Here is a 56,995-nt window from a genome sequence, read left to right on the forward strand (position 1 = left end):
GCGTGAGGTCCCAGCGCAGCAGGCCGATGCCGGTGCGCCCGGCACGGTCCGGCTGGCCGTGCAGGCCGGGCAGCGGCGTCAGCCCCGGCCCGAACGGCGGGACGCCCGGGTGCGGGGCCGCCGACGGGAAGATCGAGACGGCGACCGTGCGGGGCCGGGACGCACGCGGGCGCGTCGCGACCGCGAACGCACCCAGGAACAGGGGCTCGAAGACGAGTGCGCCGACCGAGCCGTCGAGGACGGCGTCGAGCGCCGCGACCTGCGCGTCGAAGCGCCCGATGAACATGTGCGTGAGGTCCCAGCGCAGCAGGCCGATGCCGGTGCGCCCGGCACGGTCCGGCTGGTCGACGTCGAGCGTGCGCTCGTCGAAGCCCGCGTCGGGCGGCAGGGGGACGAGCTCGGCGCCGGTCGCCTCCACCTCGCTGCGGAAGCGCTCGCCGGTGAGGAAGCGCACCCGGTGTCCCGCCTCGACCAGGCCGCGCGCCACCGGGAGCAGCGGAGCGACGTGCGCGTGCATCGGGCACGCGGCGACGACGGTGGTGGGCATGGAGGCCCCTTCCGGGCGGGTGCGGACGCGCCGTCGGCCCTAGGCTGCTCGGCGACCCGCGGAGCATTTCACCACCCCGAGAGGGAGGGCAACGGTGACGGCTGAGTCCTCGCGCCCCGACCGCTCGACCGTCCGCGCCGAGCCGGCCGCCGCCACGCGCGAGCGCGTGCTGCGGGCCGTCGCGGACGAGGTCACGGCCGTGGGCTACGACGCCGCCACCCTGGGCCGCATCGCCCGCCGGGCCGGTGTCCCGGTGGAGACGGTCAAGGCCCAGGGCCCCAGGCGTGAGCTGCTCGTGCGGGCCTTCGAGCTGGTGTTCGCCGGCGCCGAGGGGGAGCACTCGCTGGGTGACGGTGCGGCCGCGCAGGCCGGGACCCTGCCGGACGACCCGGAGGCCCTGCTGCGCACCATGACCGCGTTCGTCGCCGACGCGTACGCCCGGTCGGTGCGCCTGTGGGAGGCGTTCCTCGTCGCCGCCGGCACCGACGCCGAGGTCCGCGACGAGTACGTCGCGATGACCGCCCGCCGCCGCGCCGAGACGCGCGGCCTGCTCGCGCTGCTCACCGCGCGCGGTGTGCCGCGGCCCTTCGACGTGGAGCACGTGCTGGACGTCGTCGAGCTGCTGTACTCCCACGAGTCGTGGCGACGCCTGGTCGAGGACCGCGGGTGGACCCAGGAGCGCTGGACGACCTGGACCGTGACGTCGACGCTCGCGGTGATGGGCGGGGCGCTGGCCTGACGAGCGGTCCGTCGGGAGGCGTCAGAGGATCCAGCCGACCACCGTCGCCGCGCCGATCGCGACCAGCGTGACGAGCACGAGGCCACCCAGGAAGCACCCGACCCCGGCCAGGTCCCATCGGGAGCCACCGACCTCGCGGCCTGGCGAGGTCCAGTCGAGCTTCTTGCCCGCGTGCGCCTCGGCGCGGGCGCGCACGTCGAGCAGCCGCTGCTGCGCCGAGGCGGTCGCGGCGGCCTGCTCGTCGCCACGCCACCGCAGCGCCCGCATGATCCGGACGGGGTCGTCCCCGCAGGCGCGTTCGAACGCGGCCACCTCGTCGGCGTCGCGGTGCTCGGCGAGGTACGACCAGCGTCCGGCCTCGACGGCGTCGCCCTGGAGCCGGAGGACGTCGGCCAGCCGCTCACGGGCGTCGAGGCGGTGCGGCAGGCTCCGCACGAGGCTGCGCAGCCGGGTGAGCGCCATCTCGACGTCACCCGTGCGCAGGTCGTCGTCCACCCGTGCCAGGGTCCGCTCCACGGTCACGACGGGACTCTAGGGTCGCGGTGATCAGGGGCGCGGGTCATTTCTCCGACGTCGAGCGCTCCCCGCGCACCCGGCCGCCGTCGGCGCGGGGGAGCGCCTGCCGTCACACGGGGCGCGCCGCCCGCCCGTCGAGCCAGAGCGTGTCCGAGGCGTCGCGGTGCGACCCCGTCGTGCCGACGTGCTTGTCCGAGATCGCGGGGCCCTTGGTGATGACGTGCACCATGGCCATGCCGTGGCCGCGGCCCAGACCGTGCTCGTCGGCGAGCCACGCGAGGATGGGGCCGGCCTTGGTGGACGCGTCGAACCCGCGCTCGTGGGCCTGCTCGAGCAGCTGGCGCGGTGTGAGACCGGTCTTCTCCTCGACGGCGTCGAGATAGGCCTGGAAGGACATGCGGGGGCTCCCTGGGTCGTGGGTGGTGCGAGGGTAGACCGCCGGGGGCGGCCGGACTCGTCGGCCTGACGCGGAGCGGTCGGGCCCCGACCCGGTCCGCGGTGACCGTCGCCACGGCGCCGCGGATCTGTGACCATGGACGGGTGAGCACCGCGGGTGCAGCACGACGACCGGCACCGGGGCGCGCGACCCGCTCGGCGGACCGCGCCGGTACGCGAGCGCCGGGCACCGCGCCGACGGTGCCCGCCACGCCCCTGACGCGGCTCCAGGAGGCCGGCGGCAACGCCATGACCGTGCGGCTGCTGCGTGCGACGGCCGCCGGTCGCGACGTCGACGCCGCCGTCGCCGACCGGATCGGCGCCCGGGCCGGCCGGGGCGAGCGGCTCGCGCCGGACCTGCAGGGTCGCTTCGGTGACGTCGCCGGCCACGACGCGGTGGCCGGGGTGCGGGTGCACCGCGACGCGGAGGCGGCCGACCTCGCCCGGGCGGTCGCCGCACGCGCGTTCACGGTGGGAACCGACGTGTTCTTCGGCCAGGGCGAGTACCGGCCGGACACGCCGACCGGGTCGCACCTGCTCGCGCACGAGCTCGTGCACACCGTCCAGGCGCCCGCCGCGCCCGCGTCGTCGGGGCTCACCGTCAGCGACCCGGGCGACGCGCACGAGGTCGCCGCCGAGCGGGCGGCGCCGCAGTGGGTCGCGGGTGCGGGCGCGGCCGCGTCCCAGGCGCCGGTGGCCCGGTCGTCCGCGATCGCCCGCGACCCCACGGACGACGTGCGGCCCGACCTCGCCGACCGCTACGCGCCGCTGCTGCTGCCCGCGCTCGACCCGGCCGACCGGGTCCGGCTGGACCAGGCGACCGGCGGTGCCGACCTCGTCGCCGTGATCGCACGTCGCGACGAGGCACGCACCGCGCTGGCCGCCGCCGTGGCGGACCAGCACGACCGCTCCGGGGTGGACGTGGACGCGGCGGCCCGGGTGCGGGCGCTGCAGACCCTGGACGCCGAGCTCACCGCGCGGATCGAGGGCGAGCTCGCCGCGCTGGACGTGGCCGACGAGCGCGAGCTGCTGCGGCTCGTGCAGGAGTGGTTCCCGGCCCGCTTCCTCGCCGAGGCCAAGCAGGTCGCGATCGAGATGCTGGATCACAACGCGCGCGAGGCCCGCAGCGAGCTCGAGCGCTACTCCGCGCTCGTCTGCTCACCGGACGTCGAGGGCCTGCTCGCGGCCGACCGCACGCTCGCCGAGCTCGCGCCGCAGTCCCTCGCCCTGTCGATCCAGGCCGCCGAGTCCGCGCTGTCGAGGTACGCCCCGGCCGCGGGCGTCCTGACGCCCGAGGAGTTCGCGCGGCGGGTGCCGGAGAACGAGCAGTCCGTGATGGTCGACATCGCGAACCTGGACCGCAACCGGCAGATGCTCGCGCAGCGGGTGCCGATCTACCAGGCGGCCCGCTACTCGTTCGGCCGGACGTACCCGATCCTGCTGACCAGCGCGTACGTCCCGGGGTCGTTCGCGTCGGCGGACCCGGCGGCGCTCGGCGGGATGGTCGGCGGGACCGTCACCGACGTCCTGGCCAACATCGAGCGGGTCCGCGACGCGATCGACGACGACGACCTCAAGGTCTGGAACATGCGCGACGTCCTGCGCATCACCCAGGAGCGGCTCGGGGTGACGAACGAGACCCTGCTCGCGGCCATCCGGACCCGGATCGAGGCGATCGAGAGCGACGCGACCTTCCTGGGGTGGGTCACGGCGGCCCTGGCCATCACCACGACCCTCCTGGCGGGCATGCTCTTCACGCCGGCGGCGGGCGCGGCCGTCGCCGCCGCGTGGGGCGCGGCCTCCCTGTACGGCAGCATCACCAGCTACCTCGACGAGTCCGCAGCCGAGCACGTCGCCCTCGACGAGGCCGTGGCCGACCTGTCGCTCAACGAGCCGTCGCTGACGTGGGTGCTGCTCGACGCGGCGTTCCTCATGGTGGACCTGGCGCCGGTCGCACGGGCGCTGCGACCGGCCGCGCGCACGCTGGCGGCGAACGGCGACGCGGTCGCGCTCGCCGCGTTCCGCAGCCGCGCCGCGACGGCGTTCGGTGAGGACGTCGCCGAGGGGCTCGCGACCCGGGCGGCCGGTCGGTTCGGGATCGGCGCGGCCGGCCTGCAGGTCGCCGAGGCGCGGCTCGCGAGCGCCCGGACCGTCCTGGCCGGTCTGGACCTGAGCGACGACGCGATCGCCCGCGTCCTGGCCAAGGGGGCGGACGTCAACCAGGTCAAGGGCCAGCTCTTCGAGGAGATCATGCACGTCGACGTCGCGCGCCGGATGGCCGCGGGCGCCGACGACGTGCTGGGCGTCGCCGACACCGCGGGCCTCGAGGTCATCGAGGGCCACCGCATCGCCGACCTCGCCGGGCGCCAGCTCACCGACGGCGTCGTCGCGCGGCGGCTGCCCGACGGGACGCTCGAGCTGGTCACGGTGCTGGAGGCCAAGTCGGGCAGGGGGGCGGCGCAGGGGCTGCGGTCGGCGTCGAGCGGGATCGGCGACCCCGAGGAGTTCGCCCGGTTCCTCATCGAGGAGAACCGCGACGCGGTGCTGCGGGTGCTGCGCAAGAACGGTCTGACCGCCGACGCGCAGGCCGTCGCCCGGGGCGGCGAGGAGCTGTCCGACGCCGCGATCGAGGCCGTCGCCGCGGACAAGAGCCTGCGCAGGCTCGTCACGCAGGCCGAGCTCGGCGGGCAGGTGCGCAAGGACGTCGAGCGGCTGGCGCCGAGCACGAGCAGCCTCGACGACGTCGCGTCCGAGCTCGACGAGGTGCCGGCGCAGATCCTCGTGGACGGCATGCCGACGACCGTGCGGATGAGCCCCACGCGGACGCGGTTCGTCGGCGTCGTGCCGCAGGACGTGCCCACGGACGCGATCACCGCGGCGCTGACGGGTCCGAAGCGGACCTTCAACTTCACCGCGCTGCAGCTGGGTGGCCCCGCCGCCGAGATCACCGCGCGCGCCGAGCGGCTGATCGCCGCGCAGGCGGCCCTCGCGACGTCCGCACCGGCGCCCTGAGCCCGTTCGCCGGGTGCACCCGGCGGTGCCGGGCGAGACTGCGCCCATGGAGCGACGGCGGCTGGTGGACGGTGTGGTCGGCGCGGGTGTCGCCGTGCTGGTGATGGTCGTGGTGGTCGTCGTCGCGGCGTTCGCGCTGACCCGGCCGGTGTCGTCGGGGGAGCCGGCAGCGGGGCCGACGAGGGAGGCCGAGCCCGCGGGCGACGTGCCGCCCGAGGACCTCGCCGCGGGCGACCTGTGGCTGGGCGGGCTCACGCTCGACGCGGACACCCTGACGACGCCCGACGGCACGCTGCACGACGTCGAGGTGACGGGCGAGGACGTGCGGACGGGGGCGTCCGGCCTGGTCGCGGGTGCGCTCACGGTCGACGCCACCGTGCCGTTCGCGCTCGTCGCCGAGCAGATCGGCCCCGACGTGCGGGTCGGACCCGTGCCGGGCAGCCCGGACCAGGCGGCGGTGCACCGCACGTTCGAGGGCCTCGGCCGCGTGCTCGACGTCGAGGCGACCGGGACCGTCACGGTCCGGGCGGGCCGTCTCGTCATCGAGCCCCGCACCGTCGACATCGGCGGGCCGGCGTTCCTGGCCGACCTGTTCGGGGCGCTCGCGCGCCGGCTCGTGACGATCGAGCACGAGATCGAGGGCATGCCGGACGGTCTGGTCCTGCGGGACGTCACCGTGCAGGACGACGGGTTCCGCGCGGCGCTGCGGGGGACGGACGTGCGCATCGAGCCGTGACGGTGCTCGGTGCCGGGGGCCCGCTGCCGGCGTACGAGGCGCGCGCCTTCCTCGGCTAGACTCCTACCCGCAGTACGCCCGCTCACGCGGGCGCGCGGCACCAGGAGGATTCGCCTAGTGGCCTATGGCGCACGCTTGGAAAGCGTGTTGGGGTAACACCCTCGGGGGTTCGAATCCCCCATCCTCCGCCGTGCGACGTCGCCGGACGTCAGCCCAGGCCGGACCCTCAGGGGTCCGGCCTGGTGCGTTCTCAGGGCTCCCCGACCCGCTCGGCCCGGTCCTCGAGCGACGTCGCCCCGACCAGCGCCCGCACGACGGGTTCGTCGCCCGTGACCCGCACGTCCGCGAGGTTAGCGAGGGGGGCGCCCCCGATCACGCACGCCTTCCACGCCCGGGTCGTGGCGTGCACCTCCGCGTCCACCGGGCCGGGTGCGGCCGACCGCTCGACACGCGTGCCGTGCGCCGACACGGTGGCGAGGTACGTGACCGGCTCGGAGTCGTCGTGCCGGGAGTCGGTGAGGTGCAGCGCGACGCGACGCTCGTCCGCGAGGCCGGGGGCCGGCCGCGCGTGGGCGCGCATCGCCAGGACGACGGTGTCCGGGCTCATGTCGGCGTCGCGGGGCAGCGCGGGCGACGCGACGGCCCAGCGTGACAGCGCCGTGTTGACGGCCTCGAGCTCGCGACCCCACTCCGTGAGCTCGTAGACGTCGACGCGGCTCGGCAGCCGCCGTCGCCGCAGGACCTCGCCGGTCTCCAGCTCGTGCAGGCGCTGGGTGAGGACGGCAGGCCCGACGCCGATGACGTCGCGCTGGATCTCGCTGAACCGCTTGGCACCCAGCAGGAGCTCGCGCACGACCACCATCGTCCAGCGGTCCCCGACGAGGTCGAGCGCGTGCGCCGCGGCGCAGCCGTCGTTGTACGAGCCGTACGAGCGTCGGGACCCCATTGACACAGCGTACTTCGGAAACAGTAGTGTTCACTACTGATCTGGAAGCACTGAGTCGCGAGCCACCAGGAGACGTATGAGCGAGGTCGCGGATGACCGCCCCGACGACCGGCTGTGGGCGCTCGCGCACGCCGAGCGCGCCGCCCTGGCGGAGGACCTGGCCCACCTGAGCCCCGAGCAGTGGCGGCACGGCACCCTGTGCGGCGAGTGGGACGTCGAGGAGGTCGTCGCCCACCTCACCGCCGCGGCGAGCGTCAACCAGTGGCAGTGGCTGCGCAGCATGCTCGGCGCGCGCTTCCGCCCCGACGTGCACAACCGCCGACGGCTCGACGAGCACCGCGGCCGGACCCCCGCCGAGACGCTCGACCGCTTCCGCGCCGTCGTCACCAGCACCACGGCTCCGTCGAGCCACACGCCGGCCTACCTGGGGGAGGTCGTCGTGCACGCGCAGGACATCCGGAGGCCGCTGGGGGTCACGCGCACGCCGGACGTCGACGCGCTCACGCCCGTCGCCGAGTTCTACGCGCGGCGCGACTTCACCGTGGACAGCCGCAAGCGCGTCGCGGGGCTCGGTCTGCGCGCGGACGACGGCCCGTTCCGCGCCGGGGACGGCCCGCTCGTCACGGGGTCGACGCTCGCCCTCGTCATGGTCATGGCGGGTCGGGCCGCCTACCTGGACGAGCTCGACGGGCCGGGCGTGGTGACGCTGCGGGAGCGCGTCGCCGGCGTGTAGCCGCGTCCAGCAGCTGCTGTGCGTTCTGCGTCGAGGCGCGCCCGTCAGCGACGGCTGCGGCGACGAGGTGCTTCCTGGCCGAGGAGCTCGTACATCTGCTCGGCCCGTGCGCCGAACGTCGAGATGGCCGAGTGCACGAGGTTCAGCCAACCGTGCGCCACCCAGTCGTCCTCGGCCAGCACCTTCGCGACCGAGTCGAGCGTCCACGGGATGACGACCAGACGGGAGTTCTCGAACTTGTCCTGCGCGAGCCCGTGTCTGCGTGCGAGGACGATGTCCGCAGCGGTGATGCCACTTCCCTCGAGGTCGACGTGTCCCAGTAGTCCGAACTGGTATCGCCGGAGGTCCCACATCGCCGTGTGGAACCGGACGTTCTCGGTGTCGATGTCGACTCCAAGCTCCTCCGCGACGCCTCGGACGAGACCGAGGTGAGGATCGAGCGCGTTCCGCGCGTCTCGATCACGATCCTGCATCCCCTCGTTCACAGAGATGTGCCAACCCGAGCGACCGCTGGAGGCGCGCGACGACCGACGAACCAGTATCAGCTGGTCGTCGTCGGTGACCACCGTGGCATTGAGCCCGACGGCGTGCACCATGCCGGGGACCGGGCGATCGAGGTCCAGCCCTGCGGGCGGCTCCGTGCCGTCGGCATCGAAACGCTCCTGCCAGAGCGCGCTGCACACCTGCGCCGCCGCGAAGTCGGACGGGACCAGGGTCAGCACCAGGTTCGGCCGTTCCTCCGTCCCGACCCGGCTCATCCGGATGGCCTCGACGCCCAGCGAGTCGCCGTTCCACCCGTCGGCGTCCGGGCCCGCGAGCCGCTCACGCTCCGCCTCGATCTTCGCCAGCAGCCCTGAGGCGGATGTAGGGAGATGGCGAGGATCGGCCCGGGTCAGTGCCCGCGACAGCTCGCGGGGCCGGTGCTTGACCTGCAGATCGTCGTGACGCCACCCGTCGGGGACGAACTCGATGGTGTAGAGGCACTCATCCGCCCGCCGGATCAGATCGCCGTGCGTTCCCAGTCGCTCGAGCCTGCGCCGCGCGCGACGGCGGAAGCGCTGGCGCACCAGCACACCGAGGGTTCGCCCCGTCGCGGCCTCGACCAGCATGGTGGCGATGACACCCAGGAGGAGTGGACCGACGAAACCCGTGACCGCCTCGATCATGTGCGCATGCTAGGTCGCGGTCGCCGACGGGCGCCGCCGAGGGCGCACCGCGGCTCGTCAGCCGCCGGGGAATCACCCGGACGCCCCGGTCACCGACCTCGGGCAGCGCGGCTCGCGCTGCCCGAGTGCGCGTCGAGGGCCTGGTTCGACCCTGTCGGCGGTCCGTGGTGGGGTGGGCGCATGGTCGCGCGCACAGGTCCCTGGAGCACGCTGCCCGTGCGTCGGGTGCAGGCGCGGACGGGTGTGTCGGGGCTCGACACGGAGCGCGGCGGGGACTGGCACCTGACCGTCCCCGCGGTGCGTCAGGTGCTCGAGCAGGGCTGGGACCTCGGCCCGGTGACCGTGCTGGTGGGGGACAACGGGGCCGGCAAGTCGACGCTCGTCGAGGGCATCGCCACCGCGTTCGGCATGGCGGCCGAGGGCGGGTCGACCGGGTCGATGCACCGCACCCGCCCCACCGAGTCGGGGTTCGCGCACGACGTCCAGCTGGTGCGGGGCGCGGGTGCCCCGCGGCGCGGGTTCTTCCTGCGGGCCGAGACGATGCACGGCTTCTACACGTACCTCGACGAGCACCCCGGCAACGACCCCGTGTTCCACGAGATGTCCCACGGCGAGTCGTTCCTCGAGCTCATCGGCTCGCGGATGATGTACCCCGGCCTGTACGTGCTCGACGAGCCCGAGTCCGCGCTGTCGTTCACCGGCAGCCTCGCGCTGCTGCGGCACCTGCACGACCTGGTCCAGCACGACTCGCAGGTGATCCTCTCGACGCACTCGCCCCTGCTCGCGGCGCTGCCCGGCGCGACGGTCTACGAGGTCGGCGAGTGGGGGCTGCGCGAGTCCGCGTGGGAGGACCTGGACCTGGTCGTCGGCTGGCGCGGCTTCCTCGACGCCCCGGAGCGCTACCTGCGCCACGTCCTGGACTGAGCGCGGCGCGCGGCGGCGCGGAACCGCAGGCCACGCGCCTGCACGTGACGGGCGCCGCCCGGCCGCGCCGTAGTATCCCTAGCCGACAGGGCGTCCGCCGGCGCCCGGGGGGACCTCGGTGACGGGGCACGAGGGAGGCGCAGCACTCATGACCGCGAGGTCCCGTGCCGACCGTGCGACACGCATCGTCGGCGTGCGCGCCGTGGCGGCGCACGCGGGCGTCTCGCTCGGCACGGTGTCGAACGTCCTCAACAGCCCGGCCCGCGTCTCGGCCGAGACGCGCGAGCGCGTCGAGTCGTCGATGCGGTCCCTGGGGTTCGTGCCGTCGCGGGCGGCCGGCCAGCTGCGCAGCCGGCGCTCGGAGCTGATCGGCGTCGTGGTGCCCGACGTCGGCAACCCGTTCTGGGCGGGGGTGCTGCGCGGTGTCGAGTCGGTGACCGAGGTGGCCGGTCTGACGATGCTCGTGGCGTCGACGCACCAGGACCCGGCACGTCAGCGGCGGCTGCTGCGCGACCTCGAGAGCCAGGGGGTCGACGGGCTCGTGGTCGCGCCGATCGTGGACCGCGCGTCGGACTGGGCGCCGTTCGAGGAGCGCCGGTTCGGCGTCGTGACGCTGGACCGGCGGTCGCCCGGCTCGGGCGGTGCGTGGGTCAGCCTCGACAACGTGCTCGGCGCGGGCCTGGCGATGGGGCACCTGGCCGACGTCGGGTACCGGCGCATCGCGCTGGTCAACGGCCCGGTGTCCGTCTCGTGGTGTGCCGAGCGGCGCGAGGGCGCACGCGACGCGCTCGTGCGCCGCGGGCTCGACCCGGCGGACGTCATGCTCGAGGTCGAGGTGACCGACCTGACGGTCGAGGAGGGCGGGGCTGCGGTCGCGCCGCTGCTCGACGCCGGGTCGATCGACGCCGTGATGTGCGTCAACGACATGCTGGCGCTCGGTGCCCTGCTCGAGATGCGGGCGCGCGGGCTGCGCGTGCCGGACGACGTCGCGCTCGTGGGGTACGACGACACCGACTTCGCACCGGCGCTGAACCCCCCGCTGACGACGGTCCACCAGCCGTCGTTCGAGATGGGGGTCGCGGCGGCGGCGCTGCTGCTCGAGGCCGGCGAGCGTGAGCCGGGCGCCCACGTGGAGTTCCAGCCGCGGCTGGTCGTCAGGGGCTCGAGCCAGAGCGGTGCAGGCTTCCCGTAACGCCTGAAGGTTGCGCTGACGGCGACGCCGCCGGAGCCGTTGTTGACAGTCCCTGTCGGCCCGGGGACTCTTGAACCGGTTCAGAATGAACCGGTTCAATCCGCCGGCCCGGTACGGGCGCGGCGCGTGTCAGACGGAGGACGGCAACGTGGCCAGGACGTACGTGACCCGACGTGAGTACGACGAGTGGCTGAACGAGGCGGCCAGTCTGGCGCGCGCGCTGCGCTACCCGATCACGCCCGACATGGTGAACGACTCCGCGGGCATCGTCTTCGGCGAGGACCAGTACGCCGCCTTCGAGAACGGCCTGTGGTCCCGCGAGGCGTACGAGCTCATGGTGATCTTCGAGTCCCTCAACGAGCCCGCCGTCGACGGTCTGCCCACCGGCGGCGCGCAGCACGCCGAGTACTCGGGCCTGTGCGACAAGCTCATGATCGTCCACCCCGGCAAGTTCTGCCCGCCGCACTTCCACCAGCGCAAGACCGAGAGCTACGAGGTCGTGCTGGGGGAGATGGAGGTCTTCTACGACCCCGAGCCCGTGGCCGTCGGCGACGAGCCCCCGCTCGCGTTCCGCCCCATGCCGGTCGGCGACGCCTGGCCCGAGGGCGTCGCGCTCGCCGCGGGCCGCGAGGACTCCTACGCCCGCCTGACCAGCTACGTGCGCCTGCGTGCCGGTGACCCCAAGTTCGTCATGCACCGCAAGCACCTGCACGCGTTCCGCTGCCCGGCCGACGCCGACACGCCTCTCGTCGTCCGCGAGGTCTCGACCTACAGCCACGAGCCCACCGAGCACGCGCACGACAAGCCGGCACCCCTGCCGTCGTGGGCCGGCGTGCACGACAACGCGTTCGTCGCGCCCGCGGCCAACACCGGCCGGCTCACGACCGCCATCCGCTGACGGGCGGCCGCCCGGCCGCCCGACCCGTTCCACGCCACACACCTGTCGAAGGAGACAACGTGCGACACCTGTCCCGTGCACTGGCCCTCGCCGCCGCGAGCGCCCTGCTGCTGTCCGCCTGCGCGAGCGGCGCCGACGAGCCCACCCCGGGCTCCACGAGCGGTGGCCCCGCCGCCGACGTGCAGTTCGAGAAGAAGGACCCGCTGAAGATCGGGTACTCCGTCTACGACCTGCAGAACCCCTACTGGCAGTCGTACGCCGCCGGCGTCAAGGCGGGCGGCGAGGCGGCCGGTGTCGAGGTCGTCGTCGTCGACCAGAAGTCCGACCAGCAGCAGCAGGTCTCGGGCAGCCTCGACCTCATCAACCAGGGCATCTCCGGGCTCATCGTGACGCCCGTGCAGCCCTCGGCCCTGCCGTCGACGATCGACGCCGCGCACGACGCGAAGATCCCCGTGGTCATCGCCGACATCGGCACCGCCGGCGACTACGACGCGTACATCCAGTCGAACAACGTCAGCGGTGGCGCCCTCGCCGCCGAGCACGTCATCGAGCAGCTCGGCGACACCCCCGGCCCGCACAAGGTCGGCGTCATCGAGCTGCACGCCGGCTCGGTCGTCGGTGAGGAGCGCGTCGCCGAGTTCGTCTCGATCCTGGACGAGCACGAGAACTTCGACATCGTCTCGAGCCTCGACGGCAACGACACCGTCGACGGCGGCTTCGCGGCGGCGCAGGACATGCTCTCGGCCAACCCCGACCTGGCGGTCATCTACGCCGCGAACGACGACTCCGCGATCGGCGCCCAGCGCGCCATGGAGACGGCCGGCAAGTCGGTCGAGGACGGCTTCATCCTCATCGGCTTCGACGGTGCCGACGGCGCCCTCGACCTCATCGAGCAGGGCCTCATGAGCGCCACCGTCGCCCAGGACCCGTACGGCCAGGGCGTCAAGGCGGTCGAGACCGTCCTCGCGCTCCTCGAGGGCGAGGAGGACTACGACGACGCGGCCACGAAGACCATCTTCTTCCCGGTCGAGATCGTCTCCGCCGAGAACCTCGCGGACTTCCGCGCGTCCCGCGCCTCGCAGGACTGACCCGCGACGGGGGCGGGCCGGACCGGCCCGCCCCCGTCCCCGTCGATCAAGGAGTCGTCCGATGACGGCAGTGGTGCAGGTCCTGGACGTGGTCCAGGAGTACCCCGGGGTCCGGGCGCTCAAGGGCGTGTCCCTGGACCTCGCCCCCGGCCAGGTGCTCGGCCTCGTCGGCGAGAACGGCGCCGGCAAGAGCACCCTCATCCGCATCCTCGGCGGGATCGAGCAGCCGGTCTCCGGCAGGCTCGTCGTGCGCGGCGAGGATCGGACCTTCCGCGGCTCCGCCGAGTCGCAGGCCGCCGGCATCAGCGTCGTCAGCCAGGAGTTCCGCCTGGTGCCGCAGCTGTCCGTCGCGGACAACGTCTTCCTGGGCCACGAGTCCACCCGGGCCGGCGTCGTCGACGCCGCGGGGACACGCGCCCGCACCGCCGAGCTGCTCGACCAGCTGGGCCTCGACCTCGACCCCGACCGCCCCGTGTCCTCGCTGACCGTCGGCGACCGCCAGATGGTCGAGATCGCCCGTGCGCTGTCCCGCGAGTTCGACGTCCTCATCATGGACGAGCCGACCGCCGCGCTGAACGGCGCCGAGATCCTGCGGCTGCACGCGATCGTGCGTCGCATCGCCGAGCAGGGCAAGGCGGTCGTCTACGTCTCGCACCACCTCGACGAGATCTTCGAGATCTGCCACGACGTCGCCGTGCTGCGCGACGGCAGCCTCGTCGCGCACGCCCCGACCGCCGACCTCGACGAGGCGCGGCTGGTCGAGCACATGCTCGGCCGCGCACCCCAGACGTACGAGCGCGGCGCGGTCACGGAGCACGCCGGCGAGGAGCGGCTCACGGTCCGCGGCCTGCGCGTGCCGGGTGTCGCCGAGCCGTTCGACCTGAGCGTGCGCGCCGGTGAGATCGTCGGCCTCGCGGGGCTCGTCGGCTCCGGTCGCGCCGAGCTCACGCGCGCGCTGTTCGGCGACCTGCCCGCCACGTCGGGCGAGGTCCGGGTCGACGGGCGTGCCGTGCGCCTGCGATCGAGCCGTGAGGCCGTGCGCCACGGCATCTTCATGCTGAGCGAGGACCGCAAGGGCGAGGGCATCCTGCCGCACCTCGACGTCACCGAGAACGCGATGGTCTCGCGCGACCGCAGCGGCCTCGGCCTGCTGCGCCGCCTGCTGCCGGTGCCGGCCGACGAGAGCGCCCAGTTCGAGCGCCTGCGCACCGACATGCGCATCCGCGTGCCGCACGGCCGCCAGCTCATCGGCAACCTGTCGGGCGGCAACCAGCAGAAGGTCCTGCTGGGCCGCGCGCTGCTGTCCGGCTGCGCCGTGCTGCTGCTCAACGAGCCGACGCGCGGCGTCGACGTGGGCGCCAAGGTCGACATCTACCAGCTCGTCAAGCAGCTCGCGGAGGCCGGCGTCGCCGTCGTGGTCTCCAGCTCCGACGCCCCCGAGCTCGCCGCCATCACCGACCGGTGCGCCGTGTACTTCGCCGGCCGTCAGGTCGCCGAGCTGCACGGGCGCGACGTCACCGAGGACAACATCGTCAGCGCGTCGGTGGGCCAGACCGTCCAGGAGGGTTCCGATGTCTGACACCACCGCGACGCGGCTCGTCGCCGACGAGCGCGCCCGCTCCGCCGAGCGCGCCCGGCAGGCCGACAGCCGCCGGCGGGTCCTGCAGAACGCGGGCGTGCTGATCCCGTTCCTGCTCGTGCTCGTCGCGGGCCTCGCGTTCGTGCCGCACTTCGCGTCCGGCTCCAACGTCACCAACGTGCTCGTCAACGCCGCGATCCTCGCGATCGTCGGCTACGGCATGACGCTCGTCATCGCGGTGCGCGGGATCGACCTGTCCGTCGGGTCGTCGCAGGCGCTCGCCGCGTGCGTCGCCGCCGCGGCCGTCAACGCCGCGGGCCCGCTGGTCGGTGCCGTCGTCGGCGTGGCCGTCGGCGCGGCGCTCGGCCTGGTCAACGGCGTGCTCGTGACCCGCCTGCGGGTGCCGGGCTTCGTCGCGACGCTGAGCACCATGAGCGTGTTCCGCGGGCTCGTCCTGCTGTTCACGGGCGGTGCGCCGATCATGATCGCCTCGACGTCGTTCAAGTCGGCCGCCACGACCTCGGTCCTCGGCGTCCCGGTGCCGTTCCTCGTGGCGCTCGTCCTGGGCGCCGTGGCGTGGTTCGTGCTGGACCGCATGCGCTTCGGCAAGCACGTCGTCGCGGTCGGTGGCGCCCCGGAGGCGGCCGTCGACACGGGCATCAGCGTCGACCGGGTCCTGCTGCTCGCCTACCTCGTCGCGGGTGCCGCAGCCGGTGTCGGCGGCGTCCTGCTCGCCAGCCAGCTCGGCGTCGTCAACGGCTCGGTGGCCTCCGGCCTGGAGCTGCAGGCCATCGCGATCGTCGTCCTCGGCGGCACCAGCATGGCCGGCGGGCGCCCGCGCATCATCGGGACGTTCATCGCCGCGCTGCTGCTGTCGATGATCAACTCCGGCCTCAACCTGCTCAACGTCCCGTCGTTCTACCAGTACGTCGCGCTCGGGGGCCTGCTGGTCTTCGCCCTCAGCATCGACGGAGCGCAGCGTGCCGCCGTGCGCCGCATGCTCGAAGGGAGGCACTCGTGACCACCACCGACACCACGGTCGCCGACAGCACCGCGGTTGCCACGCGCACCGGACCGCTGACGGTCGCCCGCCGGCTCCTCGCCCGGCACTACCTCGTGGTCGTGCTCGTCGCGCTGTGCGTCGCGGTCGGCCTCGCGCGGCCCTCGTTCTGGGGCACCGGGAACCTGTCGAACGTGCTGTTCCAGGCGTCGTTCGTCGGGCTCGCGGCGTGCGGCATGACGCTGCTCATCTCCGCCGGCCTGCTCGACCTGTCCGTGGGCGGCGTCATCGCGGTGTCGTCGATCGCGGTCGCGACCGTCCTGCCGCACACGACCATCGGCGCGGCCATCGCGCTCGCGCTGCTCATCGGTGCCGGGCTCGGGCTGCTCAACGGCCTGCTCGTCACCTACGTGCGGATCGCGCCGTTCATCGCGACCCTCGGCACGCTCTACCTCTTCCTCGGGCTGGCGTTCATCTGGACGTCCGGCAAGGTCGTGCCCATCACATCGAGCAACTACCGCGCCACGACCACCGGCACGCTCGGCTGGGTGCCGGTGCCGTTCCTCGTGCTGGTCGTGCTCGCCTTCGTGACGTACCTCGTCCTGCAGCGCACGTACTTCGGCCGCACGCTGCGGGCCTTCGGCTCGAACGAGCGCGCCGCGGAGCTCGCGGGTCTGCCCGTCGCGCGCGTCAAGGTCGGCGTGTTCGTGGTCGCCGGGATCTGCTTCGCGCTCGCCGGGGTGTTCATGGCCGGGCGGCTGTCGTCCGCCGAGGGCAACATGGCCATGGGCTTCGAGATGAACGTCATCGCCGCCGTCGTGGTCGGCGGCACGGCCCTGCGCGGGGGACGAGCGACCACGTTCGGCACGGTCGTCGGTGCCGTCCTGTTCGCCGTGCTGGCCAACGCGCTCAACCTGCTCGCCGTCGCGTCGTACTGGCAGTACGTGCTCACCGGCACGGTGCTGGTCGCGGCGGTCGCGCTGGGCGCGCGCCGCTCGGCCGCCGCCGAGGTGCGGGGCGCGGGATGACGCGCGCGGCCGGCGACCCCGACGTCGCGCTGCGCCGCCTCGTGGGCGACCCGGCGCAGCTCGTCCACGTCGAGCGCCTCGTGCGGGACGACGGGCCCGGCCGCGGAGCCCCCGTGCTCCTGGTGCGCAACCCGCGCGGCCTGTCGTTCGAGGTGCTGCTCGACCGTGCCATGGACGTCGGCTGGGCCGACGCGCCCGGCCTGCCCCTCGCCTGGCGCTCGGCACGCGGGCCGGTCGCGTCGCAGCGGTACGAGCCGCAGGGCACCGGGTGGACCCGGACGTTCGGCGGGGGCCTGCTCAGCACCTGCGGCCTGGCGTCGACCGGGATGCCCTCGACGGTCGACGGCGTGCACCACCCCCTGCACGGACGGGTCGGGCACATCCCGGCCGAGCACGTGCGCTGGGGCACGGTCACGCTCGACGGCGTGCCCGCGGTCGAGATCCGCGGCGAGGTCGTCGAGGCCGACCTCGGTGCGCCGCCGCTGCGGCTGCGGCGCCGGCTGCTGGCCCGCACCGACCGTCCCGAGCTGTGGATCGAGGACGTCGTCACCAACGAGGGCTTCGCCCCGGCGCCCCACATGTTCCGGCACCACCTGAACCTCGGCTACCCGCTGGTGCGGCCGGGGACGGTGGTGTCCGCGACGGCCACGCCCGTCGGGACGCGCGACGGCGGCGAGGCCCCGACGCTGCCGTGGACGCTCGACGTCGCGGCCGACGGTGCGGGGGAGGAGACCGTGCTGTACTGCCGGCCCGCGCCCGGGCCGACCGCGACGGTCACCGTGAGCGCACCCGACGGCACGCGCGTCGAGGTGGAGCAGGAGACCGACGGGTGGCCCCTGCTCGTGCTGTGGCGCGACCCCCGGCCCGGCACCAACGTGCTCGGCGTCGAGCCCTCGACGTCCCGCGACGCCGGGCGCGCCCGGGCCGAGCAGGACGGCGAGGTGCGCGTGCTCCCGCCGGGCGGAGAGGTGCGCTACCGCACGGTCGTGCGCGTCCTGGCGTAACCGCCGCCGGTCAGGCGAAGCGCTCCGCGCGCTCGCGGACGCGGCCCTCGCCCAGGCCGCCGCGGGCCGTCGGGTCCCACGTGTACACCTCGGTGCCGGTGACGAAGACGTGCTCGGCGCGGGCGGTGACGTCGAGCGGGTCGCCGGACCAGACCACCACGTCGCCGTCGAGCCCGGGCGTCAGGGCGCCGACGCGGTCGTCGAGCCCCATGAACGCGGCCGGGTTCACCGTCAGCGCGCGCAGCGCGGTGTCGCGGTCGAGGCCCTCCTTGACGGCGAGCGACGCCTGGTGGACGAGGAAGTTGATCGGCACGACCGGGTGGTCCGTGGTGATCGCGACCCGCACGCCCGCGCGCGCCAGGACCCCGAGGTTCGCGATCGCGCGGTCGCGCAGCTCGACCTTGGACCGCGACGTGAACAGCGGGCCGAAGATGACGGGCACGTCGCGCTCGGCGAGCACGTCGGCGACCGCCGCGCCGTCCGTGCCGTGGTTGACGACCAGCCGGTACCCGAACTCGTCGGCGAGGCGCAGCGCGGTCGCGATGTCGTCGGCCCGGTGCGTGTGCTGGTCCCACGCGAGGTCGCCCGCGAGCACGGCGGCGAGCGTCTCCTTGGCGAGGTCCCGCTCGAACGGCTCGCCCTTGGCCGCGGCGGCGTCCCGACGCGCCGCGTAGCCCTGCGCCTCGACGAAGGCCCCACGGATCACGGCGGCGACGCCCAGGCGCGTCGACGGCAGCTTCTTCTGCTCGCCGTACACGCGCTTGGGGTTCTCGCCCAGCGCCGACTTCACGGACACGTCGTGCCGGATGACCTGCTCGTCGACCGTCCGCCCGCCCCACGTCTTGATCGCCACGGTCCGCCCGCCGATCGGGTTGGCCGAGCCCGGCTTGACCACGGCCGACGTCACGCCGCCGACGAGCGCGTCGCGGAACCCCTCGTCCTCGACGTTGATGCCGTCGATCGCGCGCAGCGCCGCGCCGTTGGGCCCGGTCTTCTCGTTGGTGTCGTCGCCGGCCCAGCCCTCGGCCTCCTCCATGACGCCCATGTGCGCGTGCGCCTCGACGAAACCGGGCAGCACCCAGCGCCCGGTCGCGTCGACCACCCGCACGCCGTCCGGCACGACGACGTCCGTGCCGACGGCCGTGACGACACCGTCCTCGACCAGCACCGTCGCACCGTCCAGCGGCGCCGACGCCACCGGGACGACGTACCCGCCGACGATCGCGACGGACCCCCGGGCGGTGCGGATCGGCGACGGGGGGACGGGCGTGCGTGCGTCGGGCATGGGGCCATCATCGCGCGCGACCGTCGACCGACGCCCGCCGGGCGGGCCCCGCGGTGCGCGGCGCGCGTGTGAGGGGAGCGTGCAGGTCGGCTCCCGGGCAGCCGGACGAATGTCCGGATCGCCGGACCTTCGTTAGCGTGGGCTCATGACCCAGGACCCCTCGCAGCCCCCCGAGGACCGGCCGCCCCACGGCTCCCGTCCCGCCCCCGACGCGACGTCCGCGCCGCGGACCGACCTGTGGGAGCTGGACCGGTGGCGCGCGCCCGTCGTCGGCGCCCTGCTCGGCGTCCTCACGCTCCCCGCGGTCGCGATGGCCCTGGTCGGGCTCCTCGTCCTGGCCGTGCAGGGCGTCGCGACGTGGCTGGTCGTCACGGCCGTGGCGCTCGTGACGACGTTGCTCGGCGGGTACGGCGCGACCGTGGCCGCGCGCGGCGGGCACCGCGGCGTCGTGCACCGGCTCGGGCTGCTCGCGTGGGTCTGGGGCGTGCTCGTCGTCGTCCTGGCCGTCGTGCTGGCGCTGTCGCTCGACTCGTCCGAGCGCGTCGCGGTCGCGGTGCTGCTCGTCCTCGGCGGCACGTACACCGTCGTGCTGGGGCTCGGGCTGTGGGCCGCGTCGCGGGTCCTGCCGGCGCCGGCCGGGCGTCCCGGCGGGTCCGAGGGCGTCGACGGGGGCCCGGCGACGCCGTCCGGTGCGTCGCCCACGGTCAGCGAGGTCCCCACGCCGACCCCCGCCCCCGACGACGACGAGGTGCTCGCCGACTGGCCCGAGTGGGGCGGTGCCGAGCGGGAGCCCGACGCCGGCCCGCGCCGTGACGCCGAAGACGTCGTCGACGTCGAGGTGGTCGAGGTCGTCGAGGTCGTCGACCCCGCGCCCGTCGGCCGTCGGACGCCCGCGATGCCGGCGCGCCCCGCAGCCCGGCCCGACGTCGAGCCCGAGCCCGCGCGTCCCCCGCAGCGGCGCAGCGTGACGTCCGGCGGCACGACGCCGCGGCGCACGACGTCGACCGGCGACCCGTCCGCGACCGAGCGGATCACGCGTCAGACCGGCGACGACGGTCCCCCCACGCAACGGCTCCCCCCGCTCGATCCGTGAGGTCCCGCCCGGGCGGGGGGGGGGGGGGCGCCGCCGCCCCCACCTGGGTTAAGGTGGTGCCCAGACCCCTCGTACGGCGTCATCTCGCTGAACTCCCCCAGGGCCGGAAGGCAGCAAGGGCAGGCGAGCTCTGGCGGGTGTGCGGGGGGTCCTTGCATGCCCGGACGCCGTCGGCCCCCGCTCCTGCACGCCCCGCACGGCCTGCGACCACGGGTGGGCGGCCACGCCGGCGGGTCCCCCCGCGGTCGCACACGGTGCGCGGTGCCACCCGACCGTCGCCGGACGCGGCACCCGCCGTCCGCGGCGCACGCTGGACGCATGAGCGAGAGGTCCGTACCCGTCCCGTCCCGCGCGCCCGGCAGCGCGCCGGCCGCCGCCGCTGCACCGGCTCCTGGCGTGCCCCGGCTCGCGGCCCGCGGGCTCGTCCACCGCTTCGGGGTCACGACGGCGCTCGCGGGCGTCGACGTCGAGCTCGGCGACGGCGAGTCGCTCGCGGTCATGGGCCCCTCGGGGTCCGGCAAGTCGACGCTGCTGCACGTCCTGGCGGGGATCCTCGTGCCGACGTCGGGGGTCGTGACGCTGCGGGGGCGCGAGGTCCAGGGGCTCGGGGAGAAGGAGCGGTCGCTGCTGCGGCGGAGCCGCTACGGGTTCGTGTTCCAGCTCGGCCAGCTGCTCTCGGAGCTGTCGGCGCGCGAGAACGTCGCGCTGCCCGCCATGCTCACGGGCACGTCGCGCGCCGAGGCCGAGGCGGCGGCCGACCGGTGGCTCGCGGCGCTCGGCCTGGCCGGCACGGAGGGGCGGCGGCCCGGTGAGCTGTCCGGGGGGCAGGCGCAGCGCGTCGCGGTGGCCCGCGCGCTCGTCAACCGGCCGGAGGTCGTGTTCGCCGACGAGCCGACGGGGTCGCTCGACCAGGCGACCGGCCACGACGTCATGAAGGTGCTGGTGGACTCGACGCGCGCGGTCGGCGCCTCGCTCGTCGTCGTCACGCACGACGCGGACGTCGCGGCCTGGTGCGACCGCCGCATCGACGTGCGCGACGGCCTGGTCGTCGCGCCGGGCTCGACGACGCGTGCCGGGGTCGGGCCGCGTCCCGGCGAGCGCGCCGGCGCGCCGGGTGGGGACCTCCTCGGCCCCGGCGGTGCCCGGTGAGGGTCAACCCGGTCCTCGCGCTCGCGCCGCGGCTGCAGCGCGCCGGGGGACGTGACAGCCGCACGACGACGGTGCTCGCCGTGACCGCGTTCGCGGTGTCGACCGCGCTGTCCCTCTCGGTCGTCGCGGCGCTGCTGGGCTTCATGGAGCGGGCCGCGCACCCGACGACCGGGCTCGAGCGCGATGCGGGCGGGTTCTACGTCACGCTCGCGGTGGTCGCGACGATCCTGCTGCTGGTGCCCCTGCTCACCCTGGGCGGCGGCGCCGCACGGCTCGGCGTCGCGCGGCGCGACGCCCGCCTGGCGGCCCTGCGGCTGCTGGGCGCGACCCCCCGCGAGGTCGTGGGGCTGACGCTCGTCGACACCGCCCTGCAGGGCCTGGCCGGCGCGGTGGCGGGGACCGCGCTGTACGGCGCCCTGCTGCCGGTGTGGACGCGGATCCCCTTCCAGGGGCGGCCGTTCACCGCGGCCGAGCTGTGGGTCGGGGTGCCCGTCGTGCTGCTCGCGTGGCTGGCGGTGCCGCTGCTCGCGGTCGTCAGCGGGGCCGTGTCGCTGCGGCGCGTCGTCGTGTCGCCCCTGGGCGTCGCGCAGCGCGTGTCGCGCCCCGGGCTCAAGGCCGTGCGGGTCGTCGTCGCCGTCCTGGCGTTCGTCGCGTTCATGGTGGTGTCGGTGATCGGTCAGTCCTTCGCCGCGGTGCTCGTCGGCATGCTGCTCGCAGGGCTCGCGGTCGCGTTCCTCACGCTCAACGCGGTGGGGCCGTGGGCGCTGGGCGTGCTGGGGCGCGTCCGCCTGTGGCGGGCGCGGACGCCCGAGCAGCTCCTGGCGGCGCGTCGCCTGCTCGACGACCCGCGCGCGGTCTGGCGCGTCGTCGGCGGCCTGGGGCTCGCGTCGTTCGTCGCGGGGTGCCTCGCGGTCGTGCCCGTGCTCGTGAGCGGGCCCGGGACGGACCCGGACGACGCGACGGTGTCGGCGGACGTGCTCACGGGAGCCCTGCTGACGCTCGCGATCACCTTCCTGCTCGCGGCGGTGTCGGCGGGCATCGCGCAGGCCGCGTCGGTGCTCGACCGGCGCCGCGAGCTGTCGCTCGCGCGGCTCGCGGGCGTCCCGACCGAGCTCTTCGACGGGGTGCGGCGCCGCGAGGTGCTGGTGCCGGTGGTGCTCGTGTCCGTCGGGTCGGCGACCGCCGCGCTCGTGATGTTCTTCCCGCTGTTCGGCGCGGCGGCGCTCGCGGCCCCGCAGGGGCTGCTGCTGCTGGTCGGCAGCCTGACCGTCGGGCTGCTGCTGGTCGTGGCGGCCACGGAGGCGACGCGTCCGCTGCTGCACCGGGTCCTGGCGGACACGGTCGTCCGGGCGGACTGAGACCGCCGTGCCGTGCGGCCGGGCCGGCTCCGTCGGGGCTGGGGACGGCGGTGTCGGCGTGTGGGCGGGGGACCGTAGGCTCGGGGTGTGAGCACCGCGCTGTACCGCCGCTACCGGCCCGAGTCCTTCGCCGAGGTCATCGGGCAGGACCACGTGACCGCGCCCCTGCGGCAGGCGCTGCGCTCGGGGCAGGCCAACCACGCCTACCTGTTCTCCGGTCCGCGCGGCTGCGGCAAGACGACGAGCGCGCGCATCCTCGCGCGCTGCCTCAACTGCGCCGAGGGGCCGACCGACACCCCGTGCGGCGTGTGCCCGTCGTGCGTCGAGCTGGCGCGCGGCGGCAGCGGGTCGCTCGACGTCGTGGAGATCGACGCGGCCAGCCACGGCGGCGTCGACGACGCACGTGAGCTGCGCGAGCGCGCGACGTTCGCGCCCGCGCGCGACCGGTACAAGGTCTTCATCCTCGACGAGGCGCACATGGTCTCGCCGCAGGGCTTCAACGCGCTGCTCAAGATCGTCGAGGAGCCGCCGCCGCACGTGAAGTTCATCTTCGCGACCACGGAGCCCGACAAGGTCATCGGGACCATCCGCTCGCGCACCCACCACTACCCGTTCCGGCTCGTCCCGCCCGACGTGCTCGTGCCCTACCTGGAGCAGCTGTGCGCCACCGAGGGCGTGCCCGTCGGCCCCGGTGTGCTGCCGCTGGTCGTGCGCTCGGGGGGCGGGTCCGTCCGCGACACGCTGTCGGTCCTCGACCAGCTCATCGCGGGCTCGGGCGACGAGGGCCTCGTCTACGAGGGCGCGGTCGCGCTGCTCGGCTACACGCACACTTCGCTGCTCGACGACCTCGTCGACGCGATCGCGGCGCGCGACGGCGCGTCGGCCTTCCGCGTCGTCGAGCGGGTCGTCGCGACGGGCCACGAGCCGCGGCGCTTCGTCGAGGACCTGCTCGAGCGCCTGCGCGACCTCATCGTCCTGTCGGCGTCGGGCGACGCCGCGGACGCGGTCCTGCGCGACGTGCCGGCGGACCAGCTCGACCGGATGCGGCGGCAGTCCACGCACCTCGGCGCGTCCGAGCTGTCCCGGTCGGCCGACCTCGCCAACGCCGCCCTCACCGAGATGGTCGGCGCGACGTCCCCGCGGCTGCACCTCGAGCTGCTCATGGCGCGTCTGCTGCTGCCGAGCGTCGACGACTCGCGCACCGGCCTCGGCGCCCGGATCGACCGCCTCGAGCGCGGGTTCGCCGCGGGCGGCGGCGCCGCGCCTGCGGCCCCCGTGGCGCAGGTGGCGCCGGACCACGCGGCACCGGCCGCCGCCCCTGCTCCGCCCGCACGTGCGGCCGAGCCCGCCGACGCCCGCGTCGCGCCGGGGACGGCCGGCGCGCCCGCCGCCGCGGAGGTCCGCGCGCCGTCGACAGCCCCGGCAGGGTCCGGTGCGCAGGGACGTCCGGCGTCCGACGCCGGCAGCGACGTCGGGTCGCGGCGGGACGCGCCTCGGGTCGACCCCCCGGCGCCGGCCGTCGCGGCGACCGTGTCGCCGTCCGCTGCGCCGACCGCACCGGTCGCCTCGCAGGCCGCGGCACCGGCTGCCCCGCAGCGTCCCGCGGCACCCGCCGCCCAGCAGGCAGCGGCACCCGCCGCCCAGCCCGCAGCGGCATCTGCCGCCCAGGCGGCAGCGGCACCCGCCGCCCAGCCGGCAGCGGCACCCGCCGCCCAGCCCGCCGCACCGGCGCCGGGCGCGGTCGCCGCGGCGGCCGACACCGAGATGCTGCGGCGTCGCTGGCCCGACGTGCTCACGACGCTGCGGCGGCTGCGGCTGCCCTCGTGGGCACTCGTCAACCAGCACGCGCAGGTCCTCGAGCTCGACGCCACGACCCTGCGCCTGGGCTTCGCCCAGCCGGGCCTCGTGACGACCTTCCGCAACAGCAACCACGCCGAGGTCGTCGCGCGGGCTCTCTCGGAGACGCTCGGCGTCACGGCCCGGGTCGAGGGCGTCCTCGACGAGCCGGGTGGCGCGAGCGTCCGACCTGCGGCCCCGAGCGCTGCCGACGCCCCGTCGGCGCCCGGCGCGATGTCGCGGGAGCAGGCGGCCGCCTCGTGGGACGAGCCGTCGCACCCCGCGCCGCGAGAGGCCGGGAGCGCCGCTGCGGACCGGCGGTCCGGCGGGCGGAACGCCGACGAGCAGCACGGCGACGACCAGCGCCGCCGCACCCAGGGTGCCCGCGACCGGAACGGCAGCGACGAGCACGGCGCTGCCGATCGCGGCCGCAGCACCGCTGCCACCGGCGACGCCGCGACCAGCGGTACCCCCGCACCCGCGCAGGGCACCGCATCCGGTTCCTCCGATCCGGGTGCCTCGGCCCGCGGCGGCGCCCCCGGCGTGGACGCCCCCGGGCGTCCGACACCACCGTGGGAGCCGGACGACACGGCCACGGGACCGCAGGGCGCTCCCGGCGCAGCGGCCGGGGCGTCGTCCACGGCGTCCGCCGGACCGCCGGTCGTGGCCCACCCCGACGACGACATCCCGCCCGGGGACGAGCCGGAGGACCCGTGGGGCGCCGGGTCCGCACCCGCCCGGCGGTCGCAGCCCGGGACGGGCGGTCGGCCGGGCGGCCCTGCCGCGCAGGGTGACCCGCGTCCGGCGACGGGTCGGACGGCGCCCGGTCGCCCTGCTGAGGCCGGCCGCCCGAGCACGTCCCCGACCGGGGGGACGGCCCGCGAGCGCGGCGTCGCCGCAGCACGTGCCGCCGCCGCGCAGTCGCGCCACCGCAGCGCCGAGCCCGACGAGCCGTCGCCGGACGACCCGACCATCGGGCAGTCCGGGCTGATCGGCGTGCCGTTGGTCGCGCAGGTGCTCGGGGGCCGCGTGATCGACGAGCAGATCGACATCTGACCCGTCGCCGTCCGTCGCCGTCGGAGCCCACCCGACGCCGTCGGAACCCGCCCGACGCCGTCAGACCGCGTCGGGCGCCGTCACCCAGTGCACCAGCTGCCAGACGATCCCGTTGGGGTCGGCGACCTGGCAGTAGCGCTCGCCCCACGGCTCGGTCTCGGGCGGGGTGACGACGCGCGCGCCCGACGCCTCGAGGCGCGCGAACTCGGTGTCCACGTCGTCGACGACGAACGCGAGCAGCAGCCCCTGGCCGGCAGGTCCGGCGATCTCGGCGGGCTTGAACGACGCCAGGCCGGTGCGCAGGAAGGTCAGGTGGACGCCCGCCTCGGGGTGCGCGAGGGCGATGAAGCCGTCGGCGGACATGGTCTGGGTGAAGCCGAAGTGCTCGGTGGCGAACCGGGCCGAGGCCTCGACGTCGGCGACGTTGAGGGACACGGTGGTCGACTGGATGTGCACGGGTCCTCCTGCGGGTCGATAACTTTGTACGGCGTACAACGTGGTGGTCTGCTGAGATGTTCCCGGGAAGGTGGTGCTCGTGGCACGCGATCTGGTCGACCTGCTCTGGCGCGAGCACGCCGCCGCGCCCCAGGGCGGCGCCCGCGGCCCCCGGGCCCGCGTCACGACGTCCCAGGTGGTCGACGCCGCCGTCGCCCTGGCGGACGCGGACGGCCTCGACGCCGTCACCGTCCGCCGCCTCGCGGCCGACCTCGGCATCTCCACCATGGCCGTCTACACGCACGTCGGCAGCCGCGACGACCTGCTCGTCCTCATGGCCGACGCCACCCGTGCCACGCCAACGCGGACCACGTCCGCGAGCGACGACTGGCGGGTCCGCGTCGCCGACCTCGCCGCGGACGAGCTCGAGCTGCACACGGTGCACACCTGGCTGCTGGACGTCGCCGACCAGCGCACCGCCCTCGGTCCCGGCACGATCGCCCGCTACGACCACGGCCTGCACGCGTTCGACGGCCTGGGCCTGCGCGACGTCGACCGGGACGCGGCGCTCACCTTCGTCCTCGACTTCGTCCGCGGCGTCGCCCGCGCACGCCGCCCCGACCCGCACGGCGCCGCCATGGCCGCCGGCTGGGACACCTGGGGTCCGCGCCTCGCCGCCTACCTCGGGGGCGCGTACCCGCTCGCCCAGCGCGTCGGTGCGGCGGCGGGTGCCGAGATGGCCGCCCCCGCCAGCGCCGAGCACGCCTGGCGGTTCGGCCTCGAGCGCGTCCTCGACGCGCTCGCAGCGCTGCCTCGCGGTGACTGAGCGGCGAGGTGGTGCGAGGGCCCGGGCGCGACGCGCGCCCGCGTGCGCCGACCGGTCGCGGCGGGAACTACGCTGACGGGGTGTACGAAGGCGCGATCCAGGACCTGGTCGACGAGCTCGGGCGGCTGCCCGGGGTCGGCCCCAAGAGCGCCCAGCGCATCGCGTTCCACATCCTGGCCGCGGACCCGGGGGACGTGCGCCGCCTCGCGGACGCCCTCACCGAGGTCAAGCTGCGCGTCCAGTTCTGCGAGATCTGCGGCAACGTCGCCCAGGAGCCGCAGTGCCGCATCTGCCGCGACCCGCGCCGGTCGCTGACGACGATCTGCGTCGTCGAGGAGGCGAAGGACGTCGTCGCGATCGAGCGGACGCGGGAGTTCCGCGGCAGGTACCACGTGCTCGGCGGCGCCATCAACCCGATCGGCGGCGTCGGGCCCGACGACCTGCGCATCGCCCAGCTCATGACGCGGCTGGCCGACGCCACGGTCACCGAGGTCATCCTCGCCACCGACCCGAACGTCGAGGGCGAGGCCACGGCCACCTACCTGGCGCGCCTGCTCGTGCCGATGGGCCTGACGGTGAGCCGGCTCGCGTCCGGCCTGCCCGTGGGCGGCGACCTCGAGTACGCGGACGAGGTGACCCTCGGCCGTGCGTTCGAGGGCCGTCGTCGCCTGAGCGCATGACGTGCACGACGACGAGGGGGAGCGCATGAGCACCGACGACGGGCGTCCCACGGTGGACGCGGACCTGCGGGACATCGCGGACTCGGTCGCGTCCGAGGCCCGCGGGTTCCTCACGACGGTCACGGAGGTCGCGGCCGGCTCCGCGCCGGAGGCGTCGCTGCCGCTGCTGCTGCTCGCGCTGTCCGACCTGCTCGCCGCGGGTGCGCGCCTGGGTGCGACCACGGACGTCGTGCCGCCGTCGCGCTTCGAGCCCGACGTCGGCCCCGACGCCGACCTCGAGCCGCTGCGCGTGAACCTGTCGAACCTGTTCGACGGCATCGACGAGTACGTCGAGGTCGTCGACCCGCTGCTGGGCCCCGAGGTCGAGGAGTCGACGATCTCCGGCGACCTCGTCGCGATCGTCGGTGCGCTGTCCCAGGGGCTCGCGCACCACGGGCGCGGGCACGTCCTCGAGGCGCTGTGGTGGTGGCAGTTCAGCTACCTGTCCGACTGGGGCGAGCGGGCCGCGAGCACGCTGCGCGCCATCCAGACGATCCTCGCGCACGTGCGCCTCGACGTGGAGGACGACGTCGCGGCCGAGGCGGAGTACGACGCGCTCCAGCCCTGAGGCTGGTCCGCCCGCCGGCCGCCGACGTCCGTGCCGCCGACCGGAGGGGTGTGGACCGGGGGGCGGGGACGAGGGCGACCGGCGCGCGGCGTGGGTGGCCCGGCGCGGTGCCGGGGATCAGGCCACGCGGGTGCCGCGTGGCAGGGTGCGCTGCGGCGTGCGCAGGCGACGGACGGCGACGACGAACCCGGCGGCGCCCAGCAGCAGGTTCACCGCCAGGCCCAGCGGCCACACGGGCCCCGCACCGTCCCGCTCGGGGGTGATGCCCGGGTCGTGCTCGCTCCAGCACTCGTCGACGGGCACCTGCTGGCCGAGCCGCAGGTCGCGCACGGTCTGCGTGCCGGTGACGACGATCCCCGCGGTCGACTGCTCGTCGACGGCGGCGGACCCGGGCACGGCGCCGTCGGCGACCACCATGAACGGGTTGACGGCCAGCAGCCACCACGTCCACTCGGTGCGGGCCACGGACCGCTCCTGCACCGACAGCTCGCACACGGGATCGGCGGCCGCGTCCCCCGTCCCGTCCTGCAGGTCCTCCCAGTAGGAGTCCGGCGGGCCGTAGACCTGCACCTCCTGCGTCGTGCTGAGGAACGGGTAGGTGAGGCCGAAGAAGATCGGCGTGAACACCGTGAGCGCCGCGACGGTGACGAAGGTCAGGACGGTCGACCCGGCCGGACGCGCGGCGAGCGTCGACCAGCCCAGGCCCGTGCCGCAGACGGCCGCCAGCAGCAGCGCGATGAGCACCACGACGCGCGGCAGCGTCGCGACGGGCACGCCGCCCATGGCCAGGGCGATCGCGAAGAACGGCAGGCTCACGACGAGGAACGCGCACGCGCTGAGCCACGCGGCGAGCAGCTTGCCGGCCGCGATCTCCGCCGGCGACAGGAGCGTGACCTGCAGCGTCGCGAGCGTCCCCGCGGCCCGGTCGCCGTTGACGGCGGTCGAGGTCAGGGTCGGCGTCACGAGCAGGCCGAGTCCGAGGACGAGCCCCGTGACCACGGTGAACAGCACGGCGCCCGCCTCGTCGGTGGTGGCGGCGGAGTCGTCGAACACCGTCAGGACCCCGCCGGCCAGGAGCGTGATCGCGCCGACGACGACGAACCACACGACCAGCGCGGTCTTCCACCGCGACGAGCGCACGCGCTGCCGCAGCTCGAGCGCGGCCACCGTGCGCACGCCGTGCCACGTCAGCGTCCAGGTGCCGACGGCGGGGGTCGTGCGCGGGGACGGGCCGGCCGCCGGGGCCGGGGTGGTGCTCGTGGTCGCGGTCATCGTCGCTCCTCCTCCAGTGCGAGGTACGCCTGCTCGAGCGCACCGGCGGCGGGTGCCGACGAGACGACGGGGACCCCGGCGGCGACCGCGTCGCGCAGCAGCGCGGCGGCACCGGCCTCGCCCTCGACGTCGACGAGCACGCCCCCCGCGGGGGCGGGGTCGCCGGCGTCGGTGACCCGGCCGGCGCCGTCGGGGCGGTAGGTGGTGCCGGTCGATTCCAGCCAGGACGTGAGGGCCGTCAGCGAGAGCGACCGCACGTGCCACGTGCGCCGCCCGCTCGCGACCTGCGCCTCGGACATCCCGACGACGGTGCGTCCGCGGGACAGGAACACGGCGTCGTCGGCCATCTCGTCCAGCTCGGACAGCACGTGCGACGACACGAGGACCGTGCGGCCCTCGTCGGCCAGACGGCGCAGCAGGATCCGCAGGTCGACGCGCGAACGTGGGTCGAGCCCGCTGGCCGGCTCGTCGAGCAGCAGCACCTGCGGGTCGTGCACGAGCGCCCGCGCGAGCCCGAGGCGCTGCTTCTGCCCGCGGGACAGGACGGCGGCGGGCTGGTCGGCGTACTCGCTGAGGTGCACGGTCGCGAGGAGCTCGTCGACGCGGGCCGCGGCGGTCGCGCGGTCGACGCGGTACGCGCTGGCGAACGTCGCGAGGACCTCGCGGGCCGTCAGGGAGTCCCAGGTGCCGAACGCGTCGGGCATCCAGCCGGTCCGGGCGCGGGCACCGGCGTTGTCCGTCACGGGGTCGTGACCCGCGATGCGCACGTGCCCGGAGTCGGGCACGAGCAGCCCCGCGAGGACGAGCAGCAGCGTCGTCTTGCCGGAGCCGTTGGGCCCGACGAGCGCGGTCACGGCACCGGCGCGGGCGACCAGGTCGGCGCCGTCGAGGGCCTTGACGGTGCCGAACGCGCGGCGCAGGCCGGTGACCTCGATGCCGTGCGGCCGCTGGGCGACGGCCGCGCCTGCGGTGCCGGGCCCGGTCGGGGCGTCGGGGGCAGGCGCGGGGCCGCCGGGCGGCTCGGGGCTGGCGTCGGGTGGCATGGCGCCACGCTAGGAGCCGGGCCCCTGCGCGCGGGTCCACCCGCAGGGGGACAGGGGCACCGGGGTCGTCGCACCGCGGGCGGACGTCACCCGGACGGTCGTCCGACCGACCGGCGCGGTCGGGATATCCTGCCGATCCACGCACGCACGGCAGGAGGTCGCGATGAGGGGAGCCGTGCTCGTCCTCGTCGTCCTCGCGCTCGCGACCGCGCTCGGCCTCGCGTGGCGCGGGCGCAACGGCCGCTTCCGCCCGACGGACGCCGCACGCCCCGGCGCAACGGCCGTCGAGGCGCAGCCCGTCACCGGCCCGGCGCGGGACGTCCTGACGGCCGACGACCTGGGCGTCGCGCTGGGCGGGCGCGCGACGTTCGTGCAGCTCTCGAGCGAGGTCTGCGCCGCGTGCCGCGCCACGAGCACCGTGCTCGCGGGCGTCGCGGCCGACGAGCCGGGCGTCGTCCACGTCGAGCTCGACGTGGCGGAGCACCTCGAGCTCGTGCGCCGGTTCGGCGTCATGCGCACCCCCACGACGCTCGTCGTCGGGCATGACGGCGCGCTGGTCGGGCGCATGTCCGGCGCGACCGACCGCCGTCAGGCGCTCGCCGCGCTCGCGTCGTGCGGCACGCCCGCGCCCTGTCCGGGCGTCCCCGCGGTCTGACGACCGGGCCCGCCGCGGGCCGTCGGTCGCGCTCGTCCCCCCACCCGTCCTCCCGGAGGCCCCCATGTCCGCCACCCTGACGCCCCGCGTCACCGGCATCGACCCGCGCGGTCCGCGCGTCGGCGCCGCGCTCACCGCCGTCCTGCTCGTCGGCGTCCTGCTGCTCGGCGACAGCCGGCTCGCCACGGCGCTGCTCGCGCTCGTCGCCGCGAGCTTCGCGCGCGGTGCGTCGGGCGGCGTCGGCGCGACGTGGCAGGCGTGGCTGTTCGAGCGTCTCGTCCGCCCGCGCCTCGCACCGCCGACCGCCCTCGAGGACCCCCGCCCGCCGCGCTTCGCGCAGCTCGTCGGCCTCGTCATCACCGCGCTGGGCCTCGTCCTGGGCCTGCTGGGCGTGACGTGGGCCGTCCCCGGTGCGGCCGCGGTCGCGCTCGTCGCGGCCTTCCTCAACGCGGTGTTCGGCCTGTGCCTGGGCTGCGAGCTCTACCTCCTGGGCCTGCGCGTGCGCACCCGCAGGGCCTGACGCAGGGCCCGGCCCTGTCCGGACGGCGCCGCCGGGCGACCCGGCCCCGCACGCGGCGGGACCGGGTCGACCTGTCGTCGGTCCGCCGTCAGCAGCCCGTGCGCGACGACGCCACGACGACGTCGTCGTACCAGAGCGTGTCGGCACCGTCGCCGTAGCTCTCCCAGCCGAGCTTGAGGTCGACGAGGCGCGGGGTCCACGCCTTGTTGTGCCACTGGCTGTCGATGTCGTGCGTCGGCGTGCCGTCGGCCACCAGGCCCGTGACCTGCGAGCCGTCGAGCCACGTCGTCAGACGCCCGGCCGGGTCGACCAGCGCCTCGATGCACGCCCACTGACCCGTGGGCAGCGGCTTGCTCAGCGCGACGCCCGACGGGCTCTGCTCCGGCAGGGTCGCGTCGTCGGACGACCGGTTCCACTGCAGCGCGCCGTTCTGGCCGCCCATGCGCAGGTCCTTGTTGCCGTCGTTGGCGTCCTTGAGCGCCACGAACGTCACGTGCGACGTGGGCAGCGCGGTGGTGTGACGCACCCAGAACCGCACGTACGTCGGCTGGCCCGCGGTACCGGTGACGGCACCGGAGGCCTGCACGAAGACGTGGTTGCAGTACCCGACCGCGCCGTTCACGCGCAGCGAGCGGCTACCGGTGCGGGCGACGGACGAGTCGATGCTCGCGGTGCCGGTGCCGGAGCAGTCCGGCTGCACGACCGTCCACGGCGCGGCCGGCGACGTGCCGGTCTGGGACTCGAAGCCGTCGCAGAACGTGCCGGTGCAGCCACCCGGGTCGGGCCGCGGGGTCGGGCTCGCGCTCGGCGTGACGCTCGGCGTCGGCGTCGGCGTCGGCGTCGGCGTGGGCGTGACGCTGGGCGTGGGGCTGACGCTCGGGGTCGGCGTGACGCTGGGCGTGGGGCTGACGCTGGGGGTCGGCGTGACGCTGGGCGTCGGGCTCTGCGTCGGCGTCGGGTCCTGGGTCGCCGTCGGCGTCAGCGTCGGGAACGGGGGCACGTACTGCAGGCAGTAGACGCCGTTCACGGTGATGTTCGTCGGCGGCGTCCAGGCCCCGCTCGAGGTGCCCTGGAAGCCGAAGCTGAACGTGCCGTCCGCGGCGATGTTTCCGTTCCACGCGACGTTGCGGAAGCGGTAGGTGCCGTCCGCGCCGGACGACTGCGCGTTCCACGTGTTCGTCACGCGCTGCGACGGGCTGTTCACCCACTCCACGGTCCACTCGGACACGGGGACGTACATCGTGATGGTGAGCTCGGAGACGAACCCGCCGGGCCAGGCGTTGGTCTGCTCCTGCACGGAGCAGTGCCGGACGGGGGAGAGCGCCGTCGCGGGCGCCGTCAGCGCGGCGACGAGGCCCACGGCGGCCAGCGCCGCGGCGGCGAGCCCGGCGACGAGGGCGCGGAACCGCGCGGTGGTGCGTGTGGTCATCTGGGGTCCCCCTGGGCGGGTGGTTCGGCGTGGTGCGGGCGCGACCCCGTCCGGGGGCGCCGGGGTCACAGTGCGCGCGTGCAGGGCCGGTGACCAGGGGCCCAAACGCTTCAGGTAACGTCCCGGGGCACAGCCCTGACCGCCGACCGAGGAGATCGCGTGCTCGTCCTCACCGCGGCGGACGTCCGCGCCGTCCTCGACATGCCGGCGGCGATGGAGACGACGCTGGAGGCCGCTCGCGCGCACGTCGCGGGCCGGACCAGCGGGTCCGGGCGGGTGGCGCTGTCCACGGCGTCGCCGGCCGGGGAGTACCTCGTGATGCCGGGGACGGTCGGCGAGGACCGCTTCGGCGTCAAGACCTGGTACACCGCCTCGTACGGCGGGGCCTGGTCGACCCAGGCGCTGGTGCTCGTCCTGGACCCCGAGACGGGGGACGAGGTGCTCATGGACGGGTCCGTGATCACCGACCTGCGCACGGGGGCGATGACGGGCATCGCCGCGACCCACCTCGCCCCGGCCGGCACGACGGTGGCGACGGTCATCGGTGCCGGTCGGCAGGCACGCACGCAGGCGCTCGCGCTCGCCGTGGCCCTGCCGGGGCTGACGACGCTGCGGCTGACGTCGCGCACGGCCGCGCGCCGGGACGCCCTCGTGGCGACGCTGGCCCGTGAGCTGGCGCCCCACGGGGTCGAGGTGGTCGGTGTCGACGACACCGCCGTGGCGTGCCGGGGTGCGGACGTCGTGGTCGCCGCCACCACGTCGTCGTCCCCGGTGGTGCACCGGGAGTGGCTCGGTGCCGACGTGCTGGTCTGCGGCGTCGGCAGCCACGCGCCGGACGCTGCCGAGCTGGACGCACCGACGGTCGCGGCCGCCGCGGTCGTCGCCGTCGACACGCGCGCCGGGGGCGTCGACGGTGCGGGCGACCTCGCCGGGCCGGTCGCCGACGGGCTGCTGCGGCGCGAGGACGTGCTGGAGCTCGGTGAGCTGGGTGCGCACGCGCTGCCCCGGTCCGGCATCCGCGTGTTCAAGAGCGCCGGGTTCGCGGCGGCCGACGTCACCGCCGGCCACCACGTCGCCCGGGCCGCGCGCGCGGCGGGCCTGGGGCTGCGGATCGACCTGCACGGCCCCGCCTGAGCGCGTCCGGGAGCGCGTCCCGGGTGCGACGCGGGACTGGCGTCCACCATGCGGAATCTCGGCGGTCCGCATCCTGGGCAAGGCCTACACTCTCGGGGTCCCTGCCCGCACTTTCGGGAGTCCTCGCGCCGTGGCCCTCATCGTCCAGAAGTTCGGTGGCTCGTCCGTCGCCGACGCCGCCAGCATCAAGCGCGTCGCGAAGCGGGTGGTCGAGACGCGCAAGGCCGGGCACGACGTCGTCGTCGTGGTCTCGGCCATGGGGGACACCACCGACGAGCTCATCGACCTCGCGCAGCAGGTCACGCCGCTGCCGCCGGTCCGCGAGATGGACATCCTGCTGACCGCGGGCGAGCGCATCTCGATGTCGCTGCTCGCGATGGCGATCCACAACCTGGGCGTCGAGGCCAAGTCGTTCACGGGCCAGCAGGCCGGCGTCATCACCGACGAGGTCTACGGCAAGGCGCACATCATCGACGTGTCGCCCAGCCGCATCAAGGACACCGTGGCACGCGGCGAGGTCGCGATCGTCGCGGGCTTCCAGGGCGTGAACCCGTCGACCAACGACGTCACGACGCTCGGACGCGGCGGCTCCGACACGACCGCGGTGGCGCTCGCCGCGGCGCTCAAGGCCGACGTGTGCGAGATCTACACCGACGTCGACGGCGTGTTCACCGCCGACCCCCGCATCGTGCCGACGGCCCGCAAGCTGGACCGCATCGGCTACGACGAGATGCTCGAGATGGCGGCGAGCGGCGCGAAGGTGCTCATGCCCCGCTGCGTCGAGTACGCCCGCCGGTACGACGTGCCCGTGCACGTGCGGTCGTCGTTCTCGACGCACACGGGCACGCTCGTCACGAACCAGGAGGACCCCACCATGGAGCAGCCGATCATCGCGGGCGTCGCGCACGACCGCACCGAGGCCAAGATCACCGTCGTCGGGGTGCCCGACGTGCCGGGCAAGGCCGCGCGCATCTTCGAGATCGTCGCGGGCGCGGGCGTGAACATCGACATGATCGTCCAGAACGTCTCCATCGCGGCGACGGGCCAGACGGACATCTCCTTCACGCTGCCCGCGAGCGACGGTGCCCGTGCGACGTCGGCGCTGACGACGGACCAGCCGACGATCGGCTTCCAGTCGCTGCAGTACGACGACACCATCGGCAAGCTGTCGCTCGTCGGCGCCGGGATGAAGTCGCACCCGGGCGTGTCCGCGAAGCTCTTCGCCGCGCTGTCGGAGGCCGGCATCAACATCGAGATGATCTCGACGTCGGAGATCCGCATCTCCGTCGTCACCCGCGCCGACTCGCTCGACGACGCGGTGCGGGCCGTGCACACGGCGTTCGACCTGGACGCCGAGGACACCGAGGCCGTCGTGTACGGCGGGACGGGGCGTTGACGTGGCGCAGGGTCTGAGGATCGCGGTCGTCGGGGCGACCGGGCAGGTCGGCGCCGTCATGCGCCGCCTGCTGGACGAGCGCGACTTCCCCGTCGCGTCCATCCGCTACTTCGCGTCGGCGCGCTCCGCGGGGACGACGCTGCCGTGGCGCGGTGACGACGTCGTCGTCGAGGACGTCGTGACGGCCGACCTGTCGGGCATCGACATCGCGCTGTTCTCCGCGGGCGGCTCGACGTCCAAGGAGCACGCGCCGCGGTTCGCCGCCGCCGGTGCGATCGTCGTCGACAACTCCTCGGCGTGGCGCCGCGACCCGCGCGTGCCGCTCGTGGTCTCCGAGGTGAACCCCGAGGCGCTCGACCACATCGAGATCGGGATCGTCGCCAACCCCAACTGCACGACGATGGCCGCGATGCCGGTCCTCAAGGTGCTGCACGACGAGGCCGGGCTGCGCCGGCTCGTCGTCTCGACGTACCAGGCCGTGTCGGGCTCGGGACTGGCCGGGGCCCAGGAGCTCGACTCCCAGGTGCGCGCCGCGGTCGAGCAGGACACGCTCGCGCTCGTGCAGGACGGCGGGGCCGTCGCGTTCCCGTCGCCCGAGAAGTACGTCGCGCCGATCGCGTTCGACGTCATCCCGCTCGCGGGGTCGATCGTCGAGGACGGCCTGCACGAGACGGACGAGGAGCAGAAGCTGCGGCACGAGTCGCGCAAGATCCTCGACGTCCCGGACCTGCTGGTCTCGGGCACGTGCGTGCGCGTGCCGGTGTTCACGGGCCACTCGCTGAGCGTCAACGCGGAGTTCGAGCGCTCGATCTCCGTCGAGCGCGCGACGGAGCTGCTCTCGACCGCCCCGGGCGTGCAGCTCGCCGACGTCCCCACGCCGCTCGTGGCAGCCGGTCAGGACCCGTCGTTCGTCGGCCGCATCCGGCAGGACGAGGGTGCCCCCGAGGGCCGCGGCCTCGCGCTGTTCATCAGCAACGACAACCTGCGCAAGGGCGCCGCGCTCAACGCGGTCCAGATCGCCGAGGTCCTGGCGACCCGCCGCTTCGCGGTCACCACCGCCTGACCCCCCACCTTCACCCACCCCCTCACCCGCGAGAGAGCAATCCAGTCACGGCTGGATTGCTCTCTCGCCGTCTGGGGGTGTGCTGGATTGCGTTCTCGCGACCCGGGGGATTCGCGCTCTCGCGCCCGGGGGTGTGCTGGATTGCTCTCTCGCGCCTGGGTGGGGCGGGTCAGGCCGGGGTGGCCAGGCCCGTGCGGTAGGCCCAGACGACCGTCTGGAGGCGGTCGCGGGTGCCGAGCTTCATCATCGCGCGGCCCAGGTGGGACTTCACGGTGGACGGCTCGACGAACAGCGCCGCGGCGATCTCCGCGTTCGAGAGCCCCTGGGCGAGCAGCCGCACGATGTCGGTCTCGCGGGGTGTCAGCAGGTCCGCCTCGGCACCGGGGCTGGGCGCCGGGCGGCGGCGCGCGAACTCGGTGATGACGCGCCGCGTGACCGACTGGTCGAGCATCCCGTCGCCGCGCGCCAGCCGCCGGATCGCGTCGGCCAGGTCGGCGGGGTCGCAGTCCTTGAGCACGAACCCCTCGGCGCCGGCCTCCAGGGCGCCGAACACGTACTCGTCGAGGTCGAACGTCGTCACGACGAGCACGGCGGGCGTGGCCGCGCCGTCGCGCTCGGCGACGATCCGGCGGGTCGCGGTCAGGCCGTCGCCGCCGGGCATCCGCACGTCCATGCAGACGACGTCCGGCCGGGTGCGCTGCACGACCGCGACCGCCTCGGGCCCGCTGGACGCCTCCCCGACGACCTCGAGGTCGTCGTACTCCTCCAGCAGCACGCGGAAACCCGCGCGCACGACCGCCTGGTCGTCGACCAGCACCACCCGGATCACGCGTCCACCCTCTCGTCGTCCAGCCTCTCGTCGTCCTGCCCTGCGTCGTGCGCCGGCACCGCGCCGGTCGGCCCGTCGTCCACCGGCACGCGCAGCGTCACGCGCCACCCGCCGTCGCCCGTCGGCCCGGCGTCGAGCGTGCCGCCGACGAGCGCGGCGCGCTCGCGCATCACCGCCAGCCCGGCGCCGCCGTGGGCGCCCCGCACCGGCCGCGCGCTCCGCACCGGCGCCGCGTTGACGACGTCGAGCGCGACGGCGCCGGGCGTGCGCTCGACCCGCACCCGCACGGGCGCACCGGGCGCGTGCTGGCGCGCGTTCGTGAGCGCCTGCTGCGCGACGCGGTACAGCGAGACGTCGGTGAGCGGTGGCAGGGGTGCACCGGCGCCGACCTCCGCGACCTCGACCGTGTCCCCCAGGTCCCGCGCGCCGGCGACCAGCGTGCCGAGCGCCGCGAGCCCGGGCAGCGGTGCGGTCCCGTCCGTGGCGTCGTCGCCGCGCAGCAGCCCGACGACCTGCCGCAGGTTGTCGAGCGTCTCGCGCCCCTGGTCCCGCAGCCACACGGCACCGGCCCGCGCGGCGTCGGGGTCCCGCGCGACGAGCCGCTCGACCGCCGCCGCCTGCACGACCATGCCCGACAGGTGGTGCGCGGCGACGTCGTGCAGCTCGCGTGCGAGGCGGGCACGCTCGTCGGCGACGGCGGCCCGGATCCGCGTGTCGCGCTCGCGCTCGAGGTCTGCCGCGCGCTCCTGCACGAGCCGCAGGTGCTCGCGTCGCGTCGCGACGTACGTCCCCACCAGCGCCGAGACGACCCACACGACGGCGGCCGACAGCGCGTGGCTGAGCGCGGCCTCGGCGCTGGCGCCGGTGAGCGCGACCGTGACGGCGGTCGCCGCGGCCTCGACGCCCGCGACGGCGGCCGCCCACCGCAGGGCCCGCCCGGCGGGCAGCGTCGTGCCGAGCGTCGCGGCGACGACGAACGGTGCGAGCGTCCGCAGCGACATCTCGGGCGCCAGCGCCACGAGCGCGACCTGGGCCAGGACGGCCCCGGCGACCGCGAGCGGCAGGCGCACGCGCCGCAGCGCGATCGTGGCCGCCTGCGCGACGACGACCAGCACCACGGGCGCGAGCGCCGACGGCGCGTCCTGGTCCGGCGCGATCGCGACCGTGCCGAGCGTGACCCCGAGCATGAGGACGGCGACGACGACGGACAGCAGGACGTCGCGCGCGAGGGGGTCGCGCACCCCGAGGCGTGACAGGCGCTGGGCCCACCACGCCTCGGGGACGTCGGCCCGGGCGGTCTCCATGGCGGACATCCTCCCGTGCCGCACGCTCAGTAGGTGAGGTCGGGGGAGGTCAGCAGCAGCAGGTTCGCCGACCAGGCGGTCGCGGCGAACGCGACGACCGTGAGCGCCGCACCAGCGACGCGGAGCCGGCCGGTCCGGGTGCGGACCTCCGCGACCAGCCGCCAGACGGCCGCCGCGAGCCCCAGGACGCCGAGGACCGTGAGCACCTGGACGGCGCGCACCACGAGCGACGGCACGGGCTGCAGCCCGATGAGCGTGACGACGACGTACACCCAGCCGGCGACCGCGAGGACCGCGCACAGGGCGGCGACGCGCGTCAGGGTGCGGGGCAGCCGCAGCCGCCCGGCGGCCGGTGCGGCCGGCGCGGTGGACGCGGCGGGCGACCCGCGGCGCGACCGGACGGCGCGCACGAGGCGACCCACGGCCCAGGCGAGCAGCGTGAGCAGCAGCACGCCGACGGCCCCGGCGAGCACGGGGACGGCGGCCGAGCGCACCGCGCCGACCGGCGTCATCGACATCGCCGAGTCGTGCCCGAGGAGCTGGACCCGCCCCGCGTCGTCGGTCCGCACGGCCAGGACGCGGTCGCCGTCGACCTGCCGGTAGACCCACGGCTCGACCTCCTCGTACACCGCCGGCCCGAGCTGCCCGGGGCCGGGCGTGAACAGCAGGCGGTCGTCGGCGACGACCTGGACGCGGGTCGGCTGCACCGGCCCCAGCGCCGTGAGGAACGTCGAGTGGAAGCCGCGGGTGCTCTCGTACGCGCCGGCCATCGCCTGCGCGTGCTCGCCGCGGGTCGCGTCGTCCACGGCGCTCGTGCCCGCGGTGCCGTCGGCGGGGAAGTACCGGTCGGCGAACCCGTCGAGCAGGTCGTCGCGCAGCAGGTACGCGGCGCCGCCGGCGCCCGTGCTGCTCAGGGACAGGTAGATCCCCGTCGCGTCGTCGGGCCACAGCTGCAGGTGCGAGTGGAAGGTCGTGGTGTCGCCGCCGTGGCCGACGACGCGGTGCCCGTGGCGGGACTCGTCGAACCAGCCCAGGCCCATGCGGGGGCCGGTGGCCAGCGCACCGAGGGTGCCGGCGTCGAGCGCGGGCTGCTGCATGAGCTCGCGCGTCGCGTCGGACAGGACCAGCTCGCCGTCCTGCGCGCCGTCCTGCTGGCCGAGGTGCGCGAGCATGAACCGGGCCATGTCCGTCGCGGTCGCGCTCAGGGCGCCCGCCGGCGGCTGGCCGACGACCTCGAACGGCGTCGCCGGGTCGTCGGACGTCGGGTACCCGAGCGCGACGCGCTGCGCGAGGCCGTCGGGCAGCGGCTGCGCGAACGACGAGGACGTCATGCCGGCCGGTGCCAGGACGTGCTCGGCGACGTACTCCTCGAACGGCTGCCCGCTCACGGCCTCGACGACGTACCCGGCGAGCGCGTTGCCGTAGTTGGAGTACGCGGGCGTGGTGCCGGGCTCGTAGACCTGCTCGGGCGGGTCGGTGACGAGGCTCGCGCGCAGGTCCGCCGACGAGCCGGGGGCGCCGATGAGGCCGGCGATGCGCTCCTCGAAGCCCGGCGTGTGGGTCAGCAGGTGCCGCAGCGTGACGGGGTGCTCGAGGTCGAGCCCGAGGTGCGTGTACTGCTCGACGTCGGTGTCGAGGTCGACCTCGCCGTCCTCGACGAGCTGCATGACGGCGGTCGCCGTGAACATCTTCGAGACGGACCCGACCCGGAACAGCGTGCCGTCGGGGTCGACGGGCGTGCCCGCGGCGACGTCGGCCTCGCCGAACCCGCGGGCGGTGAGGATCTCGCCGTCGTGCACGACCGCGACGGTCGCACCGGCGATGCGCCCCTCCTCGAGCGCGGCCGGGACCTTCTCGTCGAGCCACGCGTCGACGTCGGCCCGCGTGAGGCCCGCGGTCGACGCAGGCTCCGGGGCGCGGGGCTCGGGCACGGCCCCGGCGCTCCCGGCGCAGGCGCTCAGGGTCGCGACGAGCGCGGCCCCGGCGGCGGCGAGCACGGCGCGGCGGGCGGGCGGACGGTGGGCAGGACCCATGTCGACCTCCTTCGTCGCGGGCGTCCGGAACGTCTCCGGATCGGGACCTCACGACCTACGTCCATGCTGGTCAGCACGGGCGTACCGGGTCTTCGGGCGCAGCGGGGAACCTGCCTTGCGACCTTTGGCGGAGGCGGGTGCCTACCCCCGGGGGTCGATCGGGAAGTTCTGGTCGAACACGTGGTCGGGGTCGTACGTGCGCTTGAGCGCGCGCAGCCGGTCGAGCGTGAGCGGCGGGAACGCGTCGAGCAGTCGCTCGGGGCGCGGGTCGGTCTCGAAGGACAGGTACAGGCCGTCCATGTGGGGGTGGGCGAGGCGGTCCCACGCGCCGTCGAGTCCTGCGCGCTGCGTGCGGCCCGCGAACGCGCTGACGACGAGCTCGGCGTGCCGGTGCGCGTACGCCGTGGCGTCGGGTGCGACGTCGTTGCCCGCGCCGCCCGTCGCGCGCAGCTGCATGAGCCCCGCCTCGCCCGAGCCGAGCAGCGCCGCGAGGTCCGCCGCGGCGGCGGGCGTCATGGTCGGCAGCAGGCCGGACCGCGTGACGGGCGGCGCACCGCCGTCGTGGTGCTTGGCGACGGGCCCGACGATGCCCGAGTACGGCGTCAGCGACGCGCGCTGGTCGAGCACGGGCCCGGCACCGAGCAGCTCCTCGAGCACCGTGACCGCCGACGTCGTGTCGTCGTCGGCCCACACGGTCATCGCCTGCGCGAGCGGCTGGCGCCCGCCGCCGCCGGCCTGCAGGTGCAGGAAGCTCGTGAGCTGCCGCGGCGCCTCGCGCACGGTCCGGCTCCAGCGCTCGACGAGCCGGGCGGGGTCGGACGCGTCGTACGTCATGGTCGCGTGCACGACGTCGGGCACCTCGGCCGCCTCGATCTCGACCCAGGTGACGACGCCGAGGTTGCCGCCCGCACCGCGCAGCCCCCAGAACAGCTCGGGCTCGTGCTGCGCGTCCACCACGTGCACGGTCCCGTCCGCCGTGACGACCTCGTACGCGACGACGTGGTCGATCGTCAGCCCGTACGACCGCCCGAGCAGCCCGATGCCGCCCGTGGTCGCCAGGCCCCCGACGCCCACGCCGCCGTAGTCCCCGGACGAGATCGCCCACCCCCGCGGTGCGAGCGTCGCGGCGACCTTGCCCCACGTCGCGCCCGCGCCCAGCCGGACGCGTCGGGTCGCCTCGTCGACGACCGTCACGTCGTCGAGCGCGCCGACGTCGAGCAGGACGCCGCCGTCGTTCGTCGAGCGGCCCGAGATGCCGTGGCCGCCGGAGCGCACGGCGAGCGGGCCGTGCTGCTCGCGCGCCCACCCGAGCGCGTCGACCACCTGGGGCGTCGTGCGGGGGAGCAGGACGACGCCGGGCGCGCCGCGCCGCATGTACGTCGAGCGCAGCGCCGGGTACGCGCGGTCACCGGGCTCGACGGCGGTGACGTCCGCCGGGACCGTGTCGTACGCGATGCCGTCGGCGCGCTTCGCCAGCGCGGCCGCGGTGCGCACCGGGCCGGCGGCGGTGCCGGACGTCGCCCGCCCGGCCGCGACCGCGTCGCGCACGGCGGGGGCGACCTGCTCGGCGAACGTGCGGATGGTCCCCGGGTCGTCCGTGGACAGGACGAACGTGCCGATGCCGTCGTCGAGCGCGTACCGGGTGAGCGCGTCGACCCACTGCTCGGGCGGGCCGTCGAGGCCGCCGCCGGGCGTCGGCGTGAAGCGTCCGCCGATGTTCAGCAGGCGGCGGATCTCGCGCGGGTCGCGTCCCGCGCCGGTCGCGGACTCGTCGATGGTCGCGTTGCCGCGGCCCAGGTCACCGGGCTGCAGGCCGGGGAGCGACGGCAGCCAGCCGTCGGCCTTGCGCCCGACGAGCCGCAGCATGCGCGGCTTGTACGCGCCGACCCAGATGCCGATGTCGTGCGCCGGGGCCGGTCCGCGCTTGGCGCCCGCGAGCCGGTGGTGGTCCCCGTCGACGCGCAGCGGGCCGCGCGCGTCGGTGTCCCACAGGGCGCGGATGACGTCGATCGCCTCGTCGAGGGCGTCGACGGCCTCGCCGGGCGTGAGCCGCGGGACGCCCATGGCCTCGATCGCGTCCCAGAAGGCGCCTGCACCCAGGCCCAGCTCGACGCGCCCGCCGGAGAGCAGGTCGAGGCTCGCGGCCGCCCGCGCCAGGACGGCCGGCGGGCGCATCGGCACGTTGAGCACGTTGCCGGACAGGTGCACGCGCCGGGTGCGCGCGGCGACGTAGGACAGCAGCGTCCACGTGTCGAGGAACGACGGCTGGTACGGGTGGTCCTGGAACGTCACGAGGTCGAGGCCGGCGTCCTCGGTGAGCACCGCGAGCTCGACCGACGCCTGCGGGTCGGCGTTCTGCGGGGTGAGGAACGTGCCGAACCGCAGCTCGTGCCCGTAGTCGGTCATGACGTCTCCTCCAGGGTCGTGTAGTGAACAGATCATATGCACGACAGACGATCTGATGGGACACAGGTATGCTGAGGGCGTGACGCACACCACGACCCGCGCCGCAGCGCCCGCCCCGGAGCGCTCGGCCGAGGACCTCGGCTGGCAGCTCGGCACGCTGCTCGCACGCTGGCGCGAGGGCGTCGCCGACGCCCTCGAGGGCATCCCGGCGGGCCCGCGCGGGTACCACCTGCTGCAGGTCGCCGCCCACGCGGCCGCCCCGCCGACGCAGGCCGCGCTCGCGAGCCACCTCGGCATCGACCGCACCGTCATGACCTACCTGCTCGACGACCTGTGCGACGCGGGCCTCGTCGAACGCTGCCCCGACCCCGCCGACCGCCGGGTGCGCCGCATCGCCGCCACCGACGCGGGCCGCTCCGCGCTCGCCGACGTCGAGGGCCGCATGACCGCCGCGGAGGCCGAGGTGCTGCGCGGGCTGAGCGCCGGCGAGCGCGACACGCTGCGCACGCTGCTCGCGCGCACGACCGGCACGCCCGCGCCCGGCGAGGACCGCTGCGCCGTCGTCTCCGGCTGACGGCGCCGCCGGCGCCACGGGGAGCCACGCCCGCGCAACCAGGGACCGCCGCTCCCTGGATCGACGCTGCCTTCTCCACCCCGACGCGTGCGCCCACGCTGGCAGCACGAGGCCGCACCGGGCGGCCGGGCTCCGGGAGGCCACCATGACCGACACCAGCACCACCACCCGCATCGCCGTCGTCACGGGCGGCAACCGCGGCCTGGGCCGCGCGAGCGCCCTGGCGCTGGCGGCCGACGGCACGGACGTCGTCCTGACCTACCGGCAGCACGAGGACGACGCGGCCGCGGTCGTCGCGGAGGTCACCGCGCTCGGCCGGCGCGCGGTCGCGCTGCGGCTCGACACCGGCGACGTCACCGACGTCGAGGGCTTCGCCGCGCGCCTCGCCGCGGCGCTGGGCGAGACCTGCGGGCGCTCGTCGTTCGACGTGCTGGTCAACAACGCGGGCCACGCGCTCGCGACGCCGCTGGGCGGCACCACGGCCGACGACCTGCAGAGCCTGTTCGACGTGCACGTGCGCGGCGTCTTCCTGCTGACCCAGGCCCTCGCGCCGCTCCTGGCCGACGGTGGCCGCGTCGTCAACGTGTCGAGCGGGCTCGCACGCTTCGTGCAGCCCGGCGACCACGCCGGGTACGGCGCGATGAAGGCGGCGGTCGAGGCGCTGACCCGCTACTGGGCGGTCGACCTCGGCGGGCGCGGCATCACCGTCAACGTCGTCGCGCCGGGGCCGGTGGCCACCGACTTCGCGGGCGGTGCGGTGCGGGACACCGACGGGCTCCGCGCGGCGCTCTCCACGCAGGCCGCGCTGGGGCGCGTCGGGGAGGCGGCGGACATCGGCGCCGTCGTCGCGGCCGTGGCCTCGCCCGCGCTCGGCTGGGTGACGGGCCAGCGGATCGAGGCGTCGGGCGGCACGCGGCTGTGACGACCGCACCCCACGCGCCGGCGGCGCACCTGCCGGGCCTTGCCGCGGGCCCCGTGCGGGCGAAGACTGCGCGCGTGGACCGACTCCAGCTCGCCGACTTCCTGCGCACGCGCCGCGAGGCGCTGCAGCCCGAGGACGTCGGGCTGCCGCGCGGGTCGCGGCGCCGCGCGCCCGGCCTGCGCCGGGAGGAGGTCGCGCTGCTGTGCGACATGTCGAGCGACTACTGGTCGCGCCTCGAGCAGGCGCGCGGACCGCAGCCGTCGGACCAGATGCTCGCGGCGATGGCGCGCGGCCTGCGGCTCTCGCTGGCCGAGCGGGACCACCTGTTCCGGCTGGCCGGGCGCCCCGCGCCCGAGCGCGTCGGGCGCGGCGAGCACGTCGCACCCGGGCTCATGCGGGTCCTCGACCGGCTGCACGACACGCCCGCGCAGGTGATGACGGACCTGGGGGAGACCCTCGCGCAGAACGCGGCGGCCGCCGCGCTGCTGGGCGACGACGCGGGGCTCGTCGGGCTGGACCGGGCGGTCGTGCACCGCTGGTTCGTGGACCCGGCGTCGCGCGACGTCTACCCCCGCGAGGACCACGACCTGCGCGGACGCGTCTTCGTCGCCGACCTGCGGGCCGCGCACGCACGCCAGGGCCCGGGGTCGCGGGCCGCGCGGGTGGTGGAGTCGCTGCTGGCGCGCAGCGACGAGTTCGCCCGGCTGTGGGCCGAGCACGAGGTGGGCCTGCGCCACGAGCCCCGCAAGCGGCTCGTGCACCCCGAGCTGGGCGAGATGCTCCTGGACTGCCAGAAGCTGGTGGACGTCGAGCAGGCGCAGGTCCTGCTGGTCTTCACGGCCACCCCCGGCACGCCCGACGACGACAAGCTGCGCCTGCTGGCGTCCCTGGGCCCGCGCCCGGTCCTGCGCTGAGGGCCCCGGCGGAGGCGGTGGGGCCCACCTCCGCCGGGGAGATCGTCAGACGAACCGCCACAGGTGGTCGGCCGTGCCGGTGTCGTCCCACACCAGGACCGCGGCGCCCTGCGTCGTCGACATGGCGTCGACGCCGAGCACCCGGCCGGTCGCGCTCTGCAGCCGGAAGTACCCGCCGGACCCGTACCGCAGCCGCCACCGCTGCGTGCTCGCGCCCGCGTCGGTGGTCGACACCGCACGCCCGCCGTTGCCCGTGCCGTCGACGGCCAGCACCTTGCCCGTGTGCTGGTTGCGCAGCCGCAGCAGGCCGTCGCTGCCGAGCACCGCCGTCCACAGGTGGTCGGCCGTGCCCGTGTCGGCCCACTGCAGCACGCGCGCACCGTCGGCCGTCGACATGTCGGTGACGCCCAGCACCAGGCCGCTGTTCCGGTTCTGGATGCGGCGCGCGCCGGTGGGCACGACGCGCCAGCGGTTGTCGGTGGTGCCGTCGTCGCCGGTCATGACGGCCTGCGTGCCCTGTGCGGTGCCGTTGCCCTGCATGCCGAGCAGGCGCGACGTGTGCGCGTTGCGGACGCGGTGCGTGCCGTCGCCCGCGTCGAGCAGCGTCCAGCGGTGGTCGGCCGTGCCCGTGTCGCCCCACTGCAGGACGCGCGCACCGTCGGCGGTCGACATGTTCTCGACGCCCAGCACCTTGCCGCTGTGCACGTTGCGCAGCTTGAGGCCGTCGCCGTCGGGCACGAGCACCCAGTCGTGGTCGGCGGACCCGTTGTCGGACCACTGCAGCGCCAGGCCGCCGTCGGCCGTGGACATCGACGCGATGCCGAGCACCAGGCCGCTGGCCGCGTTGACCAGGCGGTACGGGCCGGACCCGCCCGCAGGGGTGCCGCCGGACCCGTTCGTGCGCCAGTAGACCGTGTAGTTGTGGCCGTGCGCGTCGTAGAACGGGCCGAGCGCGACGTCCTGGCCGTCGGCCCTCGCGGTGAACGCCAGCGCGGTGGCGCTGGTGCGGGTGACGGACGCGACGTCGAGCGCCGGCGGCCCGGACAGCGTGCGGTCGCCGTAGTTGCCGGACAGCACGGTGGGACCGAAGAAGACCGCGCCCACGCCGGGGTCGTCGTTCGTCGGCTCGACCCGCAAGGTCATCGGCAGCCGGACGCCGAGCGCGTCGCCCGCCGCCCAGGTGCGGGTGACCGACGCGTACGACCCCGGGGCGGCCGCGACGGCCAGCGCCGCACCGTTCAGGGTCAGCGAGGCCCCCGTGGCCCAGGACGGGATGCGCACCCGGACCGTCCAGGACCCCGACGGGCTCCCGCCGATGGTCAGCGTCGTGGTGTCCCCGACGGGGTACGTCGTCGCCTGCGTGACCGTCACGTCGCGGGCGGACCACGTCAGGGTCGACGGCATGAACAGGTTGACCGTCAGCGTCGTGCCCTCGAAGAAGTAGATCGAGTCCATGAGCTTGGTGTTGGTCTCGATCCCGGTGCCCTGGCAGCACCAGAACGTCGAGTAGGGCGTGGAGAACGTGCCGCCGCCCCAGGCCGGGCCGGTGGACGGCGTGCCGCGCCGGCCGCCGGGACGCAGCGGCGTGAAGTACGAGAAGCCGCCCATCGGGTCGGACGGGTTCTGACCGCCGAGCAGGTGGTTGAGCAGAGCCCGCTCGTAGTAGTCGAAGTAGCGCGCGTCGTCGGGGTCGAGCGTCCACAGCTCGCGCGTGAGCTTGAGCATGTTGTACGTGTTGCACTGCTCGGCCGTGTCGTTGTCGAGGTACGTCGAGATCGCGTTCGGGGGCCGGAAGTGCTCGGCCTCGCTGTTGCCGCCGATGGCGTACGTGTGCGCCCCGACGGTGATCGCCCAGGCGTTGCGGGCGATGTCCCGGTAGCGGGTCGTGCCGGTGGACTTGTACTCGCGTGCCGCCCCCACCCACTTGGGCACCTGCGTGTTGGCGTGCGACCCGTTCAGCTGGTCGCGGTTGGCGGCGAGCGGGTCGAACGACGCGGCGTGGTCGAAGCGCTGCGCCACGGTGAGCCAGCGCCGGTCGTCCGTCATGAGGTAGAGGTCGGCGAAGACCGCGTTCATGCCGCCGAACTCCACCCGCAGGGCGGTCTGCATCTGCGACTGCGACAGCCGGCCGGTGCGGGCGTCGACCCAGGCCGCGAACCGCAGCAGGACGTCGCGCGCCTGCGTGCTGCCCAGCAGCCGCCAGACGTCCAGCAGGCCGGCGAGCGTCTTGTGGATCGCGTAGTACGAGACGTTGCCGCTGCCGGTCTCGACGGCGTTGAAGTCGGACTCGGGGAAGCCGGACAGGTAGCCGGGGGTGAACCCGGCGGCGCCGTTGTTGGCCTGGCACTTCGCCAGCTCCGCGACCATGGTGGTGGCCTTGTCGCGGCACGTCGAGTCGCCGAGCACGGCCCACGCCTGGGCCCAGGCCGTGAGGAAGTGGCCCTGGCTGTGGGTGCGGAACGGGAAGCTCGGGGCCTCCCAGCCGCCGAGCGCCTGGGCGCCCTGCGTGGACAGCCGGTGGTTGGCGCGGAAGTTGTAGAGCAGCCGGTCGACGTCGACGCTGCGGAGGTACGCGAGCGTGCGGTCCTGGTTCTGGGTCCACCGGCTCGCGGCCAGACGCACCTGGCCGAGCTCGAAGGGCCGTGCGCGAGTGCCGATCTCGGCGCGTGCCAGCGGCGTCTCGGCGGCCAGCGCGCGGGGGAGGGGGCCGAGGTGCGGCCCGGCCGCGGCGACGAGTCCCGCGACGCCCGCGAGCTGGAGGAGGCGTCGGCGGGTGAGCGGTGCGCGTGGGTCGCCGCCTGCGTGCGGGTCGGGCTGCTGGGGCATCGTCGGGACCTCTCCGTCGAGGTGGTGTGAACGATCACAACGTGACGCCGGTGAACGTAACCCCGCCCGCGGGGGGCCGTACACGCCCCGGCGGACGTCGAAACGCTTCGCACGCGGATCCGGGCCTTGTGGTCCGCACGGTTCTGTGGTTCATTAGTCGAGTAATGAACCACAGAACCAGCAGGAAGGGGTGACCGTGTTCGACGGCCGCGACCCCGTGTACCTGCAGATCGCCGACCAGATCCGCCAGGACGTGCTCTCGGGTGCCCTGGGCGCCGAGGAGCAGGTCATGTCCACGACGCAGTACGCGACGACGTTCCGCATCAACCCCGCGACGGCCGCCAAGGCCTTCGCGCAGCTCGTCGACGAGGGCGTGCTCTACAAGCGCCGCGGCGTCGGGATGTTCGTCGCGCCCGGCGCCCGCGAGCGGCTGCTCGCCGACGCCCGCGAGTCCTTCTTCACCGACACCGTCGACCCCGTCGCCGACGCCGCGCGCGTCCTCGGCATCGACGTCGAGGACGTCGTCGCCCGCCTGCGCGCCCGCGCCGCCACCCCCGCACCCGAGGGAGACCACCCATGACCACGACGACCACCGGCTGGGGCGTCGAGCTGCGCGGCGTCACGCAGCGCTACGGCGACGTCGTCGCGCTCGACGACGTCACGCTGACCGTCCGCCCCGGCACCATCACCGGCCTGCTCGGCCGCAACGGCTCCGGCAAGTCGACGCTCGGCTCCCTGCTCGCCGCCTTCCGCCGCCCGACCGCGGGCCGCGTGCTCGTCGACGGCGAGGACCCGTGGGAGAACGAGCGGGTCGTGCCCGGCATCTGCTTCGTGCGGGAGTCGGGCGACGTCCTCGAGGACTACCCGCTCAAGGACAACCTCGCGTACGTCTCGGGTGCCCGCCCCACGTTCTCGCACGAGCTCGCGGGCGAGCTCATGGACCTGTTCGAGCTCGACCCCCGGCGCAAGCCGTCGAAGCTCTCGCGCGGCAAGAAGTCGGCCTTCGGCATCGTCCTCGGGCTCGCCGCGCGGGCCCCGCTGACGATCCTGGACGAGGTCCACCTGGGCCTCGACGCGCCCAGCCGGTACGCCTTCTACGAGACGCTGCTCGCGGACTACGCCGAGCACCCCCGCACCCTGATCCTCTCCAGCCACCTCATCGGCGAGATCGAGCAGCTGCTCGAGGACGTCGTCGTGCTCGACCGCGGACGCGTGCTCGTCGCGCAGGACGCGGAGACCCTGCGCGCGGAGGGGCTGGCCGTCACCGGGCCCGCCCCCGCGGTCGAGCAGTTCGTCGCCGGGCGCGACGTGCTCGCGACGCAGCGGCTCGGCGGGACGGTCCGGACCACCGTGCGCGGCGCTCTCGTGGAGGGCGACGAGCGCCGCGCACGGGACGCCGGGCTGGAGCTCGGCCCCGTGCCGCTGCAGGACCTCTTCGTGCACCTCACGGACCCGCAGCGCACCGGCTCGACGGTCGGGCCCGCGGACGGGGAGGTGGCCCGGTGACCGCCGCCGTCGCACCCCCGCGGGTCTCGCCCACCGCGCACACGGCCCGCCGCCTGGCGGTCGCCCTGCTGCAGATGGCCGGGTGGTTCTGGGGCATCGCGATCGTGGCGATCGTCGCCGGCAACGTCATCGGATGGGCCGTGGCGGGTGCCACCGACGTCTCCATCGCCATCTACGCCCGGCAGGCGGCCACGTGGTTCCCGTTCTCGCTGGCCATCATGCTCGTCGCCGCCTACCTGCGGGTGCACGTCGCCGCCGGCATGACACGGCGGAGCTTCGTCCGGGCCGCCCTGGTCGTCGAGGTCGGAGCCGGCCTCGCGTACGCCGCGGTCCTGACGGCCCTGGTCCTGGCCGAGCGGGCCGTGCACGACGCCCTCGGGTGGGACTCGGTCATCACGGAGGTCCAGGTCTCCGACGCGTCGTCGCCGGTCTGGGCGCTCTTCCTCGACCAGGCCGTGCCGTTCGTCCTGGGCAACCTGTCCGGGCTGCTCGTCGGTGTCGTGTACCTCCGGGGCGGCGCGTGGTGGGGCACGCTCACGCTGCCGCTGACCGTGGGGCCGCTCGCGGTGTCGATGTACCTCGGCGGCGCGCGCCTCATGGAGCTGCCGGGCATCTGGACGACCGCGAGCGACACGCAGGTCCTCCTGCTCGGCGCCGGCGTGGGCGCGGTGTTCTGCCTCGTCACGGCACTGGTGTTCGCCGGCCTCGCCCGCCGCGCGCCCGTCACCGCGCGACCGTGACCGCCCTCGCCGGCGTGACCTCCGAGCCGACCCCCGACCCGACCCCCGACCGCACGCACCAGGAAGGAGCCGCGATGAGCACCGTCACCCCGACCGCGCCCCGTCGCGGACCCGTCGCGCACACGGTGCGCCGGCTCGGTCGGGCCAACCTCGTCACGCTCGCCTGGTTCTGGGCGGTCGTCACACCGTTCTTCGTCGTCCTCACGTTCGTGCTGGCGCGCATCGACGGCGAGCTCGACGCCGCCGTCATCCTGTACTCGCGCCACGGGGCGATCTGGTTCCCCTTCGCGCAGGCCGTCATCGTCGTGGGCCTGATGCTGCGGGTCCACGTGGCCGCCGGCATGACGCGCCGCACCTTCGCCCGGGCGACGCTCCTGGTCGCCACGGGCACCGGTGCCGCCTACGCGGTGGTGCTCACGGCGCTCGCGGCGGTGGAGCGGGAGCTGCACCACGCCGCCGGCTGGGGCTGGCGGGTGGCCGACGCGATCCTCGCGGACGAGTCGTCCCCGGCGGGCCTGCTGCTGGCCGAGCTCGTGCTGGCGTGCGTCGTCGCCAACGTCTCCGGGCTGCTCGTGGGCGTCGTGTACCAGCGCGTCGGCGGGTGGTGGGGCACGCTCGCGCTGCCCCTGACCGCGGGCCCCGTGCTGCTGGTCCTGGCCCTGCTGAGCGGCTTCGCGGACGTGCCCGCCGGTCGTGGCTCGTGGGCCGCGGCCGCGCCGTGGCTGCTCGCCTGCCTCCTCGTCATCGCCCTGACGGCGGGTGCCCACGCCGCCGTCACCTCCCGCGTCCCGGTGCGTCCGGCCACCCCGTAGCCCTGCACCACGTCACCACGGAGCCCGCCACCGGCCGGCCTTGCGGCACCGCACACCCCGCGTCCCACCCCGTCACCAGGAGGCACCATGAGCACCACCCCGGTCGTCCGGGCCGAGCACCTGCGCAAGGCGTACGGCAGCACGCTCGCCGTCGCGGACGTGTCCCTGACCGTCGAGCGCGGCGAGATCTACGGCGTCCTCGGGCGCAACGGCGCCGGCAAGACCACGACGGTCGAGATGATCGCGGGCCTGCGCCGCCCCGACGCGGGCACGGTGAGCGTCCTCGGGCTCGACCCGACGACGCAGGCTGCCGCGCTGCACGAGAAGGTCGGCCTGCAGCTGCAGGAGTCGGCGCTGCCCGACCGGCTGCGCGTCCAGGAGGCGCTCGAGCTGTACGCGTCCTTCTACTCGGCACCCGCCGACCCCGCGGACCTGCTCGACCTGCTCGGGCTCACCGCCAAGCGGGACGCGGCGTTCAAGGACCTGTCCGGGGGGCAGAAGCAGCGCCTGTCGGTCGCGCTCGCGCTCGTCGGGCGGCCCGAGCTCGCGATCCTCGACGAGCTGACGACGGGCCTCGACCCGCACGCGCGCCGCGAGACGTGGGCCGTCGTCGAGGCGATCCGCGACGCGGGCGTCACCATCGTGCTCGTCACGCACCTCATGGAGGAGGCGGAGCGGCTGTGCGACCGGATCGCGCTCATCGCCGCGGGCCGCGTCGCCGCGGTCGGGACGCCGGACCAGATCGTCGGCCTCGCACAGGGCGAGCACGTGCTGCGCGTGCGCCCCGACGTGCCGGTCGCCGACGGCGTGCTGCTGGGTGCGCTCGCGGGGGTGCCCGGGGTGCGCGAGGCGGTGGTCGAGGACCGCGAGCTGGTGGTCCGCGGCGGCGGTGCCGTCGTGCAGGGTGTGCTCGTCGCGCTCGCCCGTCACGACGTCACGACGCACGACGTCCGTCTGGAGCGCGCGTCCCTCGAGGACGCGTTCGTCTCCCTCACCGGTGCCGAGGGCGCCGGACCCGAGCTCGCCACGACCGCCGCGGAGGTGTGACATGACCCCGACCCCGACCCCGACGCCCACCCCGACCGCCACCCCTGCCGCCGCACGGCGCGGCGCGCTGGCCCCCGCGCCGGCCACGGAGCACCGTCGCGGCGGTGCCCTGGCCCGGATGATCGTCTCGGAGGCGCGTCTGCTCGTCCGGGACCCCGCCGCGGCGTTCTTCTCGCTCGGCTTCCCGGTCGTGCTCCTGACGGTGCTGGGCCTCGTGATGCCCTGGGCGGACGACCCCTTCAGCGACCAGGACCCGCTGCTCGCGCAGATCACCGCGATCACGGGGTACACGCCGATCGTGCTGAGCCTGGCGATCGCGACGATCGGCCTGTCGAGCTTCCCCGTCACGGTGGCCACCTACCGCCAGCGCGGCGTGCTGCGCCGGCTGTCGACGACACCGGTCGGCCCGGCGCGGCTGCTGGTCGCCCAGGTGCTGGTCAACCTCGCGGCGCTCGTGGTGGCGGCGGCACTCGCGCTCGTGTCGGCCGTCGTCGTGCTCGACATCGAGCTACCGCGCCAGCCGTGGACGGTCGCGCTGGCGTTCCTGCTCGCGGTGCTGTCGGTCTTCGGGCTCGGCGCGCTCATCGCGGCCCGGGCGGCGACGACGGGGGCGGCCAACGGGCTGGGCATGACGGCCTACTTCGTCAGCCTGTTCTTCGCGGGCGTGTGGCTGCCGCTGCCGATCATGCCGGAGGCCGTCCAGACGGTCGCCACCTACCTGCCGCTCGGCGCCGCCACCCAGGCGATGACCGACGCGTGGGTCGGTGCGCCGTTCCCGACGCAGCAGATGGTCGTCATGGCGCTGTGGGCGGCCGTCGCGACGCCGGTGGCGGTGCGCATCTTCCGCTGGAGCTGACGGAGCGAGCACGTGCGACGGCGCGTCACCCCGACCGGGTGGCGCGCCGTCCGCGTGCGCGCGCCTGGTCGCGCTCCCACGAGGTCCTGTCCCTAAGCGTTTCGCCACCTGGACGACGCCCGCGCGCGTGAAGAGAGTGAGCGACGTCCAGACCGCTCGCCGCGGTGCGCGAAGACGCGCCACCGGCTCGCGGTCCGTTCCTTCTCGCAGGACTGGCGACGGCACCGAGGCCGCCGGCAGGTTCCACGGCGGCACCGAGGCCGTGCGTGGTCGACGCCAAGAAAGGTACGGAAGATGTCCTCAAGCACCCGACGGCGTGCCGTCAGAGCGGCCTGGGCCGTTCTGACAGCCACGTCGCTCGTGGCCGTGGCAGGCGCGCAGGCCGCGTCCGCCCTCGCCGGGCCCACGACGGCGCAGGTCGCGCCCGCAGCGGTCGCGGTCGACTCCGAGTACGCGGAGCGGTTCCTCGAGCAGTACGACAAGATCAAGGACCCCGCCAACGGGTACTTCAGCCCGCAGGGCATCCCCTACCACGCGGTCGAGACCCTCATGGTCGAGGCCCCGGACTACGGGCACATGACGACGTCCGAGGCGTACAGCTACTGGATCTGGCTCGAGGCGCTGTACGGGCAGGCGACGGGCAACTGGAAGCCGCTCAACGACGCGTGGGTCAACCTCGAGACCTACATGATCCCGCAGCAGGCCGACCAGCCCACCAACTCGTTCTACAAGGCCGACGCGCCGGCCAGCTACGCCTCCGAGTACAACCACCCCAGCAAGTACCCGTCGCAGATCGGCAGCAGCGGCAGCGTCGGCAAGGACCCGATCGCCGCCGAGCTCCGCGCGACGTACGGCAACAACGACATCTACCAGATGCACTGGCTGGGCGACGTCGACAACATCTACGGCTTCGGTGCCGCGCCCGGCCCCGGCTGCCAGCTCGGCCCGGACCACGAGGGCATGTCGCTCGTCAACACGTTCCAGCGTGGCCCGCAGGAGTCGGTCTGGGAGACCGTCCCGCACCCCACGTGCGACGACTTCACGTCCGGCGGCAAGAACGGCTACCTCGACCTGTTCACGGGTGACTCGTCCTACGCCAAGCAGTGGAAGTACACGTCGGCGTCCGACGCCGACGCACGCGCCGTCGAGGCCGTCTACTGGGCCAACAAGTGGGCGACCGAGCAGGGCAAGGCGGCCGACGTCGCGGCGACGGTCGCGAAGGCCGCCAAGCTCGGCGACTACCTGCGCTACACGCTGTTCGACAAGTACTTCAAGACCATCGGCTGCACCTCGCCGAGCTGCCCCGCCGGGTCCGGCAAGGAGAGCGCGCACTACCTGCTGTCCTGGTACATGGCCTGGGGCGGCGCGACCGACACCAGCTCGGGCTGGGCGTGGCGCATCGGCTCGTCGCACGCGCACTTCGGGTACCAGAACCCGTTCGCGGCGTGGGCCCTGGCCAACGACCCGAAGCTGACGCCCAAGTCCTCGACCGCCAAGGCCGACTGGACCAAGGCCGCCGAGCGTCAGGTCGAGTTCTACCAGTGGCTGCAGTCGTCCAACGGCCCGATCGCCGGTGGCGCCACGAACAGCTGGGACGGTGCGTACGCGCAGCCCCCGGCCGGCACACCGACGTTCTACGGCATGGCCTACACCGAGGCGCCCGTCTACAACGACCCGCCGTCGAACCAGTGGTTCGGCATGCAGGCGTGGGGCGTCCAGCGGCTCGCCGAGCTCTACTACGAGACGGGCAACGCCAAGGCGAAGACCGTCCTCGACAAGTGGTCGGCGTGGGTCGTCGACCACATCGAGACGGACGGCGCCGACTGGTCCGTCCCGTCGGAGCTGACGTGGTCGGGCAAGCCCGACACCTGGAACCCGACCAACCCGGGCTCGAACTCCGGCCTGACCGTCACGCTCAAGAGCTCCGGCCAGGACGTCGGCGTCGCCGGCGACACCGCCCGTGCGCTCCTGTTCTACGCGGCCAAGTCGGGCAACACCGAGGCGCGTGACACCGCCAAGGACCTGCTCGACGCGATCTGGGAGAGCAACCAGGACTCCCTGGGCGTCTCGTCGGTCGAGACCCGCAAGGACTTCCAGCGGTTCGACGACGTCTACACCGCGGGCGGCGACGGCATCTACATCCCGTCCGGCTGGACGGGCACGATGCCCAACGGCGACGTGGTCAAGCCCGGTGTCTCGTTCCTCGACATCCGGTCGTTCTACAAGCAGGACCCGCAGTGGGCCAAGGTCCAGGCGGCGCTCAACGGCGGGCCCGACCCGCAGTTCGAGTACCACCGGTTCTGGGCGCAGACGGCGATCGCCGGTGCGCTGTCCGACTACGCCCGTCTCTTCGAGGGCGGCGCGACGCCGACCCCGACGCCGACGGTGACGCCGACGCCGACGGTGACGCCGACGCCGACGGTCACGCCGACGCCGACCGTGACGCCGACGCCGACCATCACCCCGACGCCGACGGTCACGCCCACGCCGACGGTCACCCCGACGCCGACGGTCACGCCGACGCCCACGCAGAACCCGGGTGCGTCCTGCTCGGTGAGCTACACGGCGAACAGCTGGAACAACGGCTTCACGGCCTCGGTGAAGATCACGAACCGTGGGACGGCCGCGCTCAGCGGCTGGACCCTGAAGTTCGCCTTCGCCAACGGTCAGCAGGTCCAGCAGGGCTGGAGCGCCAAGTGGGCGCAGTCCGGCTCGGCCGTGACGGTCACCAACGAGGCCTGGAACGGCTCGCTGGCGGCCGGCGGTTCGGTGGACATCGGCTTCAACGGTTCGCACTCCGGGACCAACAACGTGCCGACGTCCTTCACGCTGAACGGCGCCACCTGCTCCTAGTGACAGGTGACCGCGACCCGTCGTGACCCCATGCGCGACGGGTGAGGGGCCGGCTCCGGGCACACGCCCGGGGTCGGCCCCTCGTCGTGCTGCAGGCGGCACGACGTCCACGGGTCGCCCACCTCAGGCCTGGTCGTCCTGCCCGCCCGTGGACTCGCGGGCGACGATGTGGAAGGCCGCCTTGTGCAGGCGGGGCGGGCGGACGTCACGGGCGCCGGCCTCGATGCGCTCGACGAGCATCGCGACGGCCGTCTCGGCGATCTCCTCCCGGCCCGGGTCCACGCTGGACAGCGAGGGGGTCGAGAAGCGGCCGTCGCCGATGTTGTCGAACCCGATGAGGGCCACGTCGTCGGGCACGCGGCGCCCCGCCCGGGCGAGCGCCCGCAGGGCGCCGATGGCGAGGCTGTCGTTGAGCGCGAAGATCGCGTCGAACTCGACGCCCGACGCGAGCAGCTCGCGGGTCGCGTCCGCGCCGTTCTGCGGGAGCCAGGGCGCGACGGCGCGCTCGAGCCGCGGGTCCTCCGGCAGGCCGGCCACGGCGAGCGCCTCGCGGTAGCCGCGCACGCGCAGGTCCGACGGGCGCATCTGCCCGCTGCGCCGGTCGGGGTGGGCGCCGAGGACGGCGATGCGCCGCCGGCCGAGGCCGACCAGGTGCTCGACGGCCGCGCGGGCCCCCTCGACGTTGTGCATGGTCACGTGGTCGTTCGGGCCGCCGAAGATCCGCTCGCCGAGCAGCACCAGCGGGTACGTGACGTCGTCGAGCAGGTGACGGTCCTCGGTGCCGAGGTGCTCGGGGCTGAAGAGCATGCCGTCGGTCTGCCGCAGGCCGTTCGCGAGCACGGCGGTCTCGTGGTCACGGTCCGCCCCGGCCTGGCCGATGATCACCCCCAGGCCGCGACGCTCGGCGGCGGCGATCACCGCGTCCGCGAGCTCGGCGAAGTACGGCTGCCGCAGCTGCGGCACGGCGAGCCCGATGACGCCGGTCCTGCCGGA

The 56,995-nt window shown here is 74.9% G+C and carries 49 protein-coding genes, 1 tRNA gene, 1 other RNA gene and 1 pseudogene (1 of these 52 cut by a window edge); 36 read left to right on the forward strand and 16 right to left on the reverse strand.

The features are described 5' to 3' along the window. Positions 1–547: pseudogene (locus tag H9657_RS16850) on the reverse strand (glycosyltransferase); the annotation flags it as partial. Between the two features lie 94 nt (positions 548–641). Between H9657_RS16850 and H9657_RS16855 the strand changes: the two are divergent. After that, the gene (locus H9657_RS16855) at positions 642–1,286 is read left to right on the forward strand and encodes a TetR/AcrR family transcriptional regulator (protein WP_191784593.1); all 645 of its coding nucleotides are present in this window, start codon (positions 642–644) and stop codon (positions 1,284–1,286) included. 21 nt (positions 1,287–1,307) lie between these two features. Here the strand turns inward: H9657_RS16855 and H9657_RS16860 are convergent, their stop codons facing one another. Together H9657_RS16860 and H9657_RS16865 are read right to left on the reverse strand one after the other, a co-directional pair. After that, positions 1,308–1,808 (reverse strand): DUF6584 family protein, encoded by a 501-nt coding sequence (locus tag H9657_RS16860; RefSeq protein WP_191784594.1) that lies wholly within the window; start codon positions 1,806–1,808, stop codon positions 1,308–1,310. Positions 1,809–1,911: 103 nt separating this feature from the next. Further along, complete coding sequence (locus H9657_RS16865) at positions 1,912–2,199, reverse strand: DUF4287 domain-containing protein (RefSeq protein ID WP_191784595.1); 288 nt, start codon at positions 2,197–2,199, stop codon at positions 1,912–1,914. 239 nt (positions 2,200–2,438) lie between these two features. Between H9657_RS16865 and H9657_RS16870 the strand changes: the two genes are divergently transcribed. The 3 genes from H9657_RS16870 (at position 2,439) to H9657_RS16880 (ending at position 6,173) form a co-directional block, all read left to right on the forward strand. After that, positions 2,439–5,249, forward strand: a complete 2,811-nt coding sequence (locus H9657_RS16870) for an eCIS core domain-containing protein (RefSeq protein WP_191784596.1) — start codon at positions 2,439–2,441, stop codon at positions 5,247–5,249. 46 nt (positions 5,250–5,295) lie between these two features. After that, a complete protein-coding gene (locus H9657_RS16875) occupies positions 5,296–5,985 on the forward strand; it encodes an LmeA family phospholipid-binding protein (RefSeq protein ID WP_191784597.1) in 690 nt (229 codons plus the stop codon). A gap of 103 nt (positions 5,986–6,088) precedes the next feature. Further along, positions 6,089–6,173, forward strand: a tRNA-Ser gene (locus tag H9657_RS16880). A gap of 62 nt (positions 6,174–6,235) precedes the next feature. Here H9657_RS16880 and H9657_RS16885 read toward each other — a convergent pair. Continuing rightward, complete coding sequence (locus H9657_RS16885; protein ID WP_191784598.1) at positions 6,236–6,931, reverse strand: winged helix-turn-helix transcriptional regulator; 696 nt, start codon at positions 6,929–6,931, stop codon at positions 6,236–6,238. A gap of 76 nt (positions 6,932–7,007) precedes the next feature. On the opposite strand from H9657_RS16885, the gene H9657_RS16890 reads away from it, so the two are divergent. After that, the gene (locus H9657_RS16890) at positions 7,008–7,664 is read left to right on the forward strand and encodes a maleylpyruvate isomerase family mycothiol-dependent enzyme (protein ID WP_191784599.1); all 657 of its coding nucleotides are present in this window, start codon (positions 7,008–7,010) and stop codon (positions 7,662–7,664) included. Positions 7,665–7,708: 44 nt separating this feature from the next. Here the strand turns inward: H9657_RS16890 and H9657_RS16895 are convergent, their stop codons facing one another. Beyond that, a complete protein-coding gene (locus H9657_RS16895) occupies positions 7,709–8,830 on the reverse strand; it encodes a hypothetical protein (protein WP_191784600.1) in 1,122 nt (373 codons plus the stop codon). Positions 8,831–9,010: 180 nt separating this feature from the next. Between H9657_RS16895 and H9657_RS16900 the strand changes: the two genes are divergently transcribed. From H9657_RS16900 to H9657_RS16935, 8 genes are all read left to right on the forward strand, one after another. After that, on the forward strand, positions 9,011–9,754 hold the full coding sequence (locus tag H9657_RS16900; RefSeq protein ID WP_191784601.1) for an AAA family ATPase: 744 nt from the start codon (positions 9,011–9,013) through the stop codon (positions 9,752–9,754). Positions 9,755–9,902: 148 nt separating this feature from the next. Further along, a complete protein-coding gene (locus H9657_RS16905; RefSeq protein ID WP_191784602.1) occupies positions 9,903–10,946 on the forward strand; it encodes a LacI family DNA-binding transcriptional regulator in 1,044 nt (347 codons plus the stop codon). Positions 10,947–11,109: 163 nt separating this feature from the next. Next, on the forward strand, positions 11,110–11,844 hold the full coding sequence (locus H9657_RS16910) for a cupin domain-containing protein (protein WP_225215541.1): 735 nt from the start codon (positions 11,110–11,112) through the stop codon (positions 11,842–11,844). 59 nt (positions 11,845–11,903) lie between these two features. Beyond that, positions 11,904–12,932, forward strand: coding sequence for a substrate-binding domain-containing protein (locus H9657_RS16915; protein ID WP_191784604.1), 1,029 nt, complete (start codon positions 11,904–11,906; stop codon positions 12,930–12,932). A gap of 61 nt (positions 12,933–12,993) precedes the next feature. Then, a complete protein-coding gene (locus tag H9657_RS16920) occupies positions 12,994–14,511 on the forward strand; it encodes a sugar ABC transporter ATP-binding protein (protein ID WP_191784605.1) in 1,518 nt (505 codons plus the stop codon). Beyond that, on the forward strand, positions 14,504–15,532 hold the full coding sequence (locus H9657_RS16925) for an ABC transporter permease (RefSeq protein WP_191784606.1): 1,029 nt from the start codon (positions 14,504–14,506) through the stop codon (positions 15,530–15,532). Before H9657_RS16920 ends, H9657_RS16925 begins: the two co-directional genes overlap by 8 nt. Beyond that, entirely contained in the window at positions 15,529–16,539 is a 1,011-nt protein-coding gene (locus H9657_RS16930) for an ABC transporter permease (protein WP_191784607.1), read from the forward strand. The genes H9657_RS16925 and H9657_RS16930 overlap by 4 nt, the downstream gene beginning before the upstream one ends. Continuing rightward, positions 16,536–17,543, forward strand: coding sequence for a DUF4432 family protein (locus H9657_RS16935; protein WP_191784608.1), 1,008 nt, complete (start codon positions 16,536–16,538; stop codon positions 17,541–17,543). The genes H9657_RS16930 and H9657_RS16935 overlap by 4 nt, the downstream gene beginning before the upstream one ends. A 10-nt stretch (positions 17,544–17,553) precedes the next feature. On the opposite strand, the gene H9657_RS16940 is transcribed toward H9657_RS16935, so the two are convergent. Beyond that, positions 17,554–18,828, reverse strand: a complete 1,275-nt coding sequence (locus H9657_RS16940; RefSeq protein ID WP_191784609.1) for an amidohydrolase — start codon at positions 18,826–18,828, stop codon at positions 17,554–17,556. 145 nt (positions 18,829–18,973) lie between these two features. Here H9657_RS16940 and H9657_RS16945 point away from each other — a divergent pair, with 145 nt between their 5' ends. The 5 genes from H9657_RS16945 (at position 18,974) to H9657_RS16965 (ending at position 25,320) form a co-directional block, all read left to right on the forward strand. Then, entirely contained in the window at positions 18,974–19,921 is a 948-nt protein-coding gene (locus H9657_RS16945; RefSeq protein ID WP_191784610.1) for a hypothetical protein, read from the forward strand. Between the two features lie 60 nt (positions 19,922–19,981). Next, positions 19,982–20,078, forward strand: an RNA gene (ffs, locus tag H9657_RS16950) — signal recognition particle sRNA small type. A gap of 161 nt (positions 20,079–20,239) precedes the next feature. Then, on the forward strand, positions 20,240–21,070 hold the full coding sequence (locus H9657_RS16955; protein ID WP_191784611.1) for an ABC transporter ATP-binding protein: 831 nt from the start codon (positions 20,240–20,242) through the stop codon (positions 21,068–21,070). Continuing rightward, positions 21,067–22,428, forward strand: coding sequence for an FtsX-like permease family protein (locus tag H9657_RS16960; RefSeq protein ID WP_191784612.1), 1,362 nt, complete (start codon positions 21,067–21,069; stop codon positions 22,426–22,428). Before H9657_RS16955 ends, H9657_RS16960 begins: the two co-directional genes overlap by 4 nt. An 87-nt stretch (positions 22,429–22,515) precedes the next feature. Beyond that, on the forward strand, positions 22,516–25,320 hold the full coding sequence (locus H9657_RS16965) for a DNA polymerase III subunit gamma and tau (protein WP_191784613.1): 2,805 nt from the start codon (positions 22,516–22,518) through the stop codon (positions 25,318–25,320). 60 nt (positions 25,321–25,380) lie between these two features. Here H9657_RS16965 and H9657_RS16970 read toward each other — a convergent pair whose 3' ends face one another. Further along, positions 25,381–25,776, reverse strand: a complete 396-nt coding sequence (locus H9657_RS16970; RefSeq protein ID WP_191784614.1) for a VOC family protein — start codon at positions 25,774–25,776, stop codon at positions 25,381–25,383. Positions 25,777–25,855: 79 nt separating this feature from the next. On the opposite strand from H9657_RS16970, the gene H9657_RS16975 reads away from it, so the two are divergent. From H9657_RS16975 to H9657_RS16985, 3 genes are all read left to right on the forward strand, one after another. Continuing rightward, positions 25,856–26,581, forward strand: coding sequence for a TetR/AcrR family transcriptional regulator (locus H9657_RS16975; protein ID WP_191784615.1), 726 nt, complete (start codon positions 25,856–25,858; stop codon positions 26,579–26,581). 80 nt (positions 26,582–26,661) lie between these two features. Further along, the gene (gene recR, locus H9657_RS16980) at positions 26,662–27,261 is read left to right on the forward strand and encodes a recombination mediator RecR (protein ID WP_191784616.1); all 600 of its coding nucleotides are present in this window, start codon (positions 26,662–26,664) and stop codon (positions 27,259–27,261) included. A gap of 25 nt (positions 27,262–27,286) precedes the next feature. Then, positions 27,287–27,868: a DUF5063 domain-containing protein gene (locus tag H9657_RS16985; RefSeq protein ID WP_191784617.1), complete on the forward strand. Its 582-nt coding sequence runs from the start codon at positions 27,287–27,289 to the stop codon at positions 27,866–27,868. A gap of 117 nt (positions 27,869–27,985) precedes the next feature. Here the strand turns inward: H9657_RS16985 and H9657_RS16990 are convergent, their stop codons facing one another. Then, complete coding sequence (locus tag H9657_RS16990) at positions 27,986–29,140, reverse strand: ABC transporter permease (RefSeq protein ID WP_191784618.1); 1,155 nt, start codon at positions 29,138–29,140, stop codon at positions 27,986–27,988. Next, positions 29,137–30,183 (reverse strand): ABC transporter ATP-binding protein, encoded by a 1,047-nt coding sequence (locus H9657_RS16995; protein WP_191784619.1) that lies wholly within the window; start codon positions 30,181–30,183, stop codon positions 29,137–29,139. Before H9657_RS16995 ends, H9657_RS16990 begins: the two co-directional genes overlap by 4 nt. Positions 30,184–30,346: 163 nt before the next feature. On the opposite strand from H9657_RS16995, the gene H9657_RS17000 reads away from it, so the two are divergent. Beyond that, positions 30,347–30,838, forward strand: coding sequence for a thioredoxin family protein (locus H9657_RS17000; protein ID WP_191784620.1), 492 nt, complete (start codon positions 30,347–30,349; stop codon positions 30,836–30,838). Between the two features lie 64 nt (positions 30,839–30,902). Continuing rightward, the gene (locus tag H9657_RS17005; RefSeq protein ID WP_191784621.1) at positions 30,903–31,358 is read left to right on the forward strand and encodes a DUF4395 domain-containing protein; all 456 of its coding nucleotides are present in this window, start codon (positions 30,903–30,905) and stop codon (positions 31,356–31,358) included. Positions 31,359–31,446: 88 nt separating this feature from the next. Here H9657_RS17005 and H9657_RS17010 read toward each other — a convergent pair whose 3' ends face one another. Then, positions 31,447–32,787 (reverse strand): cellulose binding domain-containing protein, encoded by a 1,341-nt coding sequence (locus H9657_RS17010; protein WP_191784622.1) that lies wholly within the window; start codon positions 32,785–32,787, stop codon positions 31,447–31,449. 159 nt (positions 32,788–32,946) lie between these two features. Here H9657_RS17010 and H9657_RS17015 point away from each other — a divergent pair, with 159 nt between their 5' ends. The 3 genes from H9657_RS17015 (at position 32,947) to H9657_RS17025 (ending at position 36,380) form a co-directional block, all read left to right on the forward strand. Continuing rightward, on the forward strand, positions 32,947–33,921 hold the full coding sequence (locus H9657_RS17015; RefSeq protein ID WP_191784623.1) for an ornithine cyclodeaminase family protein: 975 nt from the start codon (positions 32,947–32,949) through the stop codon (positions 33,919–33,921). A gap of 130 nt (positions 33,922–34,051) precedes the next feature. Beyond that, positions 34,052–35,317, forward strand: coding sequence for an aspartate kinase (locus H9657_RS17020; protein WP_191784624.1), 1,266 nt, complete (start codon positions 34,052–34,054; stop codon positions 35,315–35,317). A 1-nt stretch (position 35,318) separates the two neighbouring features. Beyond that, a complete protein-coding gene (locus tag H9657_RS17025) occupies positions 35,319–36,380 on the forward strand; it encodes an aspartate-semialdehyde dehydrogenase (protein WP_191784625.1) in 1,062 nt (353 codons plus the stop codon). A 169-nt stretch (positions 36,381–36,549) separates the two neighbouring features. Here H9657_RS17025 and H9657_RS17030 read toward each other — a convergent pair whose 3' ends face one another. From H9657_RS17030 to H9657_RS17045, 4 genes are all read right to left on the reverse strand, one after another. Next, complete coding sequence (locus tag H9657_RS17030; RefSeq protein WP_191784626.1) at positions 36,550–37,209, reverse strand: response regulator; 660 nt, start codon at positions 37,207–37,209, stop codon at positions 36,550–36,552. Next, positions 37,206–38,513, reverse strand: coding sequence for a sensor histidine kinase (locus H9657_RS17035; protein WP_191784627.1), 1,308 nt, complete (start codon positions 38,511–38,513; stop codon positions 37,206–37,208). Before H9657_RS17035 ends, H9657_RS17030 begins: the two co-directional genes overlap by 4 nt. Before the next feature lie 26 nt (positions 38,514–38,539). Continuing rightward, a complete protein-coding gene (locus tag H9657_RS17040) occupies positions 38,540–40,546 on the reverse strand; it encodes a serine hydrolase domain-containing protein (protein ID WP_191784628.1) in 2,007 nt (668 codons plus the stop codon). A 141-nt stretch (positions 40,547–40,687) separates the two neighbouring features. Then, positions 40,688–42,952: an LLM class flavin-dependent oxidoreductase gene (locus tag H9657_RS17045; RefSeq protein WP_191784629.1), complete on the reverse strand. Its 2,265-nt coding sequence runs from the start codon at positions 42,950–42,952 to the stop codon at positions 40,688–40,690. A gap of 79 nt (positions 42,953–43,031) precedes the next feature. Here H9657_RS17045 and H9657_RS17050 point away from each other — a divergent pair, with 79 nt between their 5' ends. From H9657_RS17050 to H9657_RS17060, 3 genes are all read left to right on the forward strand, one after another. Beyond that, positions 43,032–43,526, forward strand: a complete 495-nt coding sequence (locus tag H9657_RS17050; protein ID WP_318241566.1) for a MarR family winged helix-turn-helix transcriptional regulator — start codon at positions 43,032–43,034, stop codon at positions 43,524–43,526. Between the two features lie 145 nt (positions 43,527–43,671). Beyond that, complete coding sequence (locus tag H9657_RS17055; protein WP_191784631.1) at positions 43,672–44,448, forward strand: SDR family NAD(P)-dependent oxidoreductase; 777 nt, start codon at positions 43,672–43,674, stop codon at positions 44,446–44,448. Between the two features lie 74 nt (positions 44,449–44,522). Continuing rightward, positions 44,523–45,362, forward strand: a complete 840-nt coding sequence (locus H9657_RS17060; RefSeq protein WP_191784632.1) for a helix-turn-helix transcriptional regulator — start codon at positions 44,523–44,525, stop codon at positions 45,360–45,362. Between the two features lie 45 nt (positions 45,363–45,407). Here the strand turns inward: H9657_RS17060 and H9657_RS17065 are convergent, their stop codons facing one another. Further along, positions 45,408–48,188, reverse strand: coding sequence for a beta-L-arabinofuranosidase domain-containing protein (locus H9657_RS17065; RefSeq protein WP_191784633.1), 2,781 nt, complete (start codon positions 48,186–48,188; stop codon positions 45,408–45,410). A gap of 196 nt (positions 48,189–48,384) precedes the next feature. Between H9657_RS17065 and H9657_RS17070 the strand changes: the two genes are divergently transcribed. The 7 genes from H9657_RS17070 (at position 48,385) to H9657_RS17100 (ending at position 56,002) form a co-directional block, all read left to right on the forward strand. Then, positions 48,385–48,768 carry a GntR family transcriptional regulator gene (locus H9657_RS17070; protein ID WP_191784647.1) on the forward strand — a complete coding sequence of 128 codons (384 nt, stop codon included), beginning with the start codon at positions 48,385–48,387 and terminating at the stop codon, positions 48,766–48,768. Further along, entirely contained in the window at positions 48,765–49,694 is a 930-nt protein-coding gene (locus H9657_RS17075; protein ID WP_191784634.1) for an ABC transporter ATP-binding protein, read from the forward strand. Before H9657_RS17070 ends, H9657_RS17075 begins: the two co-directional genes overlap by 4 nt. Then, the gene (locus H9657_RS17080; RefSeq protein WP_191784635.1) at positions 49,691–50,434 is read left to right on the forward strand and encodes a hypothetical protein; all 744 of its coding nucleotides are present in this window, start codon (positions 49,691–49,693) and stop codon (positions 50,432–50,434) included. Before H9657_RS17075 ends, H9657_RS17080 begins: the two co-directional genes overlap by 4 nt. A gap of 74 nt (positions 50,435–50,508) precedes the next feature. After that, positions 50,509–51,246: a hypothetical protein gene (locus H9657_RS17085; protein ID WP_191784636.1), complete on the forward strand. Its 738-nt coding sequence runs from the start codon at positions 50,509–50,511 to the stop codon at positions 51,244–51,246. Positions 51,247–51,333: 87 nt separating this feature from the next. Then, positions 51,334–52,293, forward strand: coding sequence for an ABC transporter ATP-binding protein (locus tag H9657_RS17090; RefSeq protein ID WP_191784637.1), 960 nt, complete (start codon positions 51,334–51,336; stop codon positions 52,291–52,293). Between the two features lies 1 nt (position 52,294). Continuing rightward, on the forward strand, positions 52,295–53,149 hold the full coding sequence (locus H9657_RS17095) for an ABC transporter permease (protein ID WP_191784638.1): 855 nt from the start codon (positions 52,295–52,297) through the stop codon (positions 53,147–53,149). A gap of 294 nt (positions 53,150–53,443) precedes the next feature. Further along, on the forward strand, positions 53,444–56,002 hold the full coding sequence (locus H9657_RS17100; protein WP_191784639.1) for a glycoside hydrolase family 48 protein: 2,559 nt from the start codon (positions 53,444–53,446) through the stop codon (positions 56,000–56,002). A gap of 123 nt (positions 56,003–56,125) precedes the next feature. Here H9657_RS17100 and H9657_RS17105 read toward each other — a convergent pair whose 3' ends face one another. Beyond that, positions 56,126–56,995, reverse strand: the 3' portion of a protein-coding gene (locus H9657_RS17105; protein WP_225215557.1) for a LacI family DNA-binding transcriptional regulator. It continues 156 nt past the right edge of the window; the window shows 870 of its 1,026 coding nt (coding positions 157–1,026); its start codon lies off the right edge, out of view; its stop codon occupies positions 56,126–56,128.

Source organism: Cellulomonas avistercoris (genome assembly GCF_014836445.1).
Lineage (GTDB): Bacteria > Actinomycetota > Actinomycetes > Actinomycetales > Cellulomonadaceae > Cellulomonas > Cellulomonas avistercoris.

What these genes read in the sequence shown, in the direction of transcription:
- H9657_RS16865 (WP_191784595.1), bottom strand. Translation starts at nt 2,199, where the DNA reads ATGTCCTTCCAGGCCTATCTCGACGCCGTCGAGGAGAAGACCGGTCTC.
- H9657_RS16875 (WP_191784597.1), top strand. Translation starts at nt 5,296, where the DNA reads ATGGAGCGACGGCGGCTGGTGGACGGTGTGGTCGGCGCGGGTGTCGCC.
- H9657_RS16885 (WP_191784598.1), bottom strand. Translation starts at nt 6,931, where the DNA reads ATGGGGTCCCGACGCTCGTACGGCTCGTACAACGACGGCTGCGCCGCG.
- H9657_RS16890 (WP_191784599.1), top strand. Translation starts at nt 7,008, where the DNA reads ATGAGCGAGGTCGCGGATGACCGCCCCGACGACCGGCTGTGGGCGCTC.
- H9657_RS16895 (WP_191784600.1), bottom strand. Translation starts at nt 8,830, where the DNA reads ATGATCGAGGCGGTCACGGGTTTCGTCGGTCCACTCCTCCTGGGTGTC.
- H9657_RS16900 (WP_191784601.1), top strand. Translation starts at nt 9,011, where the DNA reads ATGGTCGCGCGCACAGGTCCCTGGAGCACGCTGCCCGTGCGTCGGGTG.
- H9657_RS16905 (WP_191784602.1), top strand. Translation starts at nt 9,903, where the DNA reads ATGACCGCGAGGTCCCGTGCCGACCGTGCGACACGCATCGTCGGCGTG.
- H9657_RS16920 (WP_191784605.1), top strand. Translation starts at nt 12,994, where the DNA reads ATGACGGCAGTGGTGCAGGTCCTGGACGTGGTCCAGGAGTACCCCGGG.
- H9657_RS16925 (WP_191784606.1), top strand. Translation starts at nt 14,504, where the DNA reads ATGTCTGACACCACCGCGACGCGGCTCGTCGCCGACGAGCGCGCCCGC.
- H9657_RS16935 (WP_191784608.1), top strand. Translation starts at nt 16,536, where the DNA reads ATGACGCGCGCGGCCGGCGACCCCGACGTCGCGCTGCGCCGCCTCGTG.
- H9657_RS16940 (WP_191784609.1), bottom strand. Translation starts at nt 18,828, where the DNA reads ATGCCCGACGCACGCACGCCCGTCCCCCCGTCGCCGATCCGCACCGCC.
- H9657_RS16945 (WP_191784610.1), top strand. Translation starts at nt 18,974, where the DNA reads ATGACCCAGGACCCCTCGCAGCCCCCCGAGGACCGGCCGCCCCACGGC.
- H9657_RS16955 (WP_191784611.1), top strand. Translation starts at nt 20,240, where the DNA reads ATGAGCGAGAGGTCCGTACCCGTCCCGTCCCGCGCGCCCGGCAGCGCG.
- H9657_RS16985 (WP_191784617.1), top strand. Translation starts at nt 27,287, where the DNA reads ATGAGCACCGACGACGGGCGTCCCACGGTGGACGCGGACCTGCGGGAC.
- H9657_RS16990 (WP_191784618.1), bottom strand. Translation starts at nt 29,140, where the DNA reads ATGACCGCGACCACGAGCACCACCCCGGCCCCGGCGGCCGGCCCGTCC.
- H9657_RS16995 (WP_191784619.1), bottom strand. Translation starts at nt 30,183, where the DNA reads ATGCCACCCGACGCCAGCCCCGAGCCGCCCGGCGGCCCCGCGCCTGCC.
- H9657_RS17000 (WP_191784620.1), top strand. Translation starts at nt 30,347, where the DNA reads ATGAGGGGAGCCGTGCTCGTCCTCGTCGTCCTCGCGCTCGCGACCGCG.
- H9657_RS17005 (WP_191784621.1), top strand. Translation starts at nt 30,903, where the DNA reads ATGTCCGCCACCCTGACGCCCCGCGTCACCGGCATCGACCCGCGCGGT.
- H9657_RS17010 (WP_191784622.1), bottom strand. Translation starts at nt 32,787, where the DNA reads ATGACCACACGCACCACCGCGCGGTTCCGCGCCCTCGTCGCCGGGCTC.
- H9657_RS17035 (WP_191784627.1), bottom strand. Translation starts at nt 38,513, where the DNA reads ATGGAGACCGCCCGGGCCGACGTCCCCGAGGCGTGGTGGGCCCAGCGC.
- H9657_RS17040 (WP_191784628.1), bottom strand. Translation starts at nt 40,546, where the DNA reads ATGGGTCCTGCCCACCGTCCGCCCGCCCGCCGCGCCGTGCTCGCCGCC.
- H9657_RS17045 (WP_191784629.1), bottom strand. Translation starts at nt 42,952, where the DNA reads ATGACCGACTACGGGCACGAGCTGCGGTTCGGCACGTTCCTCACCCCG.
- H9657_RS17055 (WP_191784631.1), top strand. Translation starts at nt 43,672, where the DNA reads ATGACCGACACCAGCACCACCACCCGCATCGCCGTCGTCACGGGCGGC.
- H9657_RS17065 (WP_191784633.1), bottom strand. Translation starts at nt 48,188, where the DNA reads ATGCCCCAGCAGCCCGACCCGCACGCAGGCGGCGACCCACGCGCACCG.
- H9657_RS17075 (WP_191784634.1), top strand. Translation starts at nt 48,765, where the DNA reads ATGACCACGACGACCACCGGCTGGGGCGTCGAGCTGCGCGGCGTCACG.
- H9657_RS17085 (WP_191784636.1), top strand. Translation starts at nt 50,509, where the DNA reads ATGAGCACCGTCACCCCGACCGCGCCCCGTCGCGGACCCGTCGCGCAC.
- H9657_RS17090 (WP_191784637.1), top strand. Translation starts at nt 51,334, where the DNA reads ATGAGCACCACCCCGGTCGTCCGGGCCGAGCACCTGCGCAAGGCGTAC.
- H9657_RS17095 (WP_191784638.1), top strand. Translation starts at nt 52,295, where the DNA reads ATGACCCCGACCCCGACCCCGACGCCCACCCCGACCGCCACCCCTGCC.
- H9657_RS17100 (WP_191784639.1), top strand. Translation starts at nt 53,444, where the DNA reads ATGTCCTCAAGCACCCGACGGCGTGCCGTCAGAGCGGCCTGGGCCGTT.